We start from the raw sequence: 56578 nt of genomic DNA, 5'->3' as shown, positions 1-56578 counted from the left end.
GGCATGCCGCATGCGCTGTGGGAGCTGCAGGGTGAGCGTCGCGCCATCTTCGAAGAGCATGACGACCACGGAACTAAGACCCAGGTCTTCAAGGGTTGGGAGCAGGTGTCTCCTGGCAAGATGAGCGCAGTGCAGTACGATCAGGCAGTTGGCGATCTGGTGAATTACCTGCAATGGATGGGGGAGCCGGCTCAGAACACCCGAACCCGTATCGGGGTGGGCGTGCTGATTTTCCTGGGCATCTTCATCTTTATCGCTTGGCGCCTGAATGCCGCGTTCTGGAAAGACGTGAAATAAGCCTTGCCGCCGTGCAGCAGTTGTCTGCAGCCAAACCGTGTTAGTGCAGAGTGGGGTGCCGTGGGCAACCCACTCTTTTTGATTTTTAGGAGTCTCCACCATGATGGTGCTTTATTCGGGAACGACTTGCCCCTTCTCACACCGCTGCCGCTTTGTGCTGTTTGAAAAAGGCATGGATTTCGAGATCCGCGATGTGGACTTGTTCAGCAAGCCCGAAGAGATCGCCGTGATGAACCCCTACGGTCAAGTGCCAATTCTGGTCGAGCGCGACCTGATCCTGTACGAGTCCAACATCATCAACGAGTACATCGATGAGCGCTTTCCCCATCCCCAACTGATGCCTGGCGACCCTGTGGATCGTGCCCGTGTGCGCCTGTTCCTGCTGAACTTCGAGAAGGAACTGTTCGTGCACGTGAGCGCACTCGAAGAGCGCAACGTCAAGGGCAATGAAAAGGCTCTGGAAAAGGCTCGTGCCCATATCCGCGATCGCCTGACACAGATGGCTCCCATCTTCCTGAAGAACAAGTACATCATGGGCGAGAACTTCTCCATGCTGGACGTGGCCATTGCTCCGCTGCTGTGGCGCCTGGACTACTACGGCATCGAGCTGTCCAAGAATGCCGCTCCTTTGCTCAAGTATGCCGAGCGCATCTTCTCGCGTCCGGCTTACATTGAAGCGCTGACGCCTTCCGAAAAGGTCATGCGCAAGTAATTGCACATGAGCGCAGAGCGGGCATGCTGAAGGGGTTTCCTTCATCTGCCCGCTTTTTTGTCTTTGCAATCTTCTGGATTTGATTCGTCAGGAAACGAGATGACAGCCCCTGAAACGACTTCAACCCGTCCGTATCTGCTGCGGGCTTTGTTTGAATGGTGTACCGACAATGGCTTGACGCCGCATATCGCCGTGCGTGTGGATCGCAGCACCCAGGTGCCCATGGAGTTTGTGCGCGATGGCCAGATCGTGCTCAACATCAGCTACGACGCGACCAGCGGCCTGCTGATCGGCAATGAGTACGTGGAATTCAAGGCACGCTTTGGCGGCCAGCCCAGGGAAATCATGGTGCCCGTGGCGAACGTCTTGGCCATCTATGCTCGCGAAACCGGCCAGGGCATGGCCTTCCCGCCCGAGGAGGACGAAGTCTCCGAGGATGGCGATGTGTCATTGATGGAAGATGGCGAGCCCGACGTGGAGTCGGATGACGAATCCTCGACCGAGCGTGTGGTGCAACTGGTTCCCGTCAAGGCCGAAGCAGAGGCTTCCAGTGAGGATGACGCTCCTCGTACGCCACCACCTGCAGGTGGCCGTCCGGCGCTCAAGCGTGTGAAATAAGCGGAAAGACATCCTGAAACCGGATGCCCGAGGGCAAGCCAAGAAATTTCGGGTTTCTTCTTTTTGGGCTGTTTTTCTACGTTAGAATTCAGTCTTCGCCGGTTTAGCTCAGTTGGTAGAGCACCCGCCTTGTAAGCGGTAGGTCGTCAGTTCGAATCCGACAACCGGCACCAAACAAATAGGTCTCTTCGGAGGCCTTTTTTGTTTTTCAGTGCCTAAAAAAGGCCTTATCAGGCCTGAACCTTGATGCGTATGCTGGTGACGGCCCAGCCTTTGGTGCGCAGATGGGCTGCCATGGCGGGCAGCAGTTGGCGCACTTTGGCGGCAGCTGCGTTGTTTTTCACGATCAGGCACCAGCCGTCTCCCTCAATGGGCCCAGCCTGCAGGCTGGCGCGCAGCATGGGCGGTACCAGTGGCAGGACAGCCTTGAGCCGGTTGCTTGAGTCCTGCGTCAGCGCTGCCAGGCGTGCCAATGTGGGAGAAGACTCCATGGCATTGATGGCGGTAACTGCGTGATGACGGCGAACAATGGTCATGCAAAGGGCGGGCGGTTGGGTGAGGGGCGAAGCCCAAGCTTAGCGCAGTCGGCAATGAATGCGGCAGTGCGGGTCGTTTGCGTTGATGTGCCTGCGCTTGCGACGCAATCCCATACGTACTCTGAAGCAGCGCAAAACCAGGGCAGGCTTGCGCGGTTAGAATGATTTTTTGGTCCTGTTCCTGTTTTGGAGGCGCCGGGAGGTTTTTCACCTATTTTGGGTGTGGCTCTTGACGGCCCCGGGGACGGCCCCATCTGAAGACCAACAATCAAGGAATTCTGGACACATTGCTTTGCGCAACCGGCAAAAAAGCAATGTGCCTTCGCACGCATGGCCACCAATTTCCTCACCAAACTGTTCGGCAGCCGCAATGACCGGTTGCTCAAGCAATACCGTAAGACAGTCGCTCGCATCAATGCGATGGAGCCTGAGTACGAAAAGCTCAGCGATGAGGCATTGCGCGCCAAGACGCAGGAGTTCAAGGATCGCGTTGCCAAGGGCGAGGCGCTGGACGATCTGTTGCCCGAAGCATTTGCCGTGGTGCGCGAAGGCTCCAAGCGCGTCATGAAGATGCGTCACTTTGACGTGCAGATGCTGGGCGCCATGGCGCTGCATGACGGCAAGATTGCCGAAATGCGTACCGGTGAAGGCAAGACGCTGACCGCGACGCTGCCCGTGTACCTTAATGCCCTGTCGGGCGAGGGCGTGCATGTGGTGACCGTCAACGATTACCTGGCCAACCGCGATGCCATGACCATGGCCCGCCTCTACAACTTCCTCGGCCTGTCGGTGGGCATCAACCTGCCCAACCTGTCACGCGAGCAAAAGCAGCAGGCCTACAACTCCGACATCACCTACGGTACGAACAACGAGTACGGCTTCGACTACCTGCGTGACAACATGGTGTATGAGCCCGGCGACCGTGTGCAGCGCGTGCTGAACTACGCCATCGTCGACGAGGTGGACTCCATCCTGATCGATGAGGCGCGCACTCCGCTGATCATCTCCGGCCCAGCCGAGGATCACACGGCCATGTATGTGGCCATGAACCAGATCGTGCCGAATCTGGTGCGTCAGGAAGGCGAAGCCGATCCTCGCACGGGAGAAGGCGTGACCAAGCCCGGCGACTTCACGGTCGATGAAAAATCCCATCAGGTCTATCTGACCGACCAGGGCTATGAAGCGGCTGAGCGCCTGCTGAGCCATGCCGGCCTGATCACCGAAGGCTCGTCGCTCTACGATCCCTCCAATATCTCTCTGGTGCACCATCTGTACGCCGCGCTGCGCGCCAACCAGCTGTACTTCCGCGATCAGCACTATGTGGTGCAGAACGACGAAATCGTGATCGTGGACGAGTTCACCGGCCGCCTGATGGCCGGCCGTCGCTGGAGTGATGGCCTGCACCAGGCCGTGGAAGCCAAGGAAGGTGTGGCCATTCAGGCCGAGAACCAGACCATGGCCTCGATCACCTTCCAGAACTACTTCCGTCTGTACAAGAAGCTGTCGGGCATGACCGGCACGGCCGACACCGAAGCCTACGAATTCCAGGAAATCTATGGCCTGGAGACCGTGGTGGTGCCGCCCAACAAGCCCAGCAAGCGCCAGGATCAGCTCGATCGCGTGTACAAGACCACCAAGGAAAAGTACGACGCGGCGATCAAGGACATCCGCGAGTGCTACGAGCGCGGCCAGCCCGTGCTGGTCGGCACGACCTCGATCGAGAACTCCGAAATCATCGACCAGCTGCTGACCCGCGAGAAGCTGCCCCATCAGGTGCTCAACGCCAAGCAGCATGAGCGCGAGGCCGACATCATTGCCCAGGCGGGCAGCGAAGGCATGATCACCATCGCCACCAATATGGCCGGCCGTGGTACCGACATCGTGCTGGGCGGCAATATCGACAAGCAGCTCAAGGCCATCGAGAGCAACGAGGCGCTGAGCGAGGCCGAGCGCAATCAGCAGATCGAGCAGCTGCGTGCCGACTGGCAAGTGGCGCACGACAAGATCGTGGCCCTGGGCGGTCTGCGCATCATCGCCACCGAGCGTCACGAGTCGCGCCGCATCGACAACCAGTTGCGCGGCCGCTCGGGCCGTCAGGGCGACCCCGGCTCCTCGCGCTTTTATCTGAGCCTGGACGACCAACTGATGCGCATCTTCGCGGGCGACCGTGTCAAGGCCATCATGGACCGCCTGAAGATGCCCGAAGGCGAAGCCATCGAGGCCGGCATCGTGACCCGCTCCATCGAGTCTGCACAGCGCAAGGTGGAAGCCCGCAACTTCGACATGCGCAAGCAGCTGCTCGAATATGACGATGTGGCCAACGACCAGCGCAAGGTGATCTACCAGCAGCGCAATGACATTCTGGATTCGACCGATCTGAACGGCATGCTGGCCGCCATGCGCGAAGACGTGATCACCGACCTGGTGCGCCAGTACGTGCCGGCCGAGTCCATGGAAGAGCAGTGGGACGTGCCCGGCCTGGAGAAGGCGCTGGCCAGCGAATGGCAGATCGATCTGCCATTGCAGCAGGACGTGGCGGGTTCGGAATCCATCACCGATGATGAGATTCTGGAAAAGGTCGTCAAGGCGGCCCACGATCTGTTCGATGCCAAGGTGGCCCTGATCGGTCAGGAGAACTTCACGCAGTTCCAGCGTGCCGTGCTGCTGCAGAGCTTCGACACCAACTGGCGCGATCACCTGGCCGCGCTGGACTATCTGCGCCAGGGCATTCACCTACGCGGCTATGCCCAGAAGCAGCCCAAGCAGGAATACAAGCGCGAGGCATTCGAGCTGTTCCGCCAGCTGATCGACCAGGTCAAGACCGAAGTCACCCGCGTGCTGATGACGGTGCAGGTCCGCTCGCGCGAAGAGATGGACGAAGCTGCCGTCGCCATGAACGAGCGCGGCGCCCAGAGTCTGGAGCACATGAGCTATGCCTCGCCCTCGGATACCGAAGGCATGAGCATCGAGGACGACGTGACGTTGGCCGAGCCTCTGGCCATGCCCGAGGGCGTGCATGTGGGCCGCAACGACCCCTGCCCATGCGGCAGCGGCAAGAAGTTCAAGCTTTGCCACGGCAAGCTGTCCTGACCCACTGAGGCGCTGCGCGCCTTACTCCAAGGGGCCTCACGGCCCCGCCGTGAGGCGGCTCTGGCTTGGACAGTCCGTCTCAAGCTGCATTTACAACACGGGCTTTGGCCCGTGTTTGCATTGGGACTCAGCTTTTTGCGCAACAAAATCCGGCAAGTCCTATCAGGCCTCCGTTTGTTCCGATAATGGGGAACGTTTTGCTTGCAGTCCGAACTTGCCCCGCGGACTGTGAATCAGTGGCGTGCTCCAGGCGCGAGACATCGAGCAAGGGCCGCCCCGCAGCGAGGATGTCGTCCCCCTCCCGCCAGGCGAGAGAGGGGGAAGCCGCGCAGCGGCTCAGGGGGTGTCTTCTACTTTTCTAGGAACATACAGAAATGTCCGTGAATCTTTCCGCTCCCGTCGCCGCTGATCTGCTGGCGATCAATGGCGTTCGCATTGGTGTTACCGAAGCCGGCGTGCGCAAGGCCAATCGCAAGGACCTGACGGTGTTCCTGCTTGACGAAGGCGCCTCGGTGGCCGGCGTGTTCACCCAGAACCGTTTCTGCGCCGCTCCCGTGCAGATCTGCCGCGAGCATCTGGCGTACGGCACCGGCATCCGCGCCATGGTCATCAACACCGGCAATGCCAATGCCGGCACCGGCGCAGCCGGTCTGGCCAATGCTCGTGCCACCTGCACTGCCCTGGCCCGGGAGCTGGACCTGAGCGCAGGCCAGATCCTGCCTTTTTCCACCGGCGTGATCATGGAAGAGCTGCCTGTGGACCGCATCGTGGCTGGCATGCCCAAAGCCATCGCTGCCGCCAAGGCTGATAACTGGGCCACGGCTGCCGAAGGCATCATGACCACCGACACCTTGCCCAAGGCTTTCAGCCGCAGCGTCAGCATTGGCGGCAAGACGGTCTCCATCACCGGCATCAGCAAGGGCGCGGGCATGATTCGCCCCAATATGGCGACCATGCTGGGCTTTCTGGCCACGGATGCGGTGATTGCGCCCGAGCTGTTGCAACCTCTGGTCAAGGAGCTGGCCGACGGCTCCTTCAACCGCGTGACCATTGATGGCGACACTTCCACCAATGACTCGTTTGTGCTGATCGCCACACACAAGGCCGGCAATGCCCAGATCACGGCACTGTCCAGCGCTGAGGGTGAGCAGCTCAAGGCAGCATTGCTGGAAGTGGCGCAAAAGCTCGCCCAAGCGATTGTTCGCGATGGCGAGGGTGCCACCAAGTTCATCAGCGTCAAGGTCGAGGGCGGCAAGAATGAGGAGGAGTGCCGTCTGGTTGCTTACTCCATTGCTCACTCACCCCTGGTCAAGACTGCCTTCTTTGCTTCCGACCCCAACCTGGGCCGCATCCTGGCCGCTGTGGGCTATGCCGGCATTGCCGATCTGGATCAGACCAAAATCGATCTGTACCTGGACGATGTGCATGTGGTGGTCGACGGCGGCCGCAATCCTTCCTACAAGGAAGAAGACGGTCAGCGCGTGATGAAGCAACAGGAGATCGTGGTGCGCGTGGTACTGGGTCGTGGCAATGCCGCACAGACGGTGTGGACCTGCGATCTGAGTCACGAATATGTGACGATCAATGCGGATTACAGGTCGTAATTGAGCACCCCCTGAGCGGCGGCACCGCCGCTTCCCCCTCTCTCTACGCGCTGCGCGCTATGGGAGGGGGCGACAGCCTTCGCTGTCCCTTGCTGGTGAGCACCCCTATTTTGGTGCTGCAATTTCAGGAGCTTCTTGCGCTTGTCTATATTGATTTCTGATTGCTTTTTAATCTGAAATCAAGATTCATCAAGCGCAAGAAGCTATAAAAATATGGAGATTTGGTCGTGCAAGATGTGATGAACCCTTTGGAGCGCCTGGTCGAGCGGGCCGAGCAATTGATGCAGCGCATCGAGTCCGTGCTGCCCCAGCCCCTGCAGGCACCTGCCGACTGGGATGCGGCGATTGCCTGGCGCTACCGCAAGCGCGCGAACGGCTGCGGCGTGCTGGAGCCGGTGCGCCATGTGGGCGCCATGCAGCTGTCCGATCTGCAGAACATTGACGTGCAAAAGGAAAAGATTGCCCGCAATACCGAGCAGTTCGTCAGCGGTCGCACGGCGAACAACGTGCTGCTGACGGGCGCGCGCGGTACGGGCAAGTCTTCGCTGATCCGCGCCTGTCTGCACAGCTATGCGCCCCAGGGCCTGCGTCTGATCGAGGTGGACAAGGCCGATCTGACCGATCTGCCCGACATCGTCGATGTGGTCGCCGGCCGGAGTGAGAAGTTCATCATCTATTGCGACGATCTGAGCTTTGAGGAGGGCGAGCCCGGTTACAAGGCCATGAAATCCATGCTGGACGGCTCGGTTTCCGCAGCCACGCCCAATGTGCTGGTCTATGCCACCAGCAATCGCCGCCATCTGCTGCCCGAGTACATGACGGACAACCTTGCGCAGCAAAAAAGCGAGAACGGCGAAATCCATCCTGGTGAGGTGGTGGAAGAGAAGATTTCCCTGTCCGAGCGCTTCGGCCTCTGGGTGAGCTTCTACCCCTTCAGCCAGGACGAGTATCTGCGCGTGGTGGCGCAGTGGCTGTCTGCGCTGGGCATGGACCAGGCCACCATCGAGGCGGCCAGGCCCGAAGCCCTGGTCTGGGCGCTGGAGCGCGGCTCGCGCAGCGGCCGTGTGGCCCACCAGTTCGCGCGCGACTACGCGGGCCGCAACGAGCGCCCCGTGACGGTCAAGAAGCGCATTGAAGATGTGGACGGTCTGGCTGAAGAAGCAGACCTGGAATGAAGAAAGAGTCTTGTGGAAGTGACTGCTGAAACACAGGCGCAGCGCAAGCACACGGAAGTGGCCGTGGGCGTGTTGTTGCGCGAATCCGATGGGGCGTTGCTGATTTCAAGCCGCCCTGCAGGCAAGCCTTATGCGGGCTACTGGGAGTTTCCTGGCGGCAAGCTGGAGGCAGGCGAGAGCGTGGAGCAGGCTCTGCGCCGCGAGCTGATCGAAGAGCTGGGCGTGACCATTGGGCAGGCCCATGCCTGGAAGGTGACCGAACATGACTACCCGCATGCGCTGGTGCGTCTGCACTGGTGCAAGGTGACGCAGTGGACGGGCGAGTTCGAGATGCGCGAGGGCCAGCAGATGGCCTGGCAGCAGCTGCCGCTTGATGTGCACCCAGTCCTGCCGGGTGCCTATCCCGTGCTGCAATGGCTGAGCGAGGAGCGAGGCCTGGTCTTTGATCAAAGCCATTACGAGGCGCAGCAGCCTGAGAATTGAAGCGTTACGCTCCCGAATAGAGAGCGCCTTGCGTTTGTTGAGTATTGAGTTGCTTGGATAAACAAGCTGAAATCAAGAAATTACGGGCGCAAGGTGCTCTTGTTTTTTTGCTAGAGGCTATTGATTTTCGGTGCGTGGATCGCCAAACGGTGCATCTTCGGGCGGCGTCTGAGCCGGGACGCGGAACTCTTCATTGCCCCAGGCGCCCAGATCGATATTGCGGCAACGCTCGCTGCAGAAGGGGCGGAATTTGTTGCTGGGCAGGAAAACGCTGGGGCCGCCGCAGGTCGGGCATTTCACCATGGTGGGGGATTGCTTGTCAGTGCTCATGGCGTAGATGTATCACAGCTGGAAAACACGGGTAGCCGACCCTGAAAGACAGCGAGCCGCAAGCTGCGGCTCGATGGACAGAGAAGACTGCCTGCGGCTCAGGCGCAGAGCGTCAGCTCGAAAGACGCGTCGTCATTGCTGGGCTGGGGCTTGCCGCCATTGGCCAGCTTGAGCAGGCGCACCGATACCAGCAGGCGGTTGCCGCTGATCTCTGGCACCAGATTCAGATGCGGGTCTATGCGCAGGCGCAGCAGCTGGAAACTGCGGCCGGCCGGCATGGCCTGCTGGAACACGCCGTGCTCGGCCACCACGCGCTGGGGAATACCGGTCTCGCGCAGCAGCTGCAGAATCAGCTCCAGCGCCTGGCCCAGCGGGGTCAGCTCGCCGGCCCAGTCTTCGAGGTCGCGCTGGCGGTAACGCGGATCGAGGTTCTGCCAAGCGTGATAGGCCGGCAGGTCGAAACTGCAGGTGCCGCCGGGGATGCCCACACGGCTGCGGATGGACATCAGCCATTCGTTCTCGGTCAGCGCCTGGCCGGTCTTGCCGGTCTGTGCATTGATGGTGGCAAAGCAGCCTTCCACCTGGCGCGCCACCTGGTGCAGCATGTGCTGGGAAATATCGGGGTTGTCGCGCAGCACGTCCAGCAGGTGCTTCTGGCGCTCCAGATCCTTGATGACGTCGGCCCGAAGATCGCTGCGCGAGGCCACATCCATGATCTCGAAGATGGTGATCAGCGCGAAATGATGATCGACCGAATGCGCGCGGGTCAGCAGCTCGCGCAGACGGCGATACAGCTGCTCAAGGCGCAGATAAGTTCTCAGACGCTCGTTAAAAGGATATTCGTACAGGATCACGTTTGCTGGGCTCCTCGAGGCGCACAGGAATCAGCGGTCAACGTGCACATGCGGCGATCACACGCACAGGCCAAGCCATGGCCTGCATCATAGCCCGAACCATGCAGCGATTTGATCGGTATATGCGTGGAGAGTTTCGATTGTGACCCCGTCATCGTTGTAGACGACCCAGTCGGCCGCTGCCAGGCGCTGCGCGCGCGTGGCCTGGGCGTCGATGATGGCCTGCACGGCCTCGCGGCTCAGAGCGCTGCGCGCCATGACGCGCTCCGTCTGCGTGATCTCGCGGCAGTCAACGACCAGCACACCATCGAGCCTGGTGCGCCAGTGGCCGGACTCGACCAGGAGCGGGATGTCGTGCACGATGAGCTTGCTGCCGGCCACCACGGCCGCTTCATGCTGCTGCCGGGTCTGCTCGGCGATCAGCGGGTGGAGTATGGCTTCCAGGCGCTGCCGCGCGGAGGGATCGGCAAAGACCAGCTCGCGCATGCGGGCGCGGTTGAGGGCGCCCTGGGCATCGATCAGGTCGGCGCCAAAAGCCTGAGTGATAAGAGGCAGGGCCACGCCGCCGACTGCCGTCAGGCTGCGCGAGATATGGTCGGCATCGATCAGCGTCGCGCCGCGTGCCTGCAGCCTGGCCGCAACCGTGCTTTTGCCGCTGCCAATGCCGCCCGTCAGTCCGAGTCTGAATGGTGAGTGCTCGGGCAGGGCTTGCATGGCTTACAAGCCCACAAAGCCGAGTACGGCCTGGGGGTCCCAGATCAGGCTGACAAAACCGCCGCCGGCGAGAAAGGGGCCGAAGGGCACATAGCCGCCTTCGCGCAGCTGGCTGTTGATCTTGAGCGCGATGCCGATGACGGCACCGACGACCGAGGCCATGAGAATGATGGGCACCAGTGCCTGCCAGCCGAACCAGGCGCCGAGCGCGGCAAAGAGCTTGAAGTCGCCATAGCCCATGCCTTCCTTGCCGGTCGCCAGCTTGAAGGCCCAGAAGATCAGCCACAGCGACATATAGCCTGCGACCGCGCCCCACAGCGATTGTGGCAATGGCACCTGGGTCCATTGCAGGGCGGAGGCGATCAGGCCGGCCCAGAGCATAGGCAGAGTGATGGAGTCCGGCAGAAAGGTGGTGTCCCAGTCTATCAAGGCAAGCGTCAGCAGAGCTGCGCTGAAGCCGCACCAGGCAAAGCCGGTGGCGGTCAGGCCGTCGCGCCCCAGGCAGAAAGCGAACAGGGCGGCGCAAACCAGTTCGACCAAGGGATAGCGCAGGCCGATGGGCTTTTTGCACTCGGCGCAGCGGCCGCGCAGAAACAGATAGCTGAGCACGGGAATGTTCTCGTGCCAGGCGATCTGATGGCCGCAATGCGGGCAGCGCGAACGAGGCTGGCTCAGCGTGACGGCAGGCTTGGCGGGCGGTAGCTCGATCTTGGCGCCTTTGTCTTTTTGCTCCTCGGCCCATTGCGCGCCTTCGGCATGCCATTCCTGCTCCATCATCAGCGGCACGCGGTGGATCACCACATTGAGAAAGCTGCCGATCAGCAAGCCCAGCACGCCGCCGGCAGCGGCATTCAACACCAGTTCGGAAATCATCAGACCACTTGACCCAACTTGAAGATAGGCAGATACATGGACACCACGATGCCGCCGATCAAGGTACCCAGGAAGACGATGATGATGGGCTCCATCAGGCTGGACAGACCCGCCACCATTTCGTCCACTTCGCTTTCATAGAAATCGGCAGCCTTGCCCAGCATATGGTCGATGGCACCCGATTCCTCGCCGATGGCACACATCTGCAGCACCATGGACGGGAAGATATTGGCATTGGCCATGGCGACCGTGAGGCTGGTGCCCGTGGAGACTTCCGACTGAATCCTGTCGGTGGCGTTTTTGTAGAGGTAGTTGCCCGAGGCGCCTCCCACGGAGTCCAGCGCCTCGACCAGTGGCACGCCGGCTGCAAACATGGTGGACAGCGTGCGCGTCCAGCGGGCCACGCAAGATTTCTCGATCAGCACGCCGAAGATGGGTAGCTTGAGCACGGTGCGGTCCATGAACTGCTGCACGCGCTCGTTGCGCTTCCAGGCCTGCATGAAGAAGTAGATGCCGCCGCCCAGCACGCCAAAGATCAGCCACCAGTACTGGACAAAGTAATCGCTGATGCCCATCACCAGCAGCGTGGGCGCGGGCAGGTCGGCGCCAAAGGAGGTGAAGACCTCCTTGAAGGCCGGAATCACGAAGATCATGATCACGGTCACTACGACAAACGCCACGATCATGACCGATGTGGGATACATCAGCGCCGACTTGATCTTGGATTTGATGGCCTCCGTCTTTTCCATGTAGGTGGCAAGTCGGTCCAGCAGCGATTCCAGAATACCCGCGGCCTCGCCGGCCTCCACCAGGTTGCAGTAGAGACTGTTGAAATAGAGTGGAAACTTGCGAAAGGCAGCGCTCAGCGAAGTACCGGTCTCCACATCGGAGCGGATGTCGTTGAGCAGCTTGGTGACATTGGGGTTGGTATTGCCGCGGCCCACGATGTCGAAAGACTGCAGCAGCGGCACGCCGGCCTTCATCATGGTGGCCAACTGGCGCGTGAAGAGAGCAATGTCCTTGGGCTTGATCTTCTTGCCGCCGCGGGTCCTGCGTTTCTTGATCTTGGACGGAGTCACGCCCTGGCGGCGCAGCATGGCCTGGATCTGGTTTTCTCCACCGGCACGCGTTTCGCCGCGAACGATCTTGCCGTTACGGTCCTTGCCTTCCCACTCGAAGAGAAATTCCTTGATTCCCTTGGACGCTGCGCTTGCCATGGCGTTCCCTCACTGATACTGGTTTTACTCGTTGGTGACCGCCAGCACTTCTTCGAGTGAGGTCAGACCCAGCTTGACTTTATGCAGACCTGAGCCGCGCAGAGAGCGTACACCCTCGGCCTTGGCCTGTGTGGCAATTTCCAGCGCACTGCCATCACGCAGGATGATGCGCTGAATCTCCTCGCTGATGGGCATCACCTGATAGATGCCGACACGTCCCTTGTAGCCGTTGTTGCAGGCAGGGCAGCCGACGGGCTTGTAGCTGACCCAGCTGCCGTCGAGTTCCTCTTCAGCGTAGCCGGCCTCGACCAGGGCGTCGTGCGGTATGTCGGCGGGCTCCTTGCACTGCGCGCACAAGCGCCGTGCCAGACGCTGGGCAGTGATCAGAATCACGCTGGAAGCAATATTGAAAGGGGCGATGCCCATATTGCGCATGCGCGTCAGTGTGGTCGGGGCATCATTGGTGTGCAGCGTGGACAGCACCAGGTGACCGGTCTGGGCGGCCTTGATCGATATGTCGGCGGTTTCCAGGTCACGGATTTCACCGACCATGATGATGTCCGGGTCCTGACGCAGAAAGGATTTGAGCGCCGCAGCAAAGGTCAGGCCGGCCTTCTCGTTCACATTGACCTGGTTGACGCCAGGCATGTTGATTTCGGAGGGGTCTTCGGCGGTGGCGATGTTCACGCCCGGCTGGTTGAGCAGGTTCAGGCAGGTGTAGAGCGACACGGTCTTGCCCGAGCCCGTGGGGCCGGTGACCAGAATCATGCCGTAGGGGCGGTTGATGGCCTTGAGCAGGCGCTCTTTTTCCTCGGGCTCGTAGCCCAGGGCGTCGATGCCCATCTTGGCCGAGCTCGGGTCCAGGATACGGATCACGATCTTCTCGCCAAACAGCGTGGGCAAGGTGCTGACACGAAAGTCGATGACGCGGTCGGGGCCGACCTTGAGCTTCATGCGGCCGTCCTGCGGAACGCGCTTTTCCGAGATGTCCAGGCGCGAGATCACCTTGATGCGGGAAGCCAGCTTGTCCTTGATAGCAATCGGGGGCGAGGCGATTTCACGCAGCTCGCCGTCGATACGAAAGCGCACGCGGTAATTGTGCTCATAAGGCTCGAAGTGCAAGTCGGACGCGCGCATGTTGAAGGCGTCCAGCAGCATCTTGTGCAGAAACTTGACAACCGGTGCATCCTCGACCTCGGCGCCGACGGCATTGTCTTTTTCCTCGGGGGCGTCCTCGATCTTGACGTCGTCAAAGTCAAAGTCTCCGGAACTGGAGTAGGAGTCCAGGGATTCGCTGACGCTCTTGCCGGTCTGCTCGACCAGCTTTTGCAGCTTGTCGGCCTCGACAACCACCCAGTCCACCAGCAACTGGGTCGTGAACTTGATCTGCTCGGCTGCTTCCTGCTGCGTGGGGTCTGCCGTGGCAATGGTGAGCCGGTTGCCGCGCTTGCTGAGCGCCAGCACGCGGTAGGCGTTGCTGATCTTGGGGTCCAGCAGCTCGCGCGGCAGTTGCTGGGCGTCGATGGCATTGAGGTCCAGCAGCGGTGTGCTGAACATCATGGAGATGGTTTCGGCAATTTCCAGCGCGCTGATCTCGCCGGACTGGCTCAGTTCGGTGATGAACGGCGTCTTGCCTGTAGCGGCTTTCTTGGCTGCGTTCTCGGCTGCTTGCTGCGAGACCTTGCCGGCGGAAATCAGGGCTCTGCCTAGACCAGGGATGGCAATGGGCGCAGGGGCGTTCTTTTGCAGATTGTCGGCAGCGGCCATGTATCCAAGTCTGGGAGGGGTAGGAGGAGTCCTATCCTACCATTCTTGTTGTTACCAACGGTATGCCGCCAGACCCGCATGCTGGCGTCAACACAGCGTCATTGAACCTGGCGCAAGAAACGGCGACAAAAATGTGATTGGTCGGGGTGAGAGGATTCGAACCTCCGGCCTCTACGTCCCGAACGTAGCGCTCTACCAGGCTAAGCTACACCCCGCAAGCTTTGTTTGTCGAGCACCAAAGTGCGCCTGGCGATTCAGGTGCGGCGCTCCAAAAGCTGAGAGGCCAATTGTAGCAAACTTGCGGTGTATGCATTGCTTGGCAGCGCGGCCAAGGCATCAATGGCGCGCTGGGCTTCCGCATGTGCGGCGGCTCTGGCAATGTCCAGGGCGCCGGTGCTGCGCACGATGTCCACTACGGCGTCAAGCTGGTCGGTGGAGCCTTGCTCGATTGCGTTGCGGACAATTGCGGCCTGCTCGGAACTGCCGCGCTGCATGGCGGCGATCAGGGGCAGGGTGCATTTGCCTTCGCGCAGGTCGTCGCCCAGGTTCTTGCCCATTTCCTGGGCGTTGCCGGTGTAGTCCAGCACATCGTCGATGATCTGGAAAGCGGTTCCAAGAGCCTGCCCATAGACGGCGCAAGCCTGTTCGACTTCGGGCGTGGCGCCGGCCAGCACGGCTGCCAGCTGCGCGCTGGCCTCGAAGAGCTGGGCGGTCTTGGAACGGATGACATGCAGATAGCCGGCTTCATTCAGCGATGCATCATGGGTGTTGATGAGCTGCTGGACTTCGCCTTCCGCGATCACATTGGTGGCGTCGGACAGAATCTGCAGCACGCGCATGCTGCCCACTTCCACCATCATCTGGAAGGAGCGGGTGTGCAGAAAGTCTCCGACCAGAACGCTGGCCGGGTTGCCGAAGGTCTCGTTGGCCGTGGCCCTGCCGCGGCGCAGCGTGGATTCGTCCACCACATCGTCGTGCAGCAAGGTCGCCGTGTGGATCAGTTCCACCACGGCGGCCAGAATGTACTTGTTCTGGCCCTGGTGGCCCAGGGCGCCGGCGATCAGCAGCAGCAGCGCCGGGCGCAGGCGTTTGCCGCCTGCGGCAATGATGTATTGGGAGATCTGTGCGATCAGGGGGACGCTGGTTGTCAGTCGCTGAGCAATGACGATATCCACTTCGCGCATGTCATCTGCGATCAAGGCAAGCGGATTGGATGTGGAAATTTCTGTAGTCAAGGTGATGAACCGCCAAGTGGACTCACGATTATAGAAAGATGCAACCAAGTTTTGCGTGGTGCCCTCAGAGCCCGTTCAAGTGAACGAAGGCCGCGACATTGCCGTAGCTCGCAAGGCGCAAGCCTCACCGCACACCTGTGCCTGACATCCATCCCGCGCGGCCACGGGCGAGGCGTGCGGGGATGCTGAAGCGCTTCCTAGGGGTATGGCGGCAGAGAAAATGCATGCGTGCTAGAATTGCCGGCTCCGTGGAAATCATTTCATGGAACTCTCAGACTTTAGAGGTTTTCAATGTACGCAGTCATAAAAACCGGCGGCAAGCAGTATCGCGTTGCAGCTGGCGAAAAGATCAAGGTAGAACAGATTGCTGCGGACGTAGGCCAGGAAATCGTGATCGACCAAGTTTTGGCCGTCGGCAACGGCGCTGAAATCAAGGTTGGTGCCCCCCTGGTGTCCGGTGCATCTGTAAAGGCAACTGTGGTTGCTCACGGCAAGCACGACAAGGTGCACATCTTCAAGATGCGCCGTCGTAAGCACTATCAAAAGCGCCAAGGCCATCGTCAGCAGTTCACCGAACTGCAAATCGTGGCAATCGCTGCTTAATTTTAGGAGCTAAGTCATGGCACAGAAAAAAGGCGGCGGCTCTACGCGTAACGGACGTGATTCCAAGCCAAAAATGCTGGGCGTGAAGGCCTTTGGTGGCGAGCTGGTGACAGCTGGTTCCATCATCGTGCGTCAGCGCGGCACCAAGTTCCACCCCGGTGAGAACGTTGGCGTGGGCAAGGATCACACCCTGTTTGCACTGGTTGACGGCCACGTGTCGTTCGGTGTGAAGGGCGCTCTGTCCAAGCAAACAGTCAACATCACGGCTGCATAAGTCGTCTGTGACTCCAACAAAGCCCCGACTTGTCGGGGCTTTGTTGTTTGAAAAGGCTCCAGGCAGCAGATTTCTGGCAGATGGGGCATGGTAATAGAGCACTCAAGTGTGGCCCGGAGCTTCTGGGGCGCACTGATTTTGTAGACTGGATGCCTCATGAAGTTCGTTGACGAAGCTTTTATCGACATTGCAGCTGGTGACGGCGGCAATGGCTGCGTGTCTTTCCGGCACGAGAAATACAAGGAATTTGGCGGCCCCGACGGCGGCGACGGCGGCCGTGGCGGTCATGTGTACGCCGTGGCCGATGTGAACCTGAACACGCTGGTGGATTACCGCTACTCGCGTCGTCACGAGGCTAAGCGCGGCCAGCACGGCATGGGCTCCGACATGTTCGGTGCGGCTGGTGACGACATCACGCTGAACATGCCTGTGGGCACCATCATCAGCGATGCGGATACCGGCGAAGTGCTGTTCGAGCTGCTGGAGCCCGGCCAAGTCATCACCATCGCCAAGGGCGGTGACGGCGGTTTCGGCAATCTGCGTTTCAAGAGCGCCATCAACCGGGCGCCGCGCCAGAAGACTCCCGGCTATCCCGGTGAGCGCCGCAATCTGAAGCTGGAGCTCAAGGTGCTGGCCGATGTGGGTCTGCTGGGCATGCCCAATGCCGGCAAGTCCACTTTCATCACAGCCGTCTCCAACGCCCGTCCCAAGATTGCCGACTATCCCTTCACCACCTTGCATCCCAATCTGGGTGTGGTGCGCGTGGCCGCAGAGCAGAGCTTTGTGGTGGCCGACATTCCGGGTCTGATCGAGGGCGCCTCCGAAGGTGCGGGCCTGGGGCATCAGTTCCTGCGCCATCTGCAGCGCACGCGTCTGCTGCTGCATATCGTGGACATTGCACCGTTCGACGAGGGCGTGGACCCGGTCGAGCAGGCCAGGGCCATCGTGGCCGAGCTCAAGAAGTACGATGCCGAGCTCTACGACAAGCCGCGCTGGCTGGTGCTCAACAAGCTGGACATGGTTCCCGTGGAAGAGCGTGCCGCCAAGGTCAAGGACTTCGTCAAGCGCTTCAAGTGGAAGGGCCCGGTCTACGAGATCTCGGCGCTGACCCGCGAAGGCTGCGAACCGCTGATTCGCAAGATCTACGAGCATGTGCACAACCAGCAACTGGCAGAACAGGCTCCCAAGGAAATCGACCCTCGCTTTGCGGGAGGCGAGGATTCTGGTCTGGATATGACCGATCCGCGTTTCGCCTCCTACGATCCGGAATAAGCTAGAGGGTATAACCCAGCAGCGCACTTGGTGCGCTGTTTTGCTTTGAATTTAATAGCTGCTTTCGCTTTATCCATAGGCGTTTGAGGCCTAAAACACTGTAAATTCTCATGTCTTCCAATGTGCTGCGTGATGCCCGTCGCATCGTCGTCAAAGTCGGCTCCAGCCTGGTTACGAATGAAGGTCGCGGTCTGGATGAGGCCGCCATTGAAGAGTGGAGCCGTCAGCTGGCGGCATTGGTGAATGGTGAAGACGGCGTCAAGCGCGAAGTCATCATGGTCTCCAGCGGTGCCATTGCCGAAGGCATGAAGCGCCTGGGCTGGGCCACGCGTCCGACCGAGGTGCATGAACTGCAGGCCGCAGCCGCCGTTGGTCAGATGGGGCTGGCCCAGATGTACGAGACCAAGCTGCGCGGCGAAGGCGTGCCCAGCGCCCAGGTGCTGCTGACCCATGCGGATCTGGCCGATCGCGAGCGCTATCTGAACGCCCGCACCACGCTGCTGACGCTGCTGCAGCTGGGTGTGGTGCCCGTCATCAACGAGAATGACACGGTGGTGATCGACGAGATCCGCTTTGGCGACAACGACACCCTGGGTGCGTTGGTGGCCAATCTGGTCGAGGCCGATGCACTGGTCATCCTGACCGATCAGCGCGGCCTCTACAGCGCCGATCCGCGCAAGAACCCCGATGCCAGATTCATCGACGTTGCCGAAGCCGGCAACCCCGAGCTGGAAGCCATGGCCGGCGGCGCGGGCCTGTCCATCGGCACCGGCGGCATGATCACCAAGATCCTGGCTGCCAAGCGTGCGGCAGGCTCCGGTGCCTCCACCGTGATCGCCTGGGGACGTGAGAAAGACGTGCTGCTGCGTCTGACGCGTGGCGAGTCCATTGGCACGCTGCTGGTTGCCAACACCCACAAGATGCAGGCGCGCAAGCAGTGGATTGCCGACCATCTGCAGCTGCGCGGCTCGGTGACTGTGGATGCGGGTGCCGTCTCCAAGCTGCGTGACGAGGGCAAGAGCCTGCTGCCCATCGGCATGATCGCGGTGGAGGGAGATTTCTCGCGCGGCGAAGTGATTGCCGTGCGCGACGAGGATGGCGCCGAGATCGCCCGTGGTCTGGCCAGCTATGCCAGCGCCGAAGCACGACTGCTGTGCCGCAAGAGCTCCTCGGAGATTGAATCGCTGCTGGGTTACTCGGCCGGTCCCGAAATGATGCACCGCGACAATATGGTGGTGGCCGGACACTGAGTACCGGCGGTCATCAAAAAAGCCGTAATGCTGTGAGGCATTACGGCTTTGTTCATTGCAGAGGCTTGTGATCGGGCGGATTGTCTATGCCGGTCTGCGGGTCCGGGTCAAAACTGGCACCGGGCGGCAGCTCTATGCCGGGGTTGATGCGAAAGCTTCCTGTGCGGGCCGGGTACATGACCTGGTGGTGCTGCGCCAGGTGCGCAGTGCCGCCAGTGGCCTGGCCCGCCTCCTGCTCTCGTGGCCGCATGCCACTGCGCAGATAGCGGTTGCGCTGCTGCTCGCCGCGCGGCAGAAAGCGCGCCAACTCGGTCAGCGCCATTTCATAGACGCCGCGTTTGAATTCGACCACCACATCCAGAGGAACCCAGTAGTCATTCCAGCGCCAGGCATCGAACTCAGGGTGATCGGTGGCACGAAGGTTCAAGTCCCAGTCATGCCCTACCAGTTGAAGCAAAAACCATATCTGCTTCTGGCCTTTGTAATGCCCGCGCGCGTCGCGGCGGATGTACCTGTCTGGCACCTCGTAGCGCAACCAGTCCCTGGTGCGGGCAACCACGCGAACGTGATTGGGCTTCAGCCCCACTTCCTCATGCAGTTCGCGGAACATGGCTTGCTCGGGTGTCTCACCCCGGTCAATGCCACCTTGCGGAAACTGCCAGCTGTGGGTGCGAATGCGTTTTCCCCAGAACACCTGGTTTCTTTGGTTGAGCAGGATGATGCCGACGTTCGGGCGAAATCCGTCCCGGTCAAGCATAATCAAACCCCAAATTTTTGAATTGTGTTCATTATGCATGGCCCCTTGTGATCGACAAGCGGGCCATGCCTATTTCCACTGAATTGCCAGTTCCATGAAAGCCACCCAATTTCTCATCTCCACCCTGAAAGAAGCTCCGGCCGACGCCGAAGTGGTCAGCCACAAGCTCATGATGCGGGCTGGCATGATCAAAAAGCTGGGTGCTGGCATTTACAACTACATGCCCATGGGCCTGCGCGTGATCCGCAAGGTCGAGGCCATCGTGCGCGAGGAAATGAACCGCGCCGGCGCCATCGAAACCACCATGCCGGTGGTCCAGCCTGCCGAGCTGTGGCAGGAAACCGGTCGCTTCGAGAAGATGGGCCCCGAGCTGCTGCGCATCCAGGACCGCCATGGTCGTGATTTCGTGATCCAGCCGACTTCCGAGGAGGTGGTCACCGATATCGCGCGCCAGGAGTTCAAGAGCTACAAGCAGTTGCCCAAGAACCTCTATCAGATCCAGACCAAGTTCCGCGACGAGCGCCGTCCGCGCTTCGGCCTGATGCGCGGTCGCGAGTTCATCATGAAGGACGCCTATTCCTTCGACAAGGATCGCGATGCGGCCCAGATCAGCTACCAGACCATGCGCGAAGCCTATAAGCGCATCTTCGACCGCTTCGGCCTGCAATACCGCGCCGTGCGTGCCGACTCGGGCGCCATCGGCGGTGATCTGAGCGAAGAGTTCCAGGTCATCGCTTCCACGGGCGAGGACGCCATCGTTTACTGCCCGAACAGCGACTACGCGGCCAATATCGAGAAGGCCGAGAGTCTGGCGCCCACCCAGGGCCGTCCTGCCGCTGCCCAGGCCATGCAAAAGGTCGCCACTCCCGGCAACAGCACCTGCGAAGCCGTGGCCGAGCAGCTTGGTCTGCCCCTGGCGCAGACCGTGAAGTCTCTGGTGCTGGCTACGGACGAGCTGGACGACAAGGGTCTGATCGTCAAGACACAGGTGTGGCTGCTGCTGCTGCGCGGCGACCACGAGATGAACGAGATCAAGGTCGGCAAGGTCGAAGGCCTGGCGGGCTTCCGTTTCGCGACCGTGGGCGAGATCGAGGAGCACTTCGGTGCCAAGCCCGGCTATCTGGGCCCCATCGGTCTGAAGAAGCCCGTGAACATCGTGGTGGACCGCGATGTGGCCGTGATGGCCGACTGGGTCTGCGGTGCCAACGAGGAAGACTTCCACATTACCGGCGTGAACTTCGGCCGCGACCTGCCCGAGCCCGCCGTGGTGGCGGATCTGCGCAATGTGGTGGCTGGCGATCGCTCGCCCGACGGTGCGGGCGAACTGGCGATCGAGCGCGGCATTGAAATCGGTCATGTGTTCTACCTGGGCACCAAGTACTCCAAGGCCATGGAAGCCACCTTCCTCGGCGACAACGGCAAGCCCCAGCACTTTGAAATGGGCTGCTACGGCATTGGCGTGACGCGCCTGCCCGCCGCTGCCGTGGAGCAGAACCACGACGAGCGCGGCATGATCTGGCCCGATGCGATTGCCCCGTTCACCGTGGTGATCTGCCCCATCGGCATGGGCCGCAGCGAGGCCGTTAAGACCGAAGCCGAGAAGCTCTATGGCGAGCTGCTGGCACTGGGCGTGGACGTGATCCTCGACGACCGCGACGAGCGCCCCGGTGCCATGCTGGCCGATTGGGAGCTGATCGGCGTGCCCCACCGCGTGGTGCTGGGCGACCGTGGCCTGAAGGAAGGCGTGGTCGAGTACCAGCAGCGCCGTGACACAGAAGCCACAAAGCTGGCGACGAATGAGGTGCTGGCCCACCTCAAGAGCCGCCTGGGCTTGTAAGCTGCTGTTTCCATGCCCGAAACCCTGCTGAGCCGACGCCACTGTCTGAGGACTGCCGCTGCGCTTGCCGCCCCGGCGGCCGGCTGGCTGTGGCCGCAGGCGGCCTGGGCCGGCGGGCAGCTCGAAGAGCCGCTGGCCGACTCCGTGCGTACGGCACTCAGCGCGGCTGTGGCGGGTTCGGGCGCGCCGCCCGAGCTGGAGTTCGCCTCCACAGCGGCGCGCATGAGCTATCTGCGCTGGCTGGTGGCCAGCAGCGACAAGCTGGCCAAGCGCAAGCCCGACCTGCAGGCGCGGCGCGAGTTCCTGCAGACCGTCTGGTACGAGTCCAAGCGCGCGGGCCTCGACGTGTCCATGGTCATGGGCCTGATCCAGGTGGAGAGCGGCTATCGCAAATACGCCATCTCCAGCGTGGGCGCGCGTGGCTATATGCAGATCATGCCGTTCTGGATGCGGCTGATCGGTGACGGCGATATCGGCAAGCTGTTCCACATGCAGACCAATCTGCGCTTCGGCTGCGTGATCCTGCGCCACTACATGGACCGTGAAAAAGGCGATGCCTATATGGCACTGGGCCGCTACAACGGCAGCCGGGGCCAGCCCCAGTATCCGAATGCGGTCTTCGGCGCCCAGCGGCGCTGGCTGGTGGAAGAGCCTCAGTCGGTCTGATACCGCGGAGATATAGAAAAAGAGAGCGCCTGGCGCTCTCTTTTCATTGGCCTCAGCATGAAAAGAACCTGAAATCCTTTGAGAGAAAGCGCAAGAAGCTCCTGATTCAGGAGTGGCTGCTTTTGCTTGTCTGGGCCTGGGCCTGGGCAGCGCTGCCCTGTACCTTGGCCGCAGCGGCCGCCGAAAGTGCGGCAGATTCCGCTGCAGGCTCGGGAAGGTGGGTCACCATGACCTGGTCGATGCGGTAGCTGTCCACGTCCAGCACCTCGAACTTGAAGCCGCCCCAGGTGACGGTATCGGTGCGGCGCGGCACCCGGCGCAGCATGACCATGAGAAAGCCGGCCAGTGTCTCGTACTCGTCGTCATGCGGCATATCGTCCAGATGCAGCACACGCATCACGTCCTCGATGGGCGTGATGCCGTCGATCAGCCAGGAGTGCTCGTCCCGACGGATGATCTGCTCTTCGTCGGTCGGGCCGACCAGATCGCCCATCACCGTGCTCATCACGTCGTTGAGCGTCACCACGCCCACGACCAGGCTGTATTCGTTGACGATGACGGCAAAGTCCTCGTGCACCATGCGGAACTGCTCCAGCACCTCGGCCAGCGTCAGGCGGTCGGGCACGATGAGCACCTTGCGGATCAGGCTGTCGTCGGTGAGCGACAGCGGCTGGTTGTTGAGCGCGCGTTGGAACAGATCCTTGGCGTCCACATAGCCGACCACATGGTCGATATCGCCATCGCAGACCGGGTAGGTGGAGAAGGGCTCCTCGGCAATGCGGGCGCGGATGATCGCGTCGTTGTCGTCGCGGTAGAAGAAGGCCACGCTGTCGCGCTGGGTCATGGCCGAGCCTACGGTGCGCGAGTCCAGTTCGAACACATTGGCAATCACCTGCTGCTCGCGGGCGGCCAGCACGCCGGCCTTGGTGCCCGCTTCGGTCATGGCCAGGATGTCGTCGCTGGTGATGCGCTCGTCACGCGTGGCCGGCAGGCCCAGCAGGCGAAACAGGGTGTCGGTCGCCAGGTTGTAGAACCAGATGATGGGCTTGAAGATCACCACAAACCAGCGCATGGGCGCGAGCACGCGCACCACGTAGCGCTCGGGCTCGTTCATGCTGATGCGGCGAGGCAACAGGTCGGCCAGCAGGATGAAGGCCGAGGTGACTATGAAAAACGAGAGCAGGAAGCCGAGCGTCGCCGATAGGCTGGGCGAGAACCAGATCGAGAAGAACTCGGTCAGCGCGGGGCTGAACGCTCCCTCGCCGACGATGCCGCCGAGTATGGCGACCGCATTCTGTCCCACTTGCACCACGGTGAAATATTCGCCCGGCTGCTCCTGTACGCGCAGGGCATGCTCGGCTCCCTCATTGCCATCGTCGGCCATCTGGCGCAGGCGCAGGCGACGCGAGGCGGCCAGAGAAATCTCCGCCACAGAGAAAAAGGCGCTGAGCAGAATCAGCAGAACAATCACCGCAAGGCTTTGGGACACACTCATAGGCAGGGCTGCTGCGGCACGTCGACGTGCCTGCGGCCGGTTATCAAGGAGTCTCTATTCGACCACATAAAGCCTGTGGCAGGCAGCTGTACTGGCTTCAGGACTGAAGCGCGGCTGCCGAATGGGCCATGCGTGCCAGCGCATCGGCCTCTGTATTGCGGTGTCTGGGCACCCATTGCAGCACCAGCTCATCAAAGTCCTGCATCTGTGCGCGGGCGGCCTCGAACAGCGGGTTGAGCCGGGCGATGGGCCGCGCCGGCTTGGCTGTTGGCGGGCCGAGCTGCTCCAGCAGGACCTGGGAGTCGGTGCGCACCGTCAGGCTGCGCGCGCCGAGATCGCGTGCCAGCTTCAGGGCGGCCATCAGGGCGCGCAGCTCGGCTTCGTTGTTGCAGCCGATGCGATGCAGATTCTGCGACAGCGTATGGCGGCTACCGTCGGGCAGCTGCAGTAACACGCCCAGACTCATGGGGCCGGGGTTGGGCAGGGCGCTGCCATCGATATGGATGCAGCAGTGGTGAGGGGGAATGGGTCTGGGGGGCGGCATGAAAAAAGCCACCGGGGTGCCGGTGGCTTGCAGACGGGATGGGGCTTACTTGGCGGCCAGCACTTGCTGCAGTTCGCCCGATTCGTACATCTCCATCATGATGTCCGAGCCGCCGATGAATTCGCCCTTGATGTAGAGCTGGGGAATCGTGGGCCACTGGCTGTAGTCCTTGATGCCCTGGCGGATTTCCTGATCTTCCAGCACGTTCACGGTGGCGATGGACTTGGCATCCACGCCGCAGGCCTTGAGGATCTGGATGGCACGGCCGGAGAAGCCGCACTGAGGGAAGCTGGCGTTGCCCTTCATGAACAGCAGGATGTCGTTGTTCTTGACCAGGTCGTCGATGCGTTGTTGAGTGTTGCTCATAGTGGGCTCCGGATTTTGGAAATGGCGGTACCAGCCGCGATGTCTGCAATTATTTCACCGACCGCAAGGAATGCGATGCTGTGAGGAAATCTTGCTGTCTGGATATTTGGGGGCTCAGTCCTGAAAATCAAGTTTTTTGGTTCAGGCAGCCGCCCGTGCAGCGCGCAATGTCGGCCAGGTCGTGACGGTGCTGTACCTGTTCGAAGCCGGCCGCTTGCATGAGCCGCGCCACGTCTTCGGCCTGATCCCAGCCATGCTCGAAAATCAACCAGCCGCCGTCTTTCAGGCGGGCCGGAGCCTGGTCGATGATGCTGCGTATGTCCTCCAGCCCGTCCGCGCCGCTGGCCAAGGCCGACAGCGGTTCGTGGGTCAGCGCCGCCAGGTGCGGGTCGTCGGCGCGGATATAGGGCGGATTGCTGACGATCAGATCGACGGATCCCAGTCCGTCCAGAGGCTCCAGCCAGCTGCCATGGACGAACTGCACGGGCAGTTGGAGCCGGGCGGCGTTGCTGCGGGCCACGGCCAGGGCATCGGCGCTGGCGTCCACGGCGATCACCCGGGCTGTGGGGCGCTGGCTTTGCAGGGCGAGGGCGATGGCGCCGCTGCCGGTGCCCAGGTCTACGACGCTAACCGGCTGCCCTTCGGGCATGAGCTCCAGCGCCCAGTCCACCAGGGTCTCGGTATCGGGGCGCGGGTCCAGCACCCTGCTGTCCACGGCCAGATCCAGGCCGTAGAACTCCTTGCTTCCCGTCAGATAGGCGACTGGCGTGCCTTGTTGGCGCAGGGTGCACAACTGGTCCCAGCGTTGCTGCTGCTCCTGACTGAGGGCATCGCAGTCATGTGTGATGAGCCAGGCACGGGCATGCGCTGGCTGTCGCATCAAGTGCAGCAGCAGCATCTGTGCATCGACACGCGCCAGGCCTTGGCGGGCGGCTTGCTGCAGGGCTTGAGCGACGGAGAAAGTGGGGGGCGAGGGTTCGGTCATGGCTTGGCCGGCGGCCATCTTCTTCGGAAATTCAGCAAGGGTATATCTCGGGGTCGCCCGCCTTGTAGAGCGTGCCGTACAGCTGGGTCGACGACTTGCCGAGCTCCAGCATGGGGCGCGAACGTATTCCCAGCAACAGATGCTCCAGCGCCTGCTGAATATTCTCGCCCTCGAAGCTCATGCCTACAAAGGACCAGGAAAAACAGCGTCCATCGCCGGCCATCAGCAGTTGGCCGTGGGCATGGTGAACTTCGGCAACTGCTATCAGCCGGGTGTGTAGGCGCTGTTCCCAGCAGAGCAGGGCGTCGTCTGCATCTTCGCCGGTGAAATACGCTTCAAGCCAGTCAAACTCTATATCGCTGCTGGCGCATTCCCGGCCCTTGCCCACCTGGCCTATGTGCAAACCCGCCAGGTTCTGCAGTGCCGCCACGGCGGGGTGGCTGGTCAGACTGGGCTGACGGCACAGAGCGCTTTGCACAGGCGCGGGAATGGTGACCTCTCGCTGCGGGGTCCAGCCCTGGGCTTGCAGCAGCTCAACCACGACAGGTGAGTCGAATTTCAGCATGGCGAACTCCTAACGTCCGGGCGCCGAGATGAAGGGGCGCGCCTGCAGGATGATGAGCTGGTCGCCCTGCACGGCCCACTCGATGTCCTGGTCCCTGCCGCCAAAGCGCTGCTTGATACTGGCTCCGGCGCGGGCCAGTCGCTGCACCAATGCGTCGCTGAGCACGGCGCGGCCAGCAGTCACCGCCACTTCACGCACGCCGCCCCTGGCATCCAGCTGCAGCGCCACATTGTCCTGGGAACGGTTGAGCACCTGCACGGCCTTGCTGCGGCTGGAGTAGAGGATTTGCTCTGCGACCCGCCGACCCTCGACCACGCGGATGCCTAGGCCGCGCTTGGCGGCGATATAGCTCATGTAGCGGTGCGAGGCATCGAAGGGGTCGCGGGTGATCATTACGCCTGATGCGGAGGAGTCCACGGCTTTTTGCACAAACACCGACATCATCACCTGTGCGTCGTCGATGCCCGCTGCCTGTCTGGCTTCCCAGGCCTCGAAGTTGTATACCGAGGCCCAGACCTTGCGTACGGCGGCGGTCAGGTCCGCGTCGCTGCGTACATTGGGCACTGTGGTGTAGAGGCCTGCTCCGCTGAAGTTGGGCAGGTCCTCGGAGCTGGAAGAGCTGCGTACGAACACGCCCTGGCTGCCCAGCTGGCCGGACCAGCGCTGTGCCCAGCCATCGGCCACGGCCGGGCTGACGGGCCATTGCTCGATTTCGGCCTGCAGCGCGGACAGGGCCTGCTTTCGAAGGCCTGCATCCGTCGCAAAACCGGGCTGCTGGCGCATGCGGGCAATGCGCTCGGTCAGGCCGTTGGCGCGCATGAAGTCGGCATAGGCGGCAAACGGAATGCAAAAGCCGTCGGGCACGCTGACGTCCGCCAGTCGGGCGGACTGGATCTCGCCCAGATTGGCGGCCTTGGCACCGCAGCGGCGGCGGTCCGCGCTACGCAGACCGGCCAGAGGCACCAGTTCGCTGCGACGCAGGTCGGGCTGCAGCAAGACCTTGCTGCCTCTGGCGGGCTGGCGCAGTGCCTGCTGCTCCGAGCTCTGCTGTTCGGCAGCCGTGGCGGCGCGCAGCGCAAAGCTGGCGGGCTGCACGTCGATATGCACCCAGCGGCCGTTGAAGTCCGCGTATTGCTCGGCGGCTTTTTGCACATAGGCATTGGGTATGCCCCAGCCGCGCGCTAGCAGATTGACATGGGACAGCACCGTGGACGGGCGCTCCGTCACCACACCGGCCACGGGCGGCAGGCTGATGGGCACTTCGCGCAGCAGCACGATGTCCCTGGGCTGGAGGTCATTCACGGCTTCGGCCTGGTTCAGGATGCGCAGCCGGCCCACAGCCTGGCCCTGGTTCAGCGGCAGATAGGTCTGGGCACCCAGCAGCTGGGCCTGCGTGACCGCTGCAACACCGGCCTGCCGGGCCACGGCTTCCTGCTGTGTGGAGTTGGCCTTGAAGCGAGCCGGCGCGAAAAAGCCGGTGCTCAGCGCGGCGGCCGTGGTCTGCAGCAGCTCGGGCGTGAGCTGGTCGCCCTCCCAGAACTCGTAGCTGTAGTCCTTGAGTGCGGGCTGCCAGCTCAGCGTGCCGAGAATGAAGCGACGGCCCGGCTCGCGGTAATTGCGGTTGAGCGCAGGCTTGCCGCCCTGCAGCAGGCCTTTGGCACGCAGAAAATCTTCGTGAAACGCGTAGCGCGGCGTGTTGATGAAATGCAGCGGCGTGCTCTTGCTTTGGCGGTCGATCACAAACAGCACGTGCGGCATGGCGCTGGCCGGGTCGAAGATACGGGCCACGCGATCGAAATCGGCGCGGCTGGTCAGCGCCTGCAGGCTGGCAGGAGTGTTGCGGCTGCCGCCGGCGTCGACTGGGCGCCCCGCACCCGAGTCATAGGCCGATGGCTTGCGCAGGGCCTGAGCCTGGGCGGCGGTCGATGCGAACAACAGGCCCGATAGCAGGGCCGAAACCAGAGCCGGCAAAAAGCGCTGTGTCATCTTGAGATTGTCCCCATTTCTGGCGGAGCGTCCGAACGGACCTGGTTCGAGCCTGGCCGGTGCCTGCGGAATCAGGATGCGGCCAGCTCCGCCAGCAGCTCGGCCTCGCGCGCATGTTGCAGGGCCTGGATCACATCGCCCAGATCGCCTTCCATCACGGCCAGCAGCTTGTACAGCGTGAGGTTGATGCGGTGGTCGGTGAGGCGGCCCTGGGGGAAGTTGTACGTGCGGATGCGATCGCTGCGGTCGCCCGAGCCGATCAGGCCCTTGCGCATGGCCGCTTCCTTGGCGGCTCGCTCGCTGCGTTCCTTTTCCTGGATGCGGGCCTGCAGCACCTGCAGGGCCTTGGCCTTGTTGCTGTGCTGGCTGCGGCCGTCCTGGCACTCGGCCACGATGCCCGTGGGCAGGTGGACCACGCGCACGGCGGAGTCGGTCTTGTTGATATGCTGGCCGCCGGCGCCGCTGGCGCGAAAGGTGTCGATGCGTAGATCGGCAGGATTGAGCGTGATGGCCTCGGCCTCGTCGGGCTCGGGCATTACGGCCACGGTGCAGGCGCTGGTGTGGATGCGTCCCTGGGTTTCGGTGGCAGGCACACGCTGCACGCGGTGGCCGCCCGATTCGAAGCGCAGCGCGCCGTACACATTGTCGCCCTCAATGCGCAGCACCACTTCCTTGTAGCCACCGATTTCGTTTTCACTGGCGCTCATCACTTCCACCTTCCAGCCCACGTTGGTGGCGTAGCGGGTGTACATGCGGGTCAGGTCGCCGGCAAACAGGGCCGATTCGTCGCCGCCCGTGCCGGCGCGGATTTCGACAAAGGCGGGGCGGGCATCGTCGGGGTCCTTGGGTAGCAGCAGGCGCTGCAGCTCGTCCTCGAGTTTGATCAGCTCGGCTTCGCCGCTGCCGATCTCTTCCTGTGCCATTTCGGCCATGTCGGGGTCGTCCAGCATTTCACGCGCGGCGGCAATGTCGGCTTCGGTCTGCAGGTAGCGCGTGTAGCGGCTTGCAATCGCCGTCACATCTGCATGTTCGCGCGAGATGGTGCGGTACTGCTTCATGTCGCCCATGATGTCTTCGCGCGAGAGCAGGAAATCCAGCTCCTGCAGGCGTTGGGCATAGCGTTCGAGCTGGTTGCGCAAAAAGTCTTGCATAGGGGGTACCTAGGGCTTGGGAAAGGTGAGGGCGCTCACCTTTGTGGAGTCAGGAAGGAATGAGGGCAGGCCACGGCAGGGCCATGCGCTGCACGAGGAGGGCAGCGCCAAAGCGGGCGAGCGCCGCTAAAGCTTGCTGGGGTTGCGGCTGGCGCGCAGGAACAGACGGGAGACGGTGTCTGCGGTCTGGGCGCGTTCTTCGGCGTCGCCCTTGTGCAGCTCGGCCATGGTGCCGTGCAGCATTTTTTGTGTGAGGCCGCGCGAGAGCGCTTCCAGCACGGTGTCGATGTCTTCGCCCTTGGCCAGCAGTTTTTTGGCACGGGCAATTTCCAGCGCACGCCATTCGTCGGCCTGGGCGTTGACCTGCTGGATCAGCGAGACCGCGCCGCCCACGGGGTTGCGCTGGTCCATCCATTGCATAAAGCTTTGCACGCCGGTGTCGATGATGACCTCGGCCTGTTGCACTGCAGCCTGGCGCTGGGCCTGACCGGTGCGCACGACGGTTGCCAGATCATCCACGGTATAGAGATAGACGTCGTTGAGGTTCTTGACCTCGGATTCGATATCGCGCGGCACGGCCAGGTCCACCATGAAGATGGGGCGGCGCTTGCGCTTCTTGAGAGCGGACTCCACGGCACCCAGGCCGATGATGGGCAGGGTGGATGCCGTGCAGCTGATGATGGCGTCGTATTCGTGCAGATGCTCGGGCAGATCGGCCAGGCGCATGGTGCCGGCGCCGAACTGGGCAGCAAGCTTCTCGCCACGCTCCATGGTGCGATTGGCGATGGTGATCTGCCTGGGGTTGCGGGCGGCAAAGTGGGTGGAGACGAGCTCGATCATCTCGCCCGCGCCCACGAACAGCACGCGAATCTTGCTCAGGTCTTCAAACAGCTGGCCGGCCAGGCGCACGGCAGCGGCAGCCATGGAGATGCTGTGCGCACCGATCTCGGTGGAGCTGCGCACTTCCTTGGCCACGGCAAAGCTGCGCTGGAACAGCTGGTTGAGCGTGGTGCCCAGGGCACCTGCAGTCTCGGCTGCACGCACGGCGTTCTTCATCTGGCCGAGGATCTGAGCTTCGCCCAGCACCATGGAGTCCAGCCCCGAGGCCACGCGGAAGGCGTGGCGGGCGACCGAGCCATCCTGCAGCAGATATGAGTGCTGGCGCAGAAGCTCAGGCGCCACGCCGCCGCTGTTGGCCAGCCAGTGCATGGTGTGATCCATGGCGGGGGCGTCGGCAGCGCAGTAGATCTCGGTGCGATTGCAGGTGGAGAGGATGGCGGTTTCCACGGCGCTGTGAGCCCGGCCCGCGTGGGACAGGGATGCGCGCAGGCCTTGCAGCGTCGGCGCGATCTGATCGAGCGCGAACGCAAAACGGCCCCGCATATCGAGCGGAGCCGTGTGGTGATTGATACCTAAAGCCCAGACTGCCATAACAGGGGATTATAAAATTTAGAACCGGATTGGGCACCCCCCGGTCTCAAAGCCTTGGAATCGATTGTTGCCATGGATCTTGTTGCGAGCGTTAATCATTTACTCAACTTCGTCGCCCCGGCTTTTTTTCTTGCTCTGGGCCTGGCGATCTGCGCTCGATGGTTCAAGCAAAACAAGTCTGGAGCCCAATCCTTCACTACGCAAGTAGCTATCAATTTCATATTGGGTGTAGCGGTTTTGCTGACCAGTCTCTGGCTGTTTTCACGCGATGGCAAGATGCTCGGCTATGCCGCGCTGGTCTGCGCAAGTGCCTGCTGCCAGTGGGTGCTTTCCAGAGCCTGGCGCTGATTGGCGCATTGGCTGGAAAGCTGTTTTGCGTGAAATCTTGATCTGACTCAAGAGTGTTTGTTGTATTCGCGCCAGTGCCCGGCCGGGCCTCAGTCACTGACGGCCCGGGGTTCGGCCTGCTCCAGTATCCAGCTGCGAAACTGCCTTAAGGCCTCCGTGGGAGGCCGGTTGCCTTGCTGGCACAGAAAGTAGCCGCGCTCGATATGCACCGGCGCATCCAGCGCCAGAGCCACGCGGCCCGATGCCAGATCCTCTTCCACCAGGCAACGCTGCACCATGGCTGTGCCCATGCCTGCGGCCACGGCCTGCACCAGCAGGGCCACGGTCTCAAAGTCCGCGACCGGGGCGGGACAAGGCTGGCTCAGGCCCCGGGCCTGCATCCAGCTGGCCCAGTTGCCCGGGTAGTTGGTGTGGAACAGCAGCGGGCGGCTCAGCAAATCCTGCTCGGTGCGGATGGAGTTCGGCCCCTGCAGCTCGCGCGGGTGGCAGATGGGGATGAGGTCGCGGCCGATCACATACTCGGCCTCCACGCCCGCCGGCCATTGCTGGCTGCCGACGCGAATCCAGGCATCGATCTCCGGTGCATTGAGCGGATCGTCGCGCCGGTAGGGCGCGAAGGAGAGCATGATTTGCGGATGACGGCGGTTGAAGTCGGGCAGGCGCGGAATCAGCCAGTGGCTGAACAGCGTGGGAATGACCGACAGGCGCAGCTGGGGCCCATGGCGGCGCCTGCGTGCGGCGGCCGATGCGGATTCGATCGCCATCACGGCGGGCTCTATCGCCTGCAGATAGTCCTGTCCTGCCGCAGTGAGCGCGTTGCGTCTGCCCAGGCGCTCGAACAGGGCAAAGCCCAGATGCTCCTCAAGCCTGGCAATGGCCCGGCTGATGCCGCCCTGCGTCACATACAGCTCCTGGGCGGCGAGCGAGTAACTGCCCAGGCGGGCGGCTGCGGCAAAGGCGTGAAGTTCGGACAGGGACGGAGAGTGCATGCGCATGACGGCTTGAATTATGACGGCTGGTAATACTTGCGTGCCGTCTTGTCGCTTTTCGTGGCGCGGCCTGCGGCACAGAATGAAAAAAAGGTTGGAGTGCCAAGTCCTGCGCCCTTCGACCGACTCATAACCAGTCAAGGAGAAGCCGCATGGCTATTCGTCGTACCGTTCTGTCATCCATTGCCGCCTGCGCCGCAGCCGCCGCGCTGTCCCCCGCGTTCGCTGCGAATGCAGCAGCGGACTACCCCAATCGCCCCATCCGCCTGATCGTGCCCTTTGGAGCCGGTGGCTCCACCGACATGGTGGCGCGCCTGCTGGCCGACAAGATGGGCCAGATACTGGGCAAGGCCGTGGTGGTGGACAACCGCGGTGGGGCCGGCGGCTCCATCGGCGCTTCGGAAATCGCCAAGGCCGCTCCCGACGGGTACACCATCGGCATGGCCACGGTGTCCACCCATGGCTCCAACCCTGCCATCTTCCGCAAGCTGCCCTATGACGCGATCAAGGACTTTGCTCCCATCACCAATGTGATGAGCGTGCCCAGCGTGTTTGTGGTGAACGCCAGCGTGCCTGCCAAGACCATGAAGGAATTCATCGCGCTGGCCAAGGCCAACCCCGACAAGTACACCTTTGCCTCGCCGGGCACGGGTTCGCTGGGACATGCCAATATCGAGAACTTCATGAACCTGGCTGGTATCCAGCTGCTGCACATTCCTTACAAGGGAGCGGGCCAGGCGATCACCGATGCACTGGGAGGACAGGTCAATGCCATGACGGACAACCTGCCTTCGACCCTGCCGCATATCAAGGCCGGCCAGCTGCGCCCCCTGGCCGTGCTGGCCCTCAAGCGCAGCGATGTGCTGCCCGATGTGCCCACCTATACCGAGCTGGGCTACCCTCAGATGGGCGATGGCGGCTGGTTTGGCCTGGTGGCGCCTGCGGGCACACCCAAGCCCATCATCGACAAGCTCAATGCTGCGGCCCACAAGGTCATGGCTTCGCCCGACTATCTGGAAAAGCAGAAGTCCATCTCCGGTGAGTCCATGGGCAACACGCCCGAGCAGTTTGCCAAGCAGATCAAGACTGCTATCGAGCGCTACACGGCCGTGGCCAAGCGCGCCAATATCAAGCTGGACTGATGAAGGCCTCAATGTCTGTGCCTGATTTTCTGCAAGCCAGACCGGCCGAGCCGGTGCTGGTGCACCCGGCCCGGGGCGAGGTTCTGCCCATAGTCTGCGACTCGCCGCACAGCGGCACGGCCTATCCCGAGGATTTCGGCGCCGTCGTGCCCATGAGCCTGCTGCGCCGTGGCGAGGACACGCATGTGGCTGCGCTCTGGGACCGCTGGCCCGAGTTCGGCGCCACATTGTTGGAAGCGACTTTCCCGCGCACCTATATCGATCCAAACCGCAACGAGTCCGACCTGGACCCCGCGCAGATCGAGGGCGAATGGCCGGTGCCGCTGTCGCCCAGCATCAAGACCCAGCAGGGGCTGGGCCTGATATGGCAGCGAATCAGCAAGGCCGGTGTGGCCACGCCCCTGTATGAGCGCAAGCGCACCGTGGCCGAGGTCCAGCACCGCATCGCCCGCTACTGGCGCCCCTATCACGCGGCGCTGGCGCAGGCCATCGACGACAGCGTGGCCCGCTTCGGGGCTGTGTGGCACCTGAATCTGCACTCCATGCCCAACGATGTGTACCGGCGACTGGGACGCAGCGATGCGCCGCCGCTGGCCGACTTCGTGCTGGGCGACCGTGACGGCACGACCTGCGCGCCCGAGTTCATCCATCTGGTGGGCGATACGCTCAAGGGCTTTGGTTACAGCGTTGCCTATAACGAGCCATACAAAGGTGTGGAACTGATCGGGCGCATCGGCCAGCCGCAGCTCAATCGTCACTCCATGCAGATCGAGATCCGTCGTCCGGTCTATATGGACGAGGACACGCGCGAACCGAATGCCGGCTTCGAGCCGCTGCGCGCGCATTTTGCGGAGCTCATGCAGGTGCTGGCGGACTATGTGCGCCAGCAGCTGGCCAGGGGCTGAAACTTTTGCGTCCTGACAGGCCCGGCATTGCCGGGCTTTTTTAATGTCACGGCCAAATGTCAAAAAACTGTGGCGAGGATGCCGCGATTGAGGGATTCCTTATCGAAGCTGCTATCAGAATCAGTTACGCTCGCAGGCTGGTGTCATCGTATGTCTGATGTAACAACACGCGTCTAGGAATCGTACCGGAATGAAGTTCACTCCCATCGCAGCGCTGGTCATGTCGAGTCTGGCGGCCTTTGCCCAGAGCGCATCAGCGCAAACCGGTGCGGAAGGTCGCATGAATTTTTTGCGCGATTCCAGAGCCGCCACATCGGGCCCCCAGTTTGAATTCAGTCGTCTGCAATACGGCCCGCTGCCGATTGCAGGCTCGCGCGTGGCCTCCACGGCCGGTCCGCTGCAGGCGGCCGAGCGCGGCGATGCCAAGGCGCAGAACCAGTTGGGCGAGATGTATGTGCACGGCCAGGGCGTGCCCCAGAATGCCGCCACGGCCGCGCAATGGTTCCGCAAGGCCGCGGCCCAGGGACATGCGGGTGCCCAGAACAGTCTGGGTGCGCTGTATGCCAACGGCCAGGGCCTGCCGCAGAACTACCGCGAGGCTGCCCAGTGGTACGGCCGCGCGGCGCAGCAGAACAATGCTGTGGCGCAGTACAACCTGTCTCACCTCTATCAGGAAGGTCTGGGCGTGCCCCAGAGCTTCAGCACCGCCGCCCAGTGGCTGGAGAAATCCGCCGCGCAAGGCCATGTGACGGCCCAGTTCGAGCTGGGCCAGCGCTACCTCAAGGGCAATGGCGTGGCCGTGAACTACATGACGGCTGCCGACTGGTTCAAGAAGGCGGCCGATCAAGGCCATGCGGAAGCGCAGAATCAGCTGGGCTCCATGCTGTCCGACGGCGTGGGCGTGAAGCTGGACCCCGTGCAGGCTGCCCAGTGGCTGCAGCGCGCTGCCGAGCAGGGCGACGCCAGGGCCCAGAACAGCCTGGGCCGCATGTATATGGATGGCGTGGGCGTCCCGCGCGACTACAAGCTGGCGGCTTCCTGGTTCCAGAAGAGCGCCGAGCAATGGAATGCCGACGGCCAGAACCATCTGGGTCGTCTGTATCTCTATGGCCTGGGTGTGGAGCAAAGCCCTGCCTATGCGGCGCAATGGTTCCAGCGTGCGGCCGACCAGAATCATGCCGATGCCCAGTACAACCTGGGCACCATCTATGCCGAAGGTCTGGGCACGCCCCAGAACTACGGCACAGCCCTGCAGTGGTATCAGAAGGCGGCCGAACAAGGCCATGCTGCCGCCATCAACAACGTGGGCACTTTGTACGCCGAAGGCCGTGGCGTGCCGCAGAACTATGCGACGGCCATGCAGTGGTTCCGCCGCGCGGCCGACAAGGGCGATGCCTCGGCCCAGTTCAACCTGGCGCGTCTGTATGCCGATGGCCAGGGCGGTGCCGCCAGCCCTGCTCAGGCGATGAAGTGGTATGCCGCGGCAGCCGAGCAAGGTCATTCCGGTGCGCAGAATCGCCTGGGTGTGATGTACGCCGAAGGCCAGGGCGCTGCGCGTGACTACGGCAAGGCCGTGCAGTGGTATCAGCGTGCGGCCGAACAGGGTGACGCCGCCGCCCAGTACAACCTGGGCATGGTCTATGCACAGGGCCAGGGTGTGGCGCGTGACAATGCCAGGGCCTATTTCTGGTACAACCTGGCAGCCATGGAGCTGGGTGGCGACGCCGCCAAGCGCCGTGACGAAGCGGCCAACAAGCTCACCATTGCCCAGGTGGCCGAGCAGCAGAACAAGGCCTTGGCCTGGCAGCCCAAGCGCTGATTGCCGCCTAGCACTCTGGCAAGCAAGCGCTTCCCTCGAGAAGCGCTTTTTTATGCCGGCCGGCCACCGCCATGGTTCAGAGCAAGGCTCGAATACCGCTGCCCGGTGCAAGCTGGCCAAGCCGGTTTTCCTGGGCAGTGCCTGGCGCTGCCGATGATTCTTAAAACCAAGGAGACAACAATGAACAAGATTTCAATGAATATGCTGGCCGGCCTGATGGCTGGCGCAGGCCTGCTTTTGTCCGCGGGCGCACAGGCTCAGGACGCCTTTCCGACCAAGCCCATCCGCATCGTGCTGGGCTTCCCCGCCGGCGGCCCGCTGGACCAGCATGCCCGTCTGCTGACCGACAAGCTGCAGGGCGTGCTCGGTCAGCCGTTGGTGGTGGATTACAAGCCCGGAGCGGGCGGCTCGGTGGGGGCGCAGGACGTGATGCGCTCGCCCGCAGACGGCTACACGCTGATGCTGGCCAATACCGGCGTGATGGTCATCAACCCTGCGCTCTACAGCAAGCTGCCCTACAACACGCTCAAGGACTTCACGCCGATTGCCCGCACCGCCATGCAGCCGTTGGCGCTGCTGGTCAACAACAAGGTGCCGGCCAAGACGCTGACCGAGTTCACTACCTATGCCAAGGCCAACCCCGGCAAGATCAACTTCGGCTCGGCGGGCAACGGCGGCATCAGCCATCTGGTGCCCGAGATGTTCAAGAGCGCCGCAGGCGTGGATCTGGTGCACATTCCCTACAAGGGCAGCGCGCCTGCGTTCACCGATCTGATCGGTGGCCAGGTGCAGTTCATGGCCGAGAGCATTCCCCAGGCTGCCGCCTATCACAAGCAGGGCAAGGTGCGCGCCCTGGCCGTGACCAGCAAGGAGCGCAACCCCGCGCTGCCCGAAGTGCCGACCGCCATCGAGTCCGGCCTCAAGGGCTTCGAGGTGGTGGGCTTCTATGGCTTCCTGGCGCCTGCCGGTCTGCCCAAGGAAGTGACGGCCAAGCTCAGCAATGCCTTCCAGCAGGTGATGAACATGCCCGACGTGAAGAGCCGCATGGTCGAGCAGGGCGCCGATCCAGCCTTCCTCGGCTCTGAAGCCTTCGGCAAGTTCCTGGCCGGCGAGACGCCGCGCTGGGCGGCAGCCGTCAAGGCCTCGGGCACGAAACTGGATTGACACCCCCTGAGGCGCTGTGCCTAGGCGGCCCCGCGCCTTCCCCCGCTCTCGCAGTGCTGCGCACTGCGGGCAGGGGCTGCCCTGATTTGTAAGTGACAGTATTGGAGGTGGTGAACGCAAAAAAGCCCGGTCACTTTGGGTGGCCAGGCTTTTGTTTTGCTATGGATATCGAAGCTGCTTGCGCCTGATTTGAAAGAAATTCAGCATTGATTGATGCTGAAATTCAAGGTGGATATGCGTAAGCAGCTACTGATTTACAGCTGTTCGCTTGTCTGCGCGGGGCTGAAAAGGTCCACGCGGTCGGTGATGATGCCGTCCGTGCCCAGGTCGATCAGGCGTTGTGCGGCCCATTGGTCGTTGACGGTATAGCTGCTGCAACGCAGGCCTGCGCCATGCACCTTGGCCACCAACTCGGGCGTCCACAGGGCGTGATTGAGCACCATGGCGCTGCAGTCCAGCTCCAGGGCCTGCTTCAGGTCGGCATCACCGTTACCGTCGATTTTGTCCAACAGCAGGCCGCGCGGAATATGGGCCGCGGCCTCGCGGGCACCCTTGAGCGAGTCGGGCTTGAACGAGGTGAACAGCGGTTGCACCTCGGTCTTCGGCCAGATGCGGTTCATCAGCTCGCCGCAGGCACGGCCGGTTTCCAGTTCCTGGCCCGGGGTTGGCTTGATTTCCACATTCAGATGCAGATGGTTGGCCAGGCACCAGCGTGCCAGGGCTTCCAGCGTGGGCAGGGCCTCGCCCGCATAGGCGCGAGAGTGCCAGCTGCCGGCATCGAGCTGGGCGATCTCGCCCATGCTGAGTCCGCCGCCAATGCCGTGGCCGTTGGTGGTGCGCTCCAGCGTGGCGTCATGCATCAGAAACAGCACGCCGTCCTGGCTGAGCTTGGCGTCGCATTCAAAGAAGCGGTAGCCATGCTGCGCGCCCAGGCGGAAGGCGCTCATGGTGTTCTCCGGTGCCAGCTTGCCGGCGCCGCGGTGGGCGACCCAACGTGGGTAGGGCCAGGGTTTCAATGCAGTAGTCATGATCAATCCAACAAAGGTTTGCGGCTCAACACTTTTCTGCGAGTTTGGCGCTGCGCCTGGAGCAGGCAGCATTCAAACAGGAGACACCGAGGAAGGGCCGCCCCGCACCGAGGGTGTCGTCCCCCTCCGGCGCCTGCGCCAGAGAGGGGGAAGCGGCGAAGCCGCTCAGGGGGTGTTTCGATTTAGGCGCGTTTGCCGGTTTCGGCGTTGAACCAGTGCAGGCGGTCTTCGCGTGCCGAGATGCGGGCGGTTTCGCCGGGCTTGGGGTAGGGCTTGCCTTCTTCCACGCGCACGGTAACGTCTTCATCGCCCACCTTGCCGTGCAGCAGGCGTTCGGCGCCCAGCAATTCCACGGTCTGTACCTTGAACTCCACGCCACCGGCTTCCACCAGGTCGATGTGCTCGGGGCGGATGCCCAGGATCAGGCCGGGCTTGCCATTGGGCGAGTGCTTGAGCAGGTTCATGGGAGGGGAGCCGATGAAGCCCGCCACAAAGGTGGAGGCCGGTGTGTGGTAGACCTCTTCGGGTGTGCCGAACTGCTCCACATTGCCGCCGTTCATCACGACCATGCGCTGGGCCAGGGTCATGGCCTCGACCTGATCGTGGGTCACGAACAGGCTGGTGATGCCCAGCTCGGCGTGCAGCTTCTGGATCTCCAGACGGGTCTGGCCGCGCAGCTTGGCGTCCAGATTGGACAGGGGTTCGTCAAACAGGAACACCTGGGGCTGACGCACGATGGCGCGGCCCATGGCCACGCGCTGACGCTGGCCGCCCGACAGCTGGCGCGGCTTGCGGTCCAGCAGATGGCTCAGTTCCAGAATCTTGGCGGCCTTGTCCACACGACGCTTGATTTCGTCCTCGGGCACCTTGGCGAGCTTCAGGCCGTAGGCCATGTTCTCGTAGTTGCTCATGTGGGGGTAGAGCGCGTAGTTCTGAAACACCATGGCGATATTGCGCTTGGCGGGCTCCAGGTCGTTGACCTTGTTGGAGCCGATCAGCAGGTCGCCATCGGTGATTTCTTCCAGGCCGGCGATCATGCGCAGCAGGGTGGACTTGCCGCAGCCCGAGGGGCCGACCAGCACGATGAATTCGCCGTCGTTGATCTCGACGTTGATGCCGTGAATGACGGGCACGGCGGACTTGCCCGTGCCATAGCGCTTGACGATGTTCTTCAGGGAGATGGATGCCATGGGAGGTATTCCAGGTATTCGTTCAATGGGTCAAAAGAAGGTGGTGGAGGTCGTGGTCGAGAGCCTTACTTCTCGGTATCCACCAGGCCTTTGACAAACCACTTTTGCATCAGCATGACCACCAGCGTGGGTGGCAGCATGGCCAGGATGGCGGTCGCCATCACGATGTTCCAGTCGATGGCGGCTTCGCCGCCGCCAGCGACCATCCGCTTGATGCCCACGACCACGGGATACATGTCTTCCGAGGTGGTCATCAGCAGGGGCCAGAGGTACTGGTTCCAGCCGTAGATGAACTGGATCACGAACAGCGCGGCAATCGAGGTCTTGGACAAGGGCACCAGGATGTCCTTGAAAAAGCGCATGGCGCCGGCGCCGTCGATGCGGGCGGCTTCCACCAGCTCATCGGGCACCGTCAGGAAGAACTGGCGGAACAGGAAGGTGGCGGTAGCCGAGGCAATCAGAGGCAGAGACAGACCGGCGTAGCTGTTGAGCAGGCCCAGTTCGGCCACGACCTTGTAGGTGGGCAGAATGCGAACTTCCACGGGCAGCATCAGGGTCAGGAAAATCGCCCAGAAGCAGATCATCTTGAACGGGAAGCGGAAGTACACGATGGCGAAGGCCGACAGCAGCGAGATGGCGATCTTGCCCACGGTGATGATCATGGCCACGACAAAGCTCACCCACATCATGTGGACGACGCTGGTGTTGGAGCCCAGCTTGCCGGAGCCCAGCAGTGCTTCCTTGTAGTTTTCCCACAGGTGGGTGCCAGGCAGCAGAGGCATGGGCGCCTGCACGATCTCGCTGGCCGTATGGGTGGAGGCCACCAGTGCCAGATACAGCGGGAAGGCCACGATGGCCACACCGACGACAAGCACCAGGTGCGAGAAGAAATTGAGCCAGGGGTTGCGGTCAACCATGATCAGTACTGCACTTTCTTTTCAACATAGCGGAACTGGATCACAGTCAGCACAACAACAATCAGCATCAGGATCACGGACTGCGCAGCCGAGCCGCCCAGGTCCAGCGCCTTGAAGCCGTCCAGATACACCTTGTAGACCAGGATTGACGTGGACTGGCCGGGGCCGCCGTGGGTGGCCGCATCGATGATGCCGAAGGTGTCGAAGAAGGCGTAAACGATGTTGATCACCAGCAGGAAGAAGGTGGTGGGCGAGAGCAGCGGCAGCTGGATGTTCCAGAAGCGGCGCCAGGGGCCGGCACCATCAATCGAGGCCGCTTCTATCAGGGCCTTGGGTATGGATTGCAGTCCTGCGAGGAAGAACAGGAAGTTGTAGGAAATCTGCTTCCACACGGCGGCCAGCACAATCAGTGCCATGGCCTGGTTCTCGTTCATCAGGTGGTTCCAGTCATAGCCAAGCTTGCCCAGGAAATAAGCCACCACGCCGATGGACGGCGAGAACATGAAAATCCACAGCACGCCGGCAATCACGGGGGCCACGGCATAGGGAATGATCAGCAGGGTCTTGTAGACCATGGCGAAGCGCACGATGCGGTCCGCAAAAATGGCCAGTGCCAGCGATGTGGCAATGCCCACGCCCGCCACCAGCACCGAGAACAGCGCGGTGCGGTAGAAGGAGTCCAGATAGGTGGGGTCGGCGAACAACTGGCGGAAATTGTCCAGGCCCACCCATTCGGTGCTCATGCCGAACGCGTCTTCCATCTGGAATGACTGGAGTACCGCCTGACCAGCGGGCCAGAAAAAGAAGATGCCGATGATGAGGAGCTGGGGTGCGATAAGCACCCAGGGCAGCCACCTGGATCGGAAAAGAACGCGTTTTTCCATGAGGAGTCACAAATAAAAAAACCACCGGAGCCTGGGTTCAGTCAACGTGGCATTCAAAGGGCTGTGCCTTGGGTGAAGGCACAGCGGGTCTGGGGGTGCCCTGAGGCACCCTCAGGATTACTTCTTGTAGGAACGCTCGAAACGGGCCAGCAGCTCGTCGCCACGGGTCACGATGGCGTCCAGAGCCTGCTTGCCGGTCTTCTTGCCAGCCCACACCTGTTCGAGTTCTTCGTCCTCGATGGTACGGATCTGCACATAGTTGCCCAGACGGATACCGCGCGAGTTGTTGGTCACCTTGCGGATCATCTGCGTCACGGCGGTATCGGTGCCGGGGTTCTTGGCGTAGAAGCCGGACTTGTCGGTCAGATCATAGGCGGCCATGGTCACGGGCAGGTAGCCGGTGCGCTGGTGCGAAGCGGCCTGCACCTTGGTCTGCGACAGGAATTCGAAGAACTTGGCCACGCCCTTGTAGTGCTCGGCATTCTTGCCGGACATCACCCACAGCGAAGCGCCACCGATCACGGTGTTCTGGGGAGCACCCTTGACATCGGGGTAGTAGGGCAGGGCAGCCAGGCCGTAGGCGAACTTGGCGTTCTTGGCCACATCGCCGTAGAACCCGGACGAAGTCTGGATCATGGCGCATTCACCGGCGGTAAACGAAGCCTGGGGAATGGAGCCGCGGCCCTTGTAGACAAACTCGCCGGCCTTGGCTGCTGCGGCCAGATTGTCGATGTGCTTGACGTGCAGAGGCGAGTTCACCTTCATGCGTGCTTTGTAGCCGTTGGCGCTCAGGCCGTTTTGCTCGGTGGCGAACTCAACGTTGTGCCAGGTGGAGAAGGATTCCAGCTGGGTCCAGCCTTGCCAGGCCAGAGTCATGGGGCAGCTGTGGCCGCTTTCCTTGAGCTTCTTGGCGGCAGCAAAGACTTCGGGCCAGGTGGTGGGGGCCTTGTCGGGGTTCAGGCCGGCCTTCTTGAAGGCGTCCTTGTTGTAATAGAAGATCGTTGTCGAGCTGTTGAAGGGGAAGCTCAGCATCTGGCCGTTGGGGGCGGTGTAGTAACCGGCCACGGCGGGGATGTAGGCCTTGGGGTCGAAAGCGACACCGGCGTCGGCCATCACCTTGCCCACGGGTACGGTCGCGCCCTTGGAAGCCATCATGGTGGCAGTGCCCACTTCGAACACCTGCAGGATGTCCGGTGCATTGCCCGAGCGGAAGGCTGCAATCGCGGCTGTCATGGACTCGTCGTAGGCACCCTTGTAGGTGGGGACGATCTTGAAGTCCTTCTGGCTCTCGTTGAACTGCTTGGCCAGGTCATTGACCCACTCGTTGTTCACGGCAGTCATCGAGTGCCACCATTGGATTTCGGTGGTGGCTTGTGCCGAGAAGGCAGTTGCGGCGACGGCGGCGGCCATGGCCAGTTGCTTGAATTGCATGAAGGCTCCTCTAACTTTCGTTGACGAAATATGCGGTGATGCACATTAAGTCATTCGTATGACATATGGATGTCATTGTTTGCATGGGCTTGTGCGCTTCACCATGGGCAGAACCCGGAGTCAAAAGCCGTTGCATGACGATCTGGTGACAATTGATGGTGCGCGAAGCTGCGCCATTCTAGGTCAACGGCATTTCGTTTGTTGTTGGTAGTCTTTCGTATTGAGTTGTTTTTGATTCGGAAATGTATGATTTTTGTCTAAATAGCCTATGGAAGATTCATCGATGATTGAGAGGCAAGTGCTGTGAGCGAATTCGCAGTGTCGCGCCGCGTTGTCATGCAGCGAAGCTGCCCGGGGCTTGCTGCTGCTTTGGCGATAGCAGGGCTGACCACTCAGAACCCATAGCAAAGCATGGCTGAGCTGCCGTCGCTTAAAATCGCCATCCCACTGGCTTAGGGGCGCCACACAGAGGGCGCCCGATACGGTCTACCCCATGAATGTACCGATTGCGTTGGCTGCCGCCCTCCAGGCCCAGGCTGCCGAACCCGCACGACTGCGCGAGATTCCCTATAACTACACATCGTTCTCTGACCGTGAGATCGTGATTCGTCTGCTGGGCTCATCCATGTGGGATGTGCTCAATCAGCTGCGTCAGGAACGCCGCACCGGCCGATCCGCCCGCATGCTCTACGAAGTGCTGGGGGATATCTGGGTTGTGCAGCGCAATCCCTATCTTCAGGACGATCTGATCCACAACCCTGACCGCCGCAAGTCGCTGGTCGAGGCGCTGGAGCATCGTCTGGCCGAGATCGACAAGCGCCGCGAGCCCAACGAGGATACCGTGCGCGATCAACTGGTGGGTCAGCTGGTGGAGGCGGCCCATCGCGCAGTGCATGAATTCAATGCCACGTTTGTCGAAGCCGAGCAGCTTCGCCGTCGCGCGCAGAAGACACTGCGCCGCTATACCGCCAAGGACAACATCAAGTTTGACGGCCTGTCGCGCGTGGCCCATGTGACCGACGCGACCGACTGGCGCGTCGAGTACCCGTTTGTGGTGCTGACGCCTGATACCGAAGCCGAGATGGCAGGCCTGGTCAAGGGCTGTATCGAGCTGGGCCTGACGATCATTCCGCGCGGAGGCGGCACGGGTTATACGGGTGGTGCCATTCCTTTAACATGGCGTTCGGTGGTCATCAACACCGAAAAGCTGGAGGCGCTGACCGAAGTCGAGATGCGCATGATTCCCGGCGTGGACCACGAAGTGCCCACCATCTACTCCGAAGCCGGTGTGGTGACTCAGCGCGTTGCCGACGCGGCAGAGCGCGGCGGTTTTGTATTTGCCGTGGACCCGACCTCCATCGAGGCATCCTGCATCGGCGGCAATATCGCCATGAACGCGGGCGGCAAAAAGGCGGTGCTCTGGGGTACGGCTCTGGACAATCTGGTGTCCTGGCGCATGGTCACCCCGGATGCACAGTGGCTGGAAGTCACGCGCCTGGATCACAACCTCGGCAAGATTCACGACGCCGAGATGGCCTGCTTCGAGCTGAAATACTTCGAGGCGGACGGCAAGACCCCTGTGCGCACCGAGCGCCTGGACATTCCTGGCCACACCTTCCGCAAGGAAGGTCTGGGCAAGGACGTGACCGACAAATTCCTCTCGGGTCTGCCTGGCATTCAGAAGGAAGGCACGGACGGTCTGATCACCAGCGCACGCTGGGTGGTGCACCGCATGCCGGCGCACACGCGTACCGTGTGCATGGAGTTCTTCGGCAATGCCAAGGATGCCGTGCCCTCCATCGTCGAGATCAAGGACTACATGTTCGCCGAGCAAAAGCGCTCGGGCGTGCTGCTGGCCGGTCTCGAACACCTGGACGACCGCTACCTCAAGGCCGTGGGCTACGCGACCAAGAGCAAGAAGGGCAACGGCCGTCTGCCCAAGATGGTGCTGCTGGGCGATATCGCCGGTGACGACGCCGACGAAGTGGCCCGCGTGGCGGCCGAGGTGGTGCGCATCGCCAATTCGCGCAACGGCGAAGGCTTTACCGCCGTCAGCGCCGAGGCGCGCAAGAAGTTCTGGCTGGACCGCAAGCGCACGGCAGCGATCTCGCGCCATACCAACGCCTTCAAGATCAATGAAGACGTGGTGATTCCCCTGCCGCGCATGGCCGAGTACACCGATGGCATCGAGCGCATCAATATCGAGCTGTCGCTGCGCAACAAGCTCAAGCTCTGCGACGAGCTGAGCGGCTTTTTCAAGCATTCCGATCTGCCTTTGGGCAAGAGCGACGATGCCGGCGACATCCCCAGCGCCGAGCTGCTGGAAGACCGCGTGCAGCAGGCTCTGGCGCTGGTGGCCGAGGTGCGCGAGCTCTGGCAAGGCTGGCTGGACGGCGTGGCCACGCTGTTCCCGGAGCTGCAGGATCACCGCCTGCGTGCGAGCTGGAAGACCCAGCTCAAGGAGCCGCTGTCCAAGATTTTTGCTGGCGCTGCCTTCCAGCAGCTGCGCGAATCCGTCAACGAGATTCACCAGAAGGTGCTCAAGGGCCGTGTCTGGGTGGCGCTGCACATGCACGCCGGCGACGGCAATGTGCACACCAATATTCCCGTCAACTCCGATGACTATGAAATGCTGCAGACCGCGCACGAAGCCGTGGCCCGCATCATGGAGCTGGCGCGCAGTCTGGACGGCGTGATCTCGGGCGAGCACGGCATCGGCATCACCAAGCTGGAATTCCTCTCGGATGCCGAACTCGCGCCGTTTGCCGATTACAAGAAGCGTGTGGACCCCGAAGGCCGCTTCAACAAGGGCAAGCTGATCCGCAACGAAGAGTGGGATGCCCTGGCGCACCAGAGTCACGATGGCCGTTCGCCGCGCGAGTCGCTGATGTTTGCCGACCTGACCAATGCCTATACGCCCAGCTTTGGTCTGATGGGTTACGAATCCATCATCATGCAGCAGTCGGATATCGGCGCCATCGCCAACTCCGTCAAGGACTGCCTGCGCTGCGGCAAGTGCAAGCCTGTGTGCGCCACCCATGTGCCGCGCGCCAATCTGCTGTACTCGCCACGCAACAAGATTCTGGCCACCTCGCTGCTGGTGGAGGCCTTCCTCTACGAAGAGCAGACACGCCGTGGCGTTTCCATCAAGCACTGGCAGGAATTCGAGGACGTGGCCGACCATTGCACGGTCTGCCACAAGTGCTTCAACCCCTGCCCGGTCAAGATCGACTTCGGCGACGTGACCATGAATATGCGCAATCTGCTGCGCAAGATGGACAAGAAGAGCTTCCGTCCCGGCAACAAGCTGGCCATGGCCATGCTCAACGCCACCAATCCCGACACCATCAAGTTCATGCGCACGGCCATGGTGGGCGTGGGCTTCAAGGCCCAGCGCCTGGCGGCCGACGTGCTGGGAGCGGTTGCCAAGAAGCAGACCGCGCACCCGCCCGCATCGGTGGGCACGGCTCCCATCAAGGAGCAGGTGATCCACTTCATCAACAAGAAGCTGCCCGGCGGTCTGCCGACCAAGACGGCGCGCGCCTTGCTGGACATCGAGGACAAGGATTACGTGCCCATCATCCGCGACCCGCAGGCCACCAAGTCGGACACCGAAGCGGTGTTCTACTTTCCTGGTTGCGGCTCCGAGCGCCTGTTCAGCCAGGTGGGTCTGGCCACGCAGGCCATGCTCTGGCATGCCGGCGTGCAGACCGTGCTGCCGCCCGGCTATCTGTGCTGCGGCTATCCCCAGCGCGGCTCGGGCCAGTTCGACAAGGCCGAGAAGATGATCACGGACAACCGTGTGCTCTTCCACCGTGTGGCGACCACGCTCAACTATCTGGACATCAAGACCGTGGTGGTGAGCTGCGGTACCTGCTATGACCAGCTGCAGGGCTACCAGTTCGACAAGATCTTCCCCGGCTGCCGCATCATCGACATCCACGAATATCTGCTCGAAAAAGGCATCACGCTGCAGAACAAGGGCTCGTACCTCTACCACGACCCCTGCCACACGCCCATGAAGCAGCAGGACCCGATGAAGACCGTCAAGGCCTTGATGGGCGACAACGTGCTCAAGAGCGAGCGCTGCTGCGGCGAGTCCGGCACGCTGGGGGTGACGCGTCCCGACATCTCCACGCAGATCCGCTTCCGCAAGACCGAAGAGATCCGCAAGGGCGAGGCCGCGCTGCGCGACAACGGTCAGCTCGGCGCCCAGGACAACGTCAAGATCCTGACCAGCTGCCCCAGCTGCCTGCAGGGCCTGAGCCGCTACGGCAACGATCTGAACAACGGTCTGCTCGAAGCCGACTACATCGTGGTCGAGATGGCGCGCGACATCCTGGGCGAGAACTGGATGGCCGAGTATGTGAATCGCGCCAACCAGGGCGGTATCGAACGCGTGCTGGTGTGATGCCCCCTGAGTCGCTTCGCGCCTTCCCCAAGGGAGGCCGGGGCGGTCCTGCCTCGGTGTCTCTGGCCTGTGCCGGTGTCACATCGAGAAGCATTGCAATGGAGATTTCAGATGCTGGTTGAAAATTGTCCTCTGTGTGCAACCGATGGCGGCGCATTGATCTGGAGCGGTGAGAAGCTGCGCGTGATCCGCGCTGTGGAAGCTGGCTTTCCGGCCTTTTATCGCGTGGTCTGGAATGAGCATGCGGCCGAGTTCTCGGATCTGAGCGCGGCAGATCGCATTGTCTGCATGGATGCGGTGGCCCTGGTGGAGCGGGTGTTGCGCGAGCAACTGGCTCCGACCAAGATCAATCTGGCGGCTCTCGGTAATATGGTGGCGCATCTGCACTGGCATGTGATTGCGCGCTATGACTGGGACAGCCACTTTCCCGCTTCGATCTGGGCTGCGGCCCAGCGCGAGCGCGATGAAGCCCGCGAAGCTGCGATTGCCCGCCAGCTGCCGCAGGTGGACGAGATGCTGCAAAAGGCACTGGCCCTCTGGGCTTCGTGATGTCGTTCATCTCCGTCGGGAGATACAAAGGGCAGCTTGAGGCTGCCCTTTTATGCATTGATTAGGAGAAAACCATGGCAGGACTGCAAGCCAACACTCCCACCCCCCAGTCGCTGACCGTGCATGGTGCATCGCGCGTGCTGGAGGTCTCTTATTCGGATGGCAAGACCTTCCGCATCCCGTTCGAGCTGCTGCGCGTGTACTCGCCCTCGGCCGAAGTCCAGGGCCACGGCCCTGGCCAGGAAGTGCTGCAGACCGGCAAGCGCGATGTGGGCATCAACACCGTTGAGCCGGTCGGCAACTACGCCATCAAGCCCTTCTTCAGCGACGGGCACGAAAGCGGCCTCTACACCTGGGAATACCTCTACCAGCTGGGTAGCCAGCAGGACGCTCTGTGGCAGCAATATCTGCAGCGTCTGCAGGAGGCCGGACTGGAGCGCGACACGCCCATGCCCGAGAAGGGCGCCGGCGGTCATGGCTGCAGCGTGCATTGAGCTTTGACTTTCAGGGGCTTGCATGTCGGCCCAAAAGCCGGCAGCAACGTCCCGCACACGCCACATCGCCCATGCGTGCAGCGCAGGGTTATTGAGGCTGGTGCTATATTTCCAATAGCTGGAAGCGCATGTGAAATAAGCGCTCGAGGCGAATTCTTTCCAAAAACCATAGTGCTTCAAAGCCTGTAGCTATACGGGGTTGTCGCTGTACGCGCAAGCACTGCCTGCTTAGCATTCCTTGTTATGAGCTCCACACACTTCGGATTCCAGACTGTTGATGAAAGCGAGAAGGCATCGCGCGTACGCGGTGTGTTCGACTCCGTGGCTTCCAAGTACGACGTTATGAACGACGTGATGTCGGGCGGTCTGCACCGTGCCTGGAAGGCTTACGCGCTGATGGTGGCCAACCTCAAGGAAGGCGACAAGGCGCTGGACATCGCAGGTGGCACGGGTGATCTGTCCCTGGCTTTTTCCAAGAAGGTCGGGGCCAGTGGTCAGGTGGTACACACCGACATCAACGAAGCCATGCTGCGTGTGGGGCGCGACCGTCTGACCGACAAGGGCGTGATCCTGCCCACGCTGGTCTGCGATGCGGAAAAGCTGCCTTTTCCCGACAACTATTTCGATCTGGTCAGCGTGGCCTTCGGTCTGCGCAATATGACGCACAAGGATGCCGCGCTCAAGGAAATGAACCGCGTGCTGCGTCCTGGCGGCAAGCTGCTGGTGCTGGAATTCTCCAAGGTGGCCAAGCCCCTGGAGAAGGCCTATGACTGGTACTCGTTCAAGGTTTTGCCGGCCATGGGCAAGATGATTGCCGGCGATGCCGAAAGCTATCGCTATCTGGCCGAATCCATCCGCATGCATCCGGGCCAGAAGGAACTCAAGGCCTTGATGCAGCAATGCGGCTTTGGTCATGTGGACTATCACAACATGACGGGAGGCGTCTGTGCCTTGCATGTGGGAATCAAGTGTTAAGTGCGCCTGGTGCGCAGATTTGTAGCGACTTTCTAGAAGAAGGGAGATGAGATGAAGAAACTTTGGTCAATCGCCTTGGTGGCAATGCTGGTGGTGGCACATGGTCAGGCCGATGCCAAGCGCATGGGCGGCGGCTCATCGTTGGGCAAACAGTCGGGCAACGTCACCCAGCGTGAAGCTTCTCGTGCTCCTGCTCAGAATCCCCAGCAGGCTGGGCAGCAGAATGCGGCGCAGCAAAACCGCGCGGCCCCGCCCGCAACTCCGGCCGCTGCACCCAAGAAGCCATGGGGTGCCATGCTGGGTGGCCTGGCCGCAGGCCTGGGCCTGGCCTGGCTGGCCAACTCGCTGGGCATGGGCGAAGCCTTTGCCAATATGCTGATGTTCGGTCTGCTCGCCATGGTGATCATGGTGGTGGTCGGCATGATCATGCGCCGTCGCAAGCCCGCGCCTGCCATGCAGAGCAATCACAGCCCATTCGCCTTTCAGGGCGCAGGCAATCTGGGCGGTGATGCCAACGCTCCCCAGGCTCGCCAGTACAACCCTGAAAAAGTGGGCAATGATGCGTCGGCTCGTCCCTGGGAGCAGAACCATATTCCCGAAGCCGCAGCAGCAGCCGGTGGCTCCATGATCGGATCTGCATTGTCGGGTTCGCAGAACTGGGGCGTGCCCGCAGACTTCGATGCCGAAGGCTTTCTCACGGCAGCCAAGCGCAACTTCGTGACGCTGCAATCGGCCTGGGACAGGTCCGACATCACGACCCTGCGCTCCATGATGACCGACGAGATGCTCTCGGAAATCCGCAGCCAGCTGTCCGAACGCGAGAGCCAGCGTGCCGGTGAACCCAACCACACCGATGTGCTGATGATCGATGCGCAACTGCTGGGCATCGAAGATCTGGGCAATGGCTATATGGCCAGCGTTGAGTTCTCCGGCATGATCCGTGAAGAGGCCTCGGCAGGCCCCAGCCCCTTCCGCGAAGTCTGGAACATGACCAAGCCCAAGAGCGGTGCCAGCGGCTGGCTGGTGGCAGGCGTGCAGGCGCTGCAATAAAGCCAGGGCTCTAACTGGCATGTCCCGACCGGGGACGCCCAGCGAGAGCCTGACCGGCCCTTCGCCTCTCGGCGAAGCCGCCGTCCCCTCAGGGCGAAGGTGCAAAGCGCCACAGCAGGGAATCAATTTCATGAATAATCGGGGACTATGGCAACACAGTCCCCTTTTTCTTTTCTGGGCGGTCTCGTCGAACGCGTGATGGCCGGCCCCCAAGCTCCCGAATGGCTGGTGAGTGAAATGCATCAGCGTCTGGTGCTTTTCCTCAACCATGTGCTGATGCAGGAAAAAGAGGCCAGGGATCGCCTCGTGCGCCAGAAAGGCCGTATTGCGCGCGTGCAATGGCGCCAGTACTCGGTCGCCTTGCTGGTCACCCCTGCCGGCCTGTTCGATCTGGCTCCTGCCGAGGCGGCGCCCGATCTGATGCTGGAAGTCACGGAGACCTCTCCGCTGTCGCTGGCCCAGACGGCCTTGCGTGGCGACAAGCCCAGCATTCGCATCGAAGGCGACGTGCAGTTTGCCGCCGAAATCAACTGGCTGGTGGATAACGTCAAGTGGGATGTGGAGGAAGACCTGGCCCGCCTGATCGGTGACGTGCCGGCCCACACCATCGCCAAGGTGGCTCGCACCGCTGCTCAAGGGCTGCGTCAGTTCGTCGGCGCACGCATGGGCGGCAAATCCGCCTCTGCTGCCGATGCGGCCCATCCTGCCAGCACGGCCCCCGTGGCAGCCATGCCCGGCGCCGATTACACACAGCCATGAGCCGTTTTCTGCGAGGCTGGGCCATCCTCTGGGTGGTGTTTCGTTATGGGCTCGACGAGCTGGTGCTCTCCGGGATTCCGCATCCGCGACTGCGCAGCCTGCGCGGCGTGCTCACCTTCGGCCGCAAGCTGGACAAGCCGCGTGGCGTGCGCCTGCGCGAGGCACTTGAGGAACTGGGCCCGATCTTCGTGAAGTTCGGTCAGGTACTGTCCACACGCAGTGACCTGATGCCGCCCGATGTGGCCGAGGAGCTGGCCAAGCTGCAGGATCGCGTGCCGCCGTTCGATTCCCAGATTGCGGTGGACACCATCGAGCGTTCCTTTCGCAAGCCGCTGGAGCAGATCTTCATCAGCTTCGAGCGCGAGCCAGTGGCCAGCGCATCGATTGCCCAGGTGCATTTTGCCCGGATCCGCGACAAGGACGGTATCGAGCACGATGTCGCCGTCAAGGTGCTGCGTCCGGGCATGAAGTCCGTGATCGACAAGGATCTGGCGCTGATGCACATGATGGCGAGCTGGCTGGAAAGGCTCTCCCACGACGGCAAGCGTCTCAAGCCCAAGGAAGTGGTTGCCGAGTTCGACAACTATCTGCACGACGAGCTGGATCTGATCCGTGAAGCCTCCAATGCCGCGCAGCTACGCCGCAATATGGAAGGGCTGGATCTGGTGCTGATCCCCGAGATCCACTGGGATTACTGCCACACCGATGTGATGGTGATGGAGCGCATGAAGGGCGTGCCCATCAGCCAGGTCGAGCGCCTGCGCGAAGCCGGCGTGGATATCCCCAAGCTGGCGCGCGACGGCGTGACCATCTTCTTTACCCAGGTGTTCCGTGACGGCTTCTTCCATGCCGACATGCACCCGGGCAACATCATGGTCAGCCTGGAGCCCGATGCCTTCGGACGTTATATCTCGCTGGACTTCGGCATCGTCGGCACGCTGACCGAGTTCGACAAGGAATATCTGGCGCAGAACTTCCTGGCCTTCTTCCGCCGCGACTACAAGCGCGTTGCCGCCTTGCACGTGGAAAGCGGCTGGGTGCCGGCCACGACACGCGTCGAGGAGCTGGAGGCGGCCATCCGCGCCGTCTGCGAGCCTTATTTCGACCGGCCTCTGGCCGAAATCTCGCTGGGCATGGTGCTGATGCGCCTGTTCCAGACCTCGCGCCGTTTCCAGGTCGAGATCCAGCCCCAGCTGGTGCTGCTGCAAAAGACCTTGCTCAATATCGAAGGCCTGGGGCGCCAACTCGACCCCAACCTCGACCTCTGGAGCACGGCCAAGCCGTTCCTCGAGAAATGGATGCTGGACCAGATGGGGCCGCAGCGCCTGTGGCATGAGCTGCAGGCTCAGGCCCCACGTTACGCCAAGATCCTGCCCGACATTCCACGGGTGCTGCACCAGTATCTGTCCAGGCATGGCGCTGGCAATGACAGCGAGACTCTGCTCAAGGAGCTGCTGCAGCAGCAGAAAACGACCAACCGTCTGCTGCAGGCCATCCTCTGCGGCGGTATCGGTTTCGTCATCGGTCTGGTGGTGCTGCAGGTTCTGCTGCGCATCCGTTTCTGAGCTTTCCCTTTCTTTAGAGTTCGAGGAGTGCCAGCGTGCTGCTCTCATTGGTGATCGTCTACCTGTTAGTGACCATCGGCATTGGTCTGTGGGCCGCCAGACGCGTGAAGAACACGGCGGATTTCGCCATTGCCGGGCGTCATCTGCCGCTCTACATGATCATCACCACCACCTTTGCGACCTGGTTCGGGTCCGAGCTGGTGCTGGGCGTGCCTGCCAAGTTCATCGAAGGCGGACTGCATGCGCTGGTGGAAGACCCGTTTGGCGCGGGCATGTGCCTGATCCTGGTGGGCGTGTTTTTTGCGGCCAAGCTCTACCGCATGAATCTGCTGACCATCAGCGACTACTACCGCTCGCGCTATGGCCGGACTATCGAGGTGGTCTGCTCGCTGATCATCATGCTCAGCTATCTGGGCTGGGTCTCCGCCCAGGTCACGGCACTGGGCTTGGTCTTCAACCTACTCTCGGGCGGTGTCGTCAGCATTCCCATGGGCATGACGATCGGCGTGCTCTCCGTGCTGGTCTACACCCTGTTCGGCGGCATGTGGTCGGTGGCCGTGACGGATTTCGTGCAGATGATCATTCTGGTCGCCGGCCTGCTGATACTGGCCTTTTTTGCCGGTGACATGGCGGGCGGCGCGGGCAAGGTGGTCGATCTGGCCACCAGCCGCGATCTCTTCAAGTTTCTGCCCGAGCCTTCGCTGCACGAAATCGTTTTCTTCATCGGCGCTGCCGTGACCATGATGCTGGGCTCGATTCCGCAGCAGGACATCTTTCAGCGCGTGATGTCGGCAGACACCGAGAAGTCGGCCGTGCGCGGCACCATCATTGGCGGAGCCTGCTATGTGATCTTTGCCTTCGTGCCCATGTTTCTGGTGGCCAGTGCGCTCATCATCATGCCCGCCGAAGCCACGGCGCTGCTGGCCGATGATCCTCAGAAGGTGCTGCCCACCCTGGTGATGGACAAGATGCCTTTCGCCATGCAGGTGCTGTTTTTCGGAGCGCTCCTCTCGGCCATCAAGTCCTGCGCCTCCGCCACCTTGCTGGCCCCCAGCGTGACCTTCACCGAGAACATCTGGCGTCAGTTCCGCCCCTACACCTCGGACAAGGACAATCTCAGGACCATGCGCATCAGCGTGCTGGTGTTCGCGGCCTGTGTGCTGGCCTATTCGATCGTCATGGAAGGCACGCCCATCTATGAGCTGGTCGCCAGTGCCTATCAGGTGCCGCTGGTGGGGGCCTTCGTGCCGCTGGTGTTCGGCCTGTACTGGAAGCGTGCCACCACCCAGGGCGCCATCAGCGCCGTGGCGCTGGGCATCGGTGTGTGGCTCATCTTCATGGTCACGCCCGTGCTCAACCAGGCTTTTCCACAGCAGCTGGCTGGTCTTTTGGCTGCGGTCGTCGGCATGCTGGCAGGCTCGCTGCTGCCCCAGTGGATCAGCAACCATCACCGTGAAATAGAGTCCTTTGCCGAGATCAAGGCTTGAGGGCGCAAACCGGCGCCGCCGGGGCTTGCTTGCGCAGCGCAGCAAAACCAGGGGCGGCGCCTATAATTGAGGGTTTTTGCACTTCCCCCGTTTTTAGCGCTATGCCTATCTATGCATACAAGTGTGGTTCCTGCGGCCACGCCAAGGATGTGCTGCAGAAAATCTCGGACGCGCCGCTGACCGTGTGCCCAGCTTGCGGGGCCGAGGCCTTTTCCAAGCAGCTCACCGCTCCGGGCTTTCAGCTCAAGGGTTCTGGCTGGTATGCCACGGACTTCAAGAACAGCGGCAGCAAGCCGGCTGCAAGCACCTCTTCATCCAGTGACAGTGCCGCTGCAGCAGCCGCAGCCCCTGCACCCGCCAATTCCTGAGGCTTACCCACACTATGTCTGCATTGCGCAAGTGGCTGATTGCCGGTTTGCTGGTCATCGTTCCCCTGGTCATCACGCTGGGCGTGCTCAACTGGATCATCGGAACGCTGGATCAGACGCTGGCCATTCTTCCCGAGGCCTGGCAGCCCGACAGATTGCTGGGCATGCATATTCCGGGCTTTGGCGTTATTCTGACCTTGCTGATTTTGCTGCTCGTGGGCGGCATTGCCAGCAATTTCATCGGCCGCAAGCTGGTGGGTTGGGGTGATGCGCTGGTGCGCCGCATTCCCGTGGTGCGCTCCATCTATTCCAGCGTCAAGCAGGTCTCGGACACCGTGTTCTCCGACAGCGGCAACGCTTTTCGCACGGCAGTGCTGGTGCAGTGGCCGCGTGAGGGTGTATGGACCGTGGCTTTCGTCACAGGCCAGCCCAGCGGTGAGGTGGCGGCCCTGTTGCGCGACGAATATCTGAGCGTCTTTGTGCCTACTACGCCAAACCCCACAGGGGGTTATTTCGTGCTGGTTCGCAAGAGCGAATGCATCGAGCTGGAAATGAGTGTGGATGCAGCGCTCAAATACATTGTTTCGATGGGCGTGGTGGCTCCGCCAGACCTCGCACTGATCGAAGAATCCAAACAAACAACCTTGTCGCACCCCTAAGGTGCAGGAAGAATTTTCATGGCAATGCGTTCTCAATACTGCGGTCTGGTGACCGAAGCCCAAATGGGCGAAACCGTGACCTTGTGCGGCTGGGTGAATCGCCGCCGTGACCATGGTGGCGTGATCTTCATCGACCTGCGCGACCGCGAAGGCTATGTGCAGGTGGTCTGCGATCCCGACCGCGCCGAGATGTTCAAGGTGGCCGAAGACGTGCGCAACGAGTTCTGCGTGCAGGTCAAGGGTGTTGTGCGTGCGCGTCCCGCTGGCACGACCAACGACAAGCTCAAGAGCGGCCAGATCGAAGTGCTGTGCCATGAGCTGAACGTGCTCAACGCGTCCGTCACGCCTCCTTTCCAGCTGGACGACGACAATCTGTCGGAAACCGTGCGCCTCACGAATCGCGTGATGGACCTGCGCCGTCCCGTGATGCAGCGCAATATGATGCTGCGCTACAAGACCGCCATCCAGGTGCGTAACTTCCTCGACAAGGAAGGCTTCATCGACATCGAGACTCCCATGCTGGGCAAGTCCACGCCCGAAGGCGCCCGTGACTACCTCGTGCCTTCGCGCGTGCATGACGGCGAATTCTTCGCGCTGCCCCAGTCGCCCCAGCTGTACAAACAGATGCTGATGGTCTCGGGTTTCGACCGCTACTACCAGATCACCAAGTGCTTCCGCGACGAAGACCTGCGCGCTGACCGTCAGCCTGAATTCACGCAGATCGACTGCGAAACCTCCTTCCTGAACGAAGAGGAAATCCGCGCTATCTTCCAGCGCATGATCAAGGAAGTCTTCCAGACCCAGCTGAACGTGGATCTGGGCGAGTTCCCCATCATGACCTACCAGGATGCGGCCTTCCGCTTCGGTTCGGACAAGCCCGACCTGCGCGTCAAGCTGGAGTTCACTGAGCTGACCGACTGCATGGGCGATGTGGACTTCAAGGTCTTCTCCACCCCTGCCACCACCAAGGGCGGCCGTGTCGTGGCCCTGCGCGTGCCTGGCGGCGCATCGATCTCGCGCGGCGAAATCGACGGCTACACCGAATTCGTGAAGATCTATGGCGCCAAGGGCCTAGCCTGGATCAAGGTGAACGAAGTGGCCAAGGGCCGTGATGGCCTGCAGTCGCCCATCGTCAAGAACCTGCACGACGCAGCGATCGCCGAAATCATCAAGCGCACCGGCGCCCAGGATGGCGACTTGCTGTTCTTTGGCGCAGACAAGGAAAAGATCGTCAACGACTCCATCGGCGCTCTGCGCCTGAAGGTCGGTCACAGCGAATTCGGCAAGAAGAACGGCCTGTTCGAAGACAAGTGGGCACCGCTGTGGGTGGTGGACTTTCCCATGTTCGAGCACGACGAGGAATCCGGCCGCTGGGTGGCTGTGCACCATCCTTTCACCTCGCCCAAGGATGGTCACGAAGACCTGATGGACACCGATCCCGGCAAGTGCATTGCCAAGGCCTACGACATGGTCTTGAACGGCTGGGAACTGGGCGGCGGCTCGGTGCGTATCCACCGCGCCGACGTGCAGGCCAAGGTGTTCGAAGCCCTGAACATCACGCCCGAGCAGCAGCGCGCCAAGTTCGGCTATCTGCTGGACGCGCTGCAATACGGTGCGCCTCCCCATGGCGGCCTGGCCTTCGGTCTGGATCGTCTGATCACGCTGATGACCGGCTCCGACTCCATCCGCGACGTGATTGCCTTCCCCAAGACACAGCGCGCCCAGGATCTGCTGACCCAGGCTCCCTCGCCCGTGGA

Annotated in this window: 52 protein-coding genes and 2 tRNA genes (2 of these 54 cut by a window edge); 30 read left to right on the top strand and 24 right to left on the bottom strand. The window is 61.9% G+C overall.

Annotation, left to right across the window (positions count from 1 at the left end):
* The 4 genes from F3J24_RS11995 to F3J24_RS11980 form a co-directional block, all read left to right on the top strand.
* On the top strand, nt 1–297 hold the final stretch of the coding sequence (locus tag F3J24_RS11995) for a cytochrome c1 (protein ID WP_003058566.1). Its footprint begins 459 nt before the window's first position; the window shows 297 of its 756 coding nt (coding positions 460–756); its start codon lies off the left edge, out of view; its stop codon occupies nt 295–297.
* Nucleotides 298–397: 100 nt separating this feature from the next.
* Nucleotides 398–1009, top strand: a complete 612-nt coding sequence (locus F3J24_RS11990; protein ID WP_003058564.1) for a glutathione S-transferase N-terminal domain-containing protein — start codon at nt 398–400, stop codon at nt 1007–1009.
* A gap of 99 nt (nt 1010–1108) precedes the next feature.
* Nucleotides 1109–1627, top strand: a complete 519-nt coding sequence (locus F3J24_RS11985; protein ID WP_167006303.1) for a ClpXP protease specificity-enhancing factor — start codon at nt 1109–1111, stop codon at nt 1625–1627.
* 97 nt (nt 1628–1724) lie between these two features.
* Nucleotides 1725–1800 (top strand) — tRNA-Thr (locus F3J24_RS11980).
* A gap of 57 nt (nt 1801–1857) precedes the next feature.
* Here the strand turns inward: F3J24_RS11980 and F3J24_RS11975 are convergent.
* Nucleotides 1858–2163 carry a hypothetical protein gene (locus F3J24_RS11975; RefSeq protein WP_167006300.1) on the bottom strand — a complete coding sequence of 102 codons (306 nt, stop codon included), beginning with the start codon at nt 2161–2163 and terminating at the stop codon, nt 1858–1860.
* Between the two features lie 330 nt (nt 2164–2493).
* Between F3J24_RS11975 and secA the strand changes: the two genes are divergently transcribed.
* The 4 genes from secA (at nt 2494) to F3J24_RS11955 (ending at nt 8515) form a co-directional block, all read left to right on the top strand.
* The gene (gene secA, locus F3J24_RS11970) at nt 2494–5253 is read left to right on the top strand and encodes a preprotein translocase subunit SecA (RefSeq protein ID WP_167006297.1); all 2760 of its coding nucleotides are present in this window, start codon (nt 2494–2496) and stop codon (nt 5251–5253) included.
* 374 nt (nt 5254–5627) lie between these two features.
* Nucleotides 5628–6857, top strand: a complete 1230-nt coding sequence (gene argJ / locus F3J24_RS11965; RefSeq protein WP_167006292.1) for a bifunctional glutamate N-acetyltransferase/amino-acid acetyltransferase ArgJ — start codon at nt 5628–5630, stop codon at nt 6855–6857.
* A gap of 239 nt (nt 6858–7096) precedes the next feature.
* Nucleotides 7097–8032 carry an ATP-binding protein gene (locus F3J24_RS11960; RefSeq protein WP_034348267.1) on the top strand — a complete coding sequence of 312 codons (936 nt, stop codon included), beginning with the start codon at nt 7097–7099 and terminating at the stop codon, nt 8030–8032.
* Nucleotides 8033–8044: 12 nt separating this feature from the next.
* Complete coding sequence (locus F3J24_RS11955; RefSeq protein ID WP_003074008.1) at nt 8045–8515, top strand: NUDIX domain-containing protein; 471 nt, start codon at nt 8045–8047, stop codon at nt 8513–8515.
* Between the two features lie 117 nt (nt 8516–8632).
* Here F3J24_RS11955 and F3J24_RS11950 read toward each other — a convergent pair whose 3' ends face one another.
* The 8 genes from F3J24_RS11950 to F3J24_RS11915 form a co-directional block, all read right to left on the bottom strand.
* The gene (locus F3J24_RS11950) at nt 8633–8845 is read right to left on the bottom strand and encodes a DNA gyrase inhibitor YacG (RefSeq protein ID WP_003058551.1); all 213 of its coding nucleotides are present in this window, start codon (nt 8843–8845) and stop codon (nt 8633–8635) included.
* Between the two features lie 98 nt (nt 8846–8943).
* Nucleotides 8944–9699 (bottom strand): cell division protein ZapD, encoded by a 756-nt coding sequence (gene zapD, locus F3J24_RS11945; RefSeq protein WP_003058549.1) that lies wholly within the window; start codon nt 9697–9699, stop codon nt 8944–8946.
* 87 nt (nt 9700–9786) lie between these two features.
* A complete protein-coding gene (gene coaE, locus F3J24_RS11940; protein WP_167006289.1) occupies nt 9787–10413 on the bottom strand; it encodes a dephospho-CoA kinase in 627 nt (208 codons plus the stop codon).
* 3 nt (nt 10414–10416) lie between these two features.
* Nucleotides 10417–11286: an A24 family peptidase gene (locus tag F3J24_RS11935; protein WP_167006286.1), complete on the bottom strand. Its 870-nt coding sequence runs from the start codon at nt 11284–11286 to the stop codon at nt 10417–10419.
* Entirely contained in the window at nt 11286–12503 is a 1218-nt protein-coding gene (locus F3J24_RS11930; RefSeq protein ID WP_167006283.1) for a type II secretion system F family protein, read from the bottom strand. Before F3J24_RS11930 ends, F3J24_RS11935 begins: the two co-directional genes overlap by 1 nt.
* Before the next feature lie 24 nt (nt 12504–12527).
* Nucleotides 12528–14270, bottom strand: a complete 1743-nt coding sequence (gene pilB / locus F3J24_RS11925; RefSeq protein WP_167006280.1) for a type IV-A pilus assembly ATPase PilB — start codon at nt 14268–14270, stop codon at nt 12528–12530.
* Nucleotides 14271–14408: 138 nt separating this feature from the next.
* Nucleotides 14409–14485: transfer RNA gene (locus F3J24_RS11920), tRNA-Pro, on the bottom strand.
* A 39-nt stretch (nt 14486–14524) separates the two neighbouring features.
* The gene (locus F3J24_RS11915; protein ID WP_167007010.1) at nt 14525–15454 is read right to left on the bottom strand and encodes a polyprenyl synthetase family protein; all 930 of its coding nucleotides are present in this window, start codon (nt 15452–15454) and stop codon (nt 14525–14527) included.
* A gap of 342 nt (nt 15455–15796) precedes the next feature.
* Here F3J24_RS11915 and rplU point away from each other — a divergent pair, with 342 nt between their 5' ends.
* From rplU to proB, 4 genes are all read left to right on the top strand, one after another.
* Nucleotides 15797–16108 (top strand): 50S ribosomal protein L21, encoded by a 312-nt coding sequence (rplU, locus tag F3J24_RS11910; protein WP_003058536.1) that lies wholly within the window; start codon nt 15797–15799, stop codon nt 16106–16108.
* A 16-nt stretch (nt 16109–16124) separates the two neighbouring features.
* Nucleotides 16125–16382, top strand: a complete 258-nt coding sequence (gene rpmA, locus F3J24_RS11905; protein ID WP_003058534.1) for a 50S ribosomal protein L27 — start codon at nt 16125–16127, stop codon at nt 16380–16382.
* Between the two features lie 156 nt (nt 16383–16538).
* Nucleotides 16539–17654, top strand: coding sequence for an Obg family GTPase CgtA (gene cgtA, locus F3J24_RS11900; protein ID WP_003073993.1), 1116 nt, complete (start codon nt 16539–16541; stop codon nt 17652–17654).
* Between the two features lie 110 nt (nt 17655–17764).
* Nucleotides 17765–18904 carry a glutamate 5-kinase gene (gene proB, locus F3J24_RS11895; protein ID WP_167006277.1) on the top strand — a complete coding sequence of 380 codons (1140 nt, stop codon included), beginning with the start codon at nt 17765–17767 and terminating at the stop codon, nt 18902–18904.
* Nucleotides 18905–18956: 52 nt separating this feature from the next.
* On the opposite strand, the gene F3J24_RS11890 is transcribed toward proB, so the two are convergent.
* Nucleotides 18957–19661, bottom strand: coding sequence for an RNA pyrophosphohydrolase (locus tag F3J24_RS11890; protein WP_167006274.1), 705 nt, complete (start codon nt 19659–19661; stop codon nt 18957–18959).
* A 94-nt stretch (nt 19662–19755) separates the two neighbouring features.
* Here F3J24_RS11890 and F3J24_RS11885 point away from each other — a divergent pair, with 94 nt between their 5' ends.
* Together F3J24_RS11885 and F3J24_RS11880 are read left to right on the top strand one after the other, a co-directional pair.
* Nucleotides 19756–21498, top strand: coding sequence for a proline--tRNA ligase (locus tag F3J24_RS11885; protein ID WP_167006271.1), 1743 nt, complete (start codon nt 19756–19758; stop codon nt 21496–21498).
* Between the two features lie 12 nt (nt 21499–21510).
* Nucleotides 21511–22164 (top strand): lytic transglycosylase domain-containing protein, encoded by a 654-nt coding sequence (locus tag F3J24_RS11880; RefSeq protein ID WP_043370928.1) that lies wholly within the window; start codon nt 21511–21513, stop codon nt 22162–22164.
* Nucleotides 22165–22270: 106 nt separating this feature from the next.
* Here the strand turns inward: F3J24_RS11880 and F3J24_RS11875 are convergent, their stop codons facing one another.
* From F3J24_RS11875 to hemA, 8 genes are all read right to left on the bottom strand, one after another.
* Nucleotides 22271–23659, bottom strand: a complete 1389-nt coding sequence (locus F3J24_RS11875; RefSeq protein WP_167006268.1) for a hemolysin family protein — start codon at nt 23657–23659, stop codon at nt 22271–22273.
* Between the two features lie 97 nt (nt 23660–23756).
* Nucleotides 23757–24215 (bottom strand): ribonuclease HI family protein, encoded by a 459-nt coding sequence (locus tag F3J24_RS11870; RefSeq protein WP_167006265.1) that lies wholly within the window; start codon nt 24213–24215, stop codon nt 23757–23759.
* A gap of 33 nt (nt 24216–24248) precedes the next feature.
* Entirely contained in the window at nt 24249–24569 is a 321-nt protein-coding gene (grxD, locus tag F3J24_RS11865; protein ID WP_003058519.1) for a Grx4 family monothiol glutaredoxin, read from the bottom strand.
* Nucleotides 24570–24696: 127 nt separating this feature from the next.
* Complete coding sequence (gene prmC, locus F3J24_RS11860; protein WP_167006262.1) at nt 24697–25572, bottom strand: peptide chain release factor N(5)-glutamine methyltransferase; 876 nt, start codon at nt 25570–25572, stop codon at nt 24697–24699.
* 13 nt (nt 25573–25585) lie between these two features.
* Nucleotides 25586–26119, bottom strand: a complete 534-nt coding sequence (locus tag F3J24_RS11855; protein ID WP_167006259.1) for an SUKH-3 domain-containing protein — start codon at nt 26117–26119, stop codon at nt 25586–25588.
* 9 nt (nt 26120–26128) lie between these two features.
* Nucleotides 26129–28105, bottom strand: a complete 1977-nt coding sequence (locus F3J24_RS11850; protein WP_167006256.1) for a PEP/pyruvate-binding domain-containing protein — start codon at nt 28103–28105, stop codon at nt 26129–26131.
* Between the two features lie 71 nt (nt 28106–28176).
* The gene (prfA, locus tag F3J24_RS11845) at nt 28177–29256 is read right to left on the bottom strand and encodes a peptide chain release factor 1 (RefSeq protein ID WP_167006252.1); all 1080 of its coding nucleotides are present in this window, start codon (nt 29254–29256) and stop codon (nt 28177–28179) included.
* 126 nt (nt 29257–29382) lie between these two features.
* The gene (hemA, locus tag F3J24_RS11840; protein ID WP_034364512.1) at nt 29383–30687 is read right to left on the bottom strand and encodes a glutamyl-tRNA reductase; all 1305 of its coding nucleotides are present in this window, start codon (nt 30685–30687) and stop codon (nt 29383–29385) included.
* A gap of 54 nt (nt 30688–30741) precedes the next feature.
* Here hemA and F3J24_RS11835 point away from each other — a divergent pair, with 54 nt between their 5' ends.
* Nucleotides 30742–31035: a hypothetical protein gene (locus tag F3J24_RS11835; protein WP_240154315.1), complete on the top strand. Its 294-nt coding sequence runs from the start codon at nt 30742–30744 to the stop codon at nt 31033–31035.
* Nucleotides 31036–31124: 89 nt separating this feature from the next.
* Here F3J24_RS11835 and F3J24_RS11830 read toward each other — a convergent pair whose 3' ends face one another.
* Nucleotides 31125–32030 (bottom strand): LysR substrate-binding domain-containing protein, encoded by a 906-nt coding sequence (locus F3J24_RS11830; RefSeq protein ID WP_167006249.1) that lies wholly within the window; start codon nt 32028–32030, stop codon nt 31125–31127.
* Between the two features lie 146 nt (nt 32031–32176).
* On the opposite strand from F3J24_RS11830, the gene F3J24_RS11825 reads away from it, so the two are divergent.
* From F3J24_RS11825 to F3J24_RS11810, 4 genes are all read left to right on the top strand, one after another.
* Nucleotides 32177–33166 carry a tripartite tricarboxylate transporter substrate binding protein BugE gene (locus F3J24_RS11825; RefSeq protein ID WP_003058506.1) on the top strand — a complete coding sequence of 330 codons (990 nt, stop codon included), beginning with the start codon at nt 32177–32179 and terminating at the stop codon, nt 33164–33166.
* Nucleotides 33167–33177: 11 nt separating this feature from the next.
* A complete protein-coding gene (locus tag F3J24_RS11820; RefSeq protein ID WP_167006246.1) occupies nt 33178–34071 on the top strand; it encodes an N-formylglutamate amidohydrolase in 894 nt (297 codons plus the stop codon).
* 190 nt (nt 34072–34261) lie between these two features.
* Nucleotides 34262–35890: an SEL1-like repeat protein gene (locus tag F3J24_RS11815; protein WP_167006243.1), complete on the top strand. Its 1629-nt coding sequence runs from the start codon at nt 34262–34264 to the stop codon at nt 35888–35890.
* A gap of 180 nt (nt 35891–36070) precedes the next feature.
* The gene (locus F3J24_RS11810) at nt 36071–37054 is read left to right on the top strand and encodes a tripartite tricarboxylate transporter substrate binding protein (protein WP_230629883.1); all 984 of its coding nucleotides are present in this window, start codon (nt 36071–36073) and stop codon (nt 37052–37054) included.
* Nucleotides 37055–37308: 254 nt separating this feature from the next.
* On the opposite strand, the gene ugpQ is transcribed toward F3J24_RS11810, so the two are convergent.
* The 5 genes from ugpQ to ugpB form a co-directional block, all read right to left on the bottom strand.
* A complete protein-coding gene (ugpQ, locus tag F3J24_RS11805) occupies nt 37309–38082 on the bottom strand; it encodes a glycerophosphodiester phosphodiesterase (protein WP_167006240.1) in 774 nt (257 codons plus the stop codon).
* 182 nt (nt 38083–38264) lie between these two features.
* The gene (locus F3J24_RS11800; RefSeq protein ID WP_167006237.1) at nt 38265–39272 is read right to left on the bottom strand and encodes a sn-glycerol-3-phosphate import ATP-binding protein UgpC; all 1008 of its coding nucleotides are present in this window, start codon (nt 39270–39272) and stop codon (nt 38265–38267) included.
* 65 nt (nt 39273–39337) lie between these two features.
* Nucleotides 39338–40189: a sn-glycerol-3-phosphate ABC transporter permease UgpE gene (gene ugpE / locus F3J24_RS11795; protein ID WP_003058493.1), complete on the bottom strand. Its 852-nt coding sequence runs from the start codon at nt 40187–40189 to the stop codon at nt 39338–39340.
* 2 nt (nt 40190–40191) lie between these two features.
* Complete coding sequence (gene ugpA / locus F3J24_RS11790) at nt 40192–41073, bottom strand: sn-glycerol-3-phosphate ABC transporter permease UgpA (RefSeq protein ID WP_043003485.1); 882 nt, start codon at nt 41071–41073, stop codon at nt 40192–40194.
* Nucleotides 41074–41190: 117 nt separating this feature from the next.
* Nucleotides 41191–42504: a sn-glycerol-3-phosphate ABC transporter substrate-binding protein UgpB gene (ugpB, locus tag F3J24_RS11785; RefSeq protein WP_167006234.1), complete on the bottom strand. Its 1314-nt coding sequence runs from the start codon at nt 42502–42504 to the stop codon at nt 41191–41193.
* A gap of 493 nt (nt 42505–42997) precedes the next feature.
* Here ugpB and F3J24_RS11780 point away from each other — a divergent pair, with 493 nt between their 5' ends.
* The 11 genes from F3J24_RS11780 to aspS form a co-directional block, all read left to right on the top strand.
* Nucleotides 42998–46915 (top strand): FAD/FMN-binding oxidoreductase, encoded by a 3918-nt coding sequence (locus tag F3J24_RS11780; protein ID WP_167006231.1) that lies wholly within the window; start codon nt 42998–43000, stop codon nt 46913–46915.
* Between the two features lie 111 nt (nt 46916–47026).
* Nucleotides 47027–47464: an HIT family protein gene (locus tag F3J24_RS11775; RefSeq protein ID WP_167006228.1), complete on the top strand. Its 438-nt coding sequence runs from the start codon at nt 47027–47029 to the stop codon at nt 47462–47464.
* 74 nt (nt 47465–47538) lie between these two features.
* On the top strand, nt 47539–47958 hold the full coding sequence (locus F3J24_RS11770; RefSeq protein WP_043003482.1) for a gamma-butyrobetaine hydroxylase-like domain-containing protein: 420 nt from the start codon (nt 47539–47541) through the stop codon (nt 47956–47958).
* Between the two features lie 243 nt (nt 47959–48201).
* Nucleotides 48202–48933, top strand: a complete 732-nt coding sequence (gene ubiE / locus F3J24_RS11765; RefSeq protein ID WP_043003481.1) for a bifunctional demethylmenaquinone methyltransferase/2-methoxy-6-polyprenyl-1,4-benzoquinol methylase UbiE — start codon at nt 48202–48204, stop codon at nt 48931–48933.
* Nucleotides 48934–48984: 51 nt separating this feature from the next.
* Nucleotides 48985–49983 (top strand): Tim44 domain-containing protein, encoded by a 999-nt coding sequence (locus F3J24_RS11760; RefSeq protein ID WP_167006225.1) that lies wholly within the window; start codon nt 48985–48987, stop codon nt 49981–49983.
* A 147-nt stretch (nt 49984–50130) separates the two neighbouring features.
* Nucleotides 50131–50742 carry an SCP2 domain-containing protein gene (locus F3J24_RS11755; protein ID WP_003058478.1) on the top strand — a complete coding sequence of 204 codons (612 nt, stop codon included), beginning with the start codon at nt 50131–50133 and terminating at the stop codon, nt 50740–50742.
* Nucleotides 50739–52307, top strand: a complete 1569-nt coding sequence (ubiB, locus tag F3J24_RS11750) for a ubiquinone biosynthesis regulatory protein kinase UbiB (RefSeq protein ID WP_167006221.1) — start codon at nt 50739–50741, stop codon at nt 52305–52307. Before F3J24_RS11755 ends, ubiB begins: the two co-directional genes overlap by 4 nt.
* Before the next feature lie 35 nt (nt 52308–52342).
* Nucleotides 52343–53794: a sodium:solute symporter family protein gene (locus F3J24_RS11745; protein ID WP_167006218.1), complete on the top strand. Its 1452-nt coding sequence runs from the start codon at nt 52343–52345 to the stop codon at nt 53792–53794.
* 101 nt (nt 53795–53895) lie between these two features.
* A complete protein-coding gene (locus F3J24_RS11740) occupies nt 53896–54162 on the top strand; it encodes an FmdB family zinc ribbon protein (protein ID WP_167006215.1) in 267 nt (88 codons plus the stop codon).
* A 14-nt stretch (nt 54163–54176) separates the two neighbouring features.
* Nucleotides 54177–54821, top strand: coding sequence for a DUF502 domain-containing protein (locus F3J24_RS11735; protein ID WP_167006213.1), 645 nt, complete (start codon nt 54177–54179; stop codon nt 54819–54821).
* Nucleotides 54822–54839: 18 nt separating this feature from the next.
* A protein-coding gene (gene aspS, locus F3J24_RS11730) for an aspartate--tRNA ligase (RefSeq protein WP_167006211.1) crosses the window boundary here: on the top strand, nt 54840–56578 show its 5' portion. Its footprint extends 67 nt past the window's final position; the window shows 1739 of its 1806 coding nt (coding positions 1–1739); it begins with the start codon at nt 54840–54842; the stop codon falls past the right edge of the window.

The sequence above is a fragment of the Comamonas sp. Tr-654 genome, assembly GCF_011752915.1.
Classification (GTDB): Bacteria; Pseudomonadota; Gammaproteobacteria; order Burkholderiales; family Burkholderiaceae_C; genus Comamonas.
The sequence above is the reverse complement of the archived record's forward strand: the minus strand, read 5'-3'. Positions and strand labels throughout refer to the sequence as shown.

Bases quoted from the DNA above. Each gene is read 5' to 3' on its own strand.
- F3J24_RS11990 (WP_003058564.1), top strand. From the start codon at position 398: ATGATGGTGCTTTATTCGGGAACGACTTGCCCCTTCTCACACCGCTGC.
- F3J24_RS11985 (WP_167006303.1), top strand. From the start codon at position 1,109: ATGACAGCCCCTGAAACGACTTCAACCCGTCCGTATCTGCTGCGGGCT.
- F3J24_RS11975 (WP_167006300.1), bottom strand. From the start codon at position 2,163: ATGACCATTGTTCGCCGTCATCACGCAGTTACCGCCATCAATGCCATG.
- secA (WP_167006297.1), top strand. From the start codon at position 2,494: ATGGCCACCAATTTCCTCACCAAACTGTTCGGCAGCCGCAATGACCGG.
- argJ (WP_167006292.1), top strand. From the start codon at position 5,628: ATGTCCGTGAATCTTTCCGCTCCCGTCGCCGCTGATCTGCTGGCGATC.
- F3J24_RS11960 (WP_034348267.1), top strand. From the start codon at position 7,097: ATGAACCCTTTGGAGCGCCTGGTCGAGCGGGCCGAGCAATTGATGCAG.
- F3J24_RS11950 (WP_003058551.1), bottom strand. From the start codon at position 8,845: ATGAGCACTGACAAGCAATCCCCCACCATGGTGAAATGCCCGACCTGC.
- coaE (WP_167006289.1), bottom strand. From the start codon at position 10,413: ATGCAAGCCCTGCCCGAGCACTCACCATTCAGACTCGGACTGACGGGC.
- F3J24_RS11935 (WP_167006286.1), bottom strand. From the start codon at position 11,286: ATGATTTCCGAACTGGTGTTGAATGCCGCTGCCGGCGGCGTGCTGGGC.
- F3J24_RS11930 (WP_167006283.1), bottom strand. From the start codon at position 12,503: ATGGCAAGCGCAGCGTCCAAGGGAATCAAGGAATTTCTCTTCGAGTGG.
- pilB (WP_167006280.1), bottom strand. From the start codon at position 14,270: ATGGCCGCTGCCGACAATCTGCAAAAGAACGCCCCTGCGCCCATTGCC.
- F3J24_RS11915 (WP_167007010.1), bottom strand. From the start codon at position 15,454: ATGCGCGAAGTGGATATCGTCATTGCTCAGCGACTGACAACCAGCGTC.
- rplU (WP_003058536.1), top strand. From the start codon at position 15,797: ATGTACGCAGTCATAAAAACCGGCGGCAAGCAGTATCGCGTTGCAGCT.
- rpmA (WP_003058534.1), top strand. From the start codon at position 16,125: ATGGCACAGAAAAAAGGCGGCGGCTCTACGCGTAACGGACGTGATTCC.
- cgtA (WP_003073993.1), top strand. From the start codon at position 16,539: ATGAAGTTCGTTGACGAAGCTTTTATCGACATTGCAGCTGGTGACGGC.
- proB (WP_167006277.1), top strand. From the start codon at position 17,765: ATGTCTTCCAATGTGCTGCGTGATGCCCGTCGCATCGTCGTCAAAGTC.
- F3J24_RS11890 (WP_167006274.1), bottom strand. From the start codon at position 19,661: ATGCTTGACCGGGACGGATTTCGCCCGAACGTCGGCATCATCCTGCTC.
- F3J24_RS11885 (WP_167006271.1), top strand. From the start codon at position 19,756: ATGAAAGCCACCCAATTTCTCATCTCCACCCTGAAAGAAGCTCCGGCC.
- F3J24_RS11880 (WP_043370928.1), top strand. From the start codon at position 21,511: ATGCCCGAAACCCTGCTGAGCCGACGCCACTGTCTGAGGACTGCCGCT.
- F3J24_RS11875 (WP_167006268.1), bottom strand. From the start codon at position 23,659: ATGAGTGTGTCCCAAAGCCTTGCGGTGATTGTTCTGCTGATTCTGCTC.
- grxD (WP_003058519.1), bottom strand. From the start codon at position 24,569: ATGAGCAACACTCAACAACGCATCGACGACCTGGTCAAGAACAACGAC.
- prmC (WP_167006262.1), bottom strand. From the start codon at position 25,572: ATGGCCGCCGGCCAAGCCATGACCGAACCCTCGCCCCCCACTTTCTCC.
- F3J24_RS11855 (WP_167006259.1), bottom strand. From the start codon at position 26,119: ATGCTGAAATTCGACTCACCTGTCGTGGTTGAGCTGCTGCAAGCCCAG.
- F3J24_RS11850 (WP_167006256.1), bottom strand. From the start codon at position 28,105: ATGACACAGCGCTTTTTGCCGGCTCTGGTTTCGGCCCTGCTATCGGGC.
- prfA (WP_167006252.1), bottom strand. From the start codon at position 29,256: ATGCAAGACTTTTTGCGCAACCAGCTCGAACGCTATGCCCAACGCCTG.
- hemA (WP_034364512.1), bottom strand. From the start codon at position 30,687: ATGGCAGTCTGGGCTTTAGGTATCAATCACCACACGGCTCCGCTCGAT.
- F3J24_RS11830 (WP_167006249.1), bottom strand. From the start codon at position 32,030: ATGCGCATGCACTCTCCGTCCCTGTCCGAACTTCACGCCTTTGCCGCA.
- F3J24_RS11825 (WP_003058506.1), top strand. From the start codon at position 32,177: ATGGCTATTCGTCGTACCGTTCTGTCATCCATTGCCGCCTGCGCCGCA.
- F3J24_RS11820 (WP_167006246.1), top strand. From the start codon at position 33,178: ATGTCTGTGCCTGATTTTCTGCAAGCCAGACCGGCCGAGCCGGTGCTG.
- F3J24_RS11815 (WP_167006243.1), top strand. From the start codon at position 34,262: ATGAAGTTCACTCCCATCGCAGCGCTGGTCATGTCGAGTCTGGCGGCC.
- F3J24_RS11810 (WP_230629883.1), top strand. From the start codon at position 36,071: ATGAACAAGATTTCAATGAATATGCTGGCCGGCCTGATGGCTGGCGCA.
- ugpQ (WP_167006240.1), bottom strand. From the start codon at position 38,082: ATGACTACTGCATTGAAACCCTGGCCCTACCCACGTTGGGTCGCCCAC.
- F3J24_RS11800 (WP_167006237.1), bottom strand. From the start codon at position 39,272: ATGGCATCCATCTCCCTGAAGAACATCGTCAAGCGCTATGGCACGGGC.
- ugpE (WP_003058493.1), bottom strand. From the start codon at position 40,189: ATGGTTGACCGCAACCCCTGGCTCAATTTCTTCTCGCACCTGGTGCTT.
- ugpA (WP_043003485.1), bottom strand. From the start codon at position 41,073: ATGGAAAAACGCGTTCTTTTCCGATCCAGGTGGCTGCCCTGGGTGCTT.
- ugpB (WP_167006234.1), bottom strand. From the start codon at position 42,504: ATGCAATTCAAGCAACTGGCCATGGCCGCCGCCGTCGCCGCAACTGCC.
- F3J24_RS11780 (WP_167006231.1), top strand. From the start codon at position 42,998: ATGAATGTACCGATTGCGTTGGCTGCCGCCCTCCAGGCCCAGGCTGCC.
- F3J24_RS11775 (WP_167006228.1), top strand. From the start codon at position 47,027: ATGCTGGTTGAAAATTGTCCTCTGTGTGCAACCGATGGCGGCGCATTG.
- F3J24_RS11770 (WP_043003482.1), top strand. From the start codon at position 47,539: ATGGCAGGACTGCAAGCCAACACTCCCACCCCCCAGTCGCTGACCGTG.
- ubiE (WP_043003481.1), top strand. From the start codon at position 48,202: ATGAGCTCCACACACTTCGGATTCCAGACTGTTGATGAAAGCGAGAAG.
- F3J24_RS11760 (WP_167006225.1), top strand. From the start codon at position 48,985: ATGAAGAAACTTTGGTCAATCGCCTTGGTGGCAATGCTGGTGGTGGCA.
- F3J24_RS11755 (WP_003058478.1), top strand. From the start codon at position 50,131: ATGGCAACACAGTCCCCTTTTTCTTTTCTGGGCGGTCTCGTCGAACGC.
- ubiB (WP_167006221.1), top strand. From the start codon at position 50,739: ATGAGCCGTTTTCTGCGAGGCTGGGCCATCCTCTGGGTGGTGTTTCGT.
- F3J24_RS11740 (WP_167006215.1), top strand. From the start codon at position 53,896: ATGCCTATCTATGCATACAAGTGTGGTTCCTGCGGCCACGCCAAGGAT.
- F3J24_RS11735 (WP_167006213.1), top strand. From the start codon at position 54,177: ATGTCTGCATTGCGCAAGTGGCTGATTGCCGGTTTGCTGGTCATCGTT.